Consider the following 57,671-nt stretch of genomic DNA (forward strand, 5'->3'; position numbering starts at 1 on the left):
TTAAGTTCATTATATACAAAGGAAAAATCAATAAGTTCATTAATTTTTCGAAGCATGTTATCTTTGGGCACGATTATATCATATAGTGCCATATAAGGGCTTAAACTCATTGCTTGTTGATTTGGAATCATCGTTAACACCCACTTCTTATTTGTTAATAAAATAATTCGACAAAAAAGCACCCTTTCCTTCATAAAATAGAAGGAAAGGGTGCTTTTGAGTTTGAAAGGGACTTTTTCAGTGCCCTCCATTATCGTCAGCTCTTTTTTCGTGATCGTATTAATAAGCTACATAAGCTGCACCAATAATTACTAATAGAATAAATAATACTAAGATTAACGCAAATCCTACCGCTGGTCCTGGTGCTGGTGCTGGTGGTATACAACCTGTCATGTTAAATCATCCTTTCAGTCTTTTTTTGATGAGGATCTTTTCCTCTCTTAATCACTCTATGTAAGAAATATAATTTTCGTACTGGGCTATTATGGAAATTTCCCATTAAGTTGTAGGTCCGACGATATAAACAAGCTTATTAATGAATAAATTGTAAGGTTGTTCTACTGTAGCAAGAAACAAAAAAACACAAAGAATGGTAATCCTTTGTGTTTTTCAAAAGTTTTAATTGTTAAAAAGATGCTTAAATTGATTGTCTTTAATATTAATCTTTGCATTATTCATTAATTCTCTTTGAACTTCATCAATTGGTCTAGATTGTCTTCTTGCTAAAAGTTCTTCTAATTCTTCTTTTACATCCTCAAAGTCTTCTTCAAACGGTGTACGGTCAGTTACTTTAATAATGTGATAGCCAAAGTCGGATTGAACAGGATCGCTAATCTCTCCAACTTCAAGTGAGAATGCAACATCTTCAAATTCTGGAACCATTCTACCACGTTCGAATGAGCCTAATTGACCTCCTTCAGCTCCACTTCCTGGATCAATGGAGTGTTCTTGGGCAAGTTCGCTAAAGTCTTCACCATCGTTAAGCTTGTCTAGAATTTCTTCAGCAGTGTCCAGGTCAGAAACTAAGATGTGGCTAGCTTCTACTTCTTTTCCTGCTTCATACTCTTTAAGAACTTCCTCTTCTGTTACTTCTACATCTTGACTTGCAATTTTTTGAATCACTAAATGTTGTTTAACTAAAGTGATGAACTCGCTTTCATCACTGAAACCTTGAACTAGCAGAAAATTAGTAAAATCATCATCGTCAGTAAGCACATATGCTTCTCTAACCTTATCAAGCTCATTGTTAACATCTTCTTCAGTAATGTTTAATTTCTCTGCTTCAGCTTCAAATAACTTCTCTTGTACTAACATGGTAAGTACTTGATCACCATGAGCCTCTTTTAATTGGGTAATAAATTCAGCTTCTGTAATCGCAATACCTTCAACTTCTGCGATAACACGATCTTCATTAGTATTAGCGCCGGTACAAGCAGAAAGTGCGAGTAATCCAGTTAAAGCGAATGCTGTTATTAACTTTTTCACGTTCTACAACTCCTCTATCATATTCTTCTAGTTGACACAATGATTACTATAGCATAAAAAAACCAATAAAAGAAAAAAGTAACTAAAAATTTTTATGACAATATTAGTTCATTGGCAAAACATTATGTAATAAAAAATCCTTTTCATTTTAAGTGAAGAGGATTTTAATATAAGATGAAGTTAATAGTATAGTAATTAGAACATTTATAGTACGGAAAACTTTAGGTTGCTTTTCTTCAGGGATTTCCTTCTGAAGGCATAATGAATTTGTCATAGAATTAATCATGAATAAGATAAATAAAGCAAAGGGAAAATAAAATATTAGCATAGTTACCTCCATGTCCGTAGGATACCACCTATTACTTTATCATTTAATTAGAAAAAAAGATAGTTTTTAGTTGGAAATAATACTAACACTAAATAATTAAAATATCCGAGTGATATGTTAGGATTTCTCCTAATTTCTGCTAGTTCTTAATATACGGTATCCACTTTTATAGATTTGAATATATGAATCTTTAGGGGCTTTGACAATTTGAATTAATGGAATGATGTCATAAATACATAGCCCTATATTTACAGCTGCAATTAAGGAGATATAATGCAATAATTGTGGTGCTAGTAAAGAGCTGATTATCGCCAAAGTAGTAATCATTATAGTAGGAAAAAGTAGAACAATTATTGCTAGGTTCTTTGGTACAGGATTAGGAACTTTTCCAGCAACTATTGGTACACCTTTTAAAAATTTTAATATTAATTTTATTTTTTTATTAGTTATAAATAATGGTATATAATGAAATAAGGAATGAATTGGAATAATAATATATATCGATACAATAAAAAATATAAAACCAAGATCATGTAAAGTTGTGTTAGAAATAAAGGTTCTAAAAATTAAGTAGTACAAAATAAAAAATGAAAGAAATGCACTTGAAGAAAAGAAAACAATTTTACTTCTGCCATATTGTTCAATAACGTTCACGGATTTATAACAAAACATAGTAAGAAAACTCCTAACATTTTAGACATACTTGATTAATTTACGCTTTTTTTATTAGGATTTCAATAGTTTATAGAAAAAATTATGAGTAATTTTTAGGATTATTTCTTTCCAATACGTATTATGTTCAATGTATAATAAGTATGGATCTTTTTAATATGAGAATGTTGTATTCATTGGAATTAATTAATTTTATTATACGAATTTCATGCATTTAAGATACTATATGGTAGGTCCCATTTAGGTTTAGATTGATGCGGCTCAAAAAATGGGATTTGAAAATTCACATAATTACCAGTTTTTTTATTGTATAAGAGAGGGGGATTAGATGGATCCGAATAAGCTAAAAGCTAGTAAAGAAATATACTTGATACAAACCCCGAAAAAAATAGAAGTATTAATGAATGAAGTTATTAACAGAAGTAATGCTAATAGAGAACTTTCCTCTGAGATGTTGGAACAACTTCAAGATCTAGAAGCTTCATCAAAAAAATTCAATATGAACGATGTCACCCACATTGCTCAGACGTTATTAACTATGGTTAAAAGTGGATACTTACCACTTTATATGGAACGTGCATTTTTGCATTTATTAGATGAAATATTACTTATTATACATACTCCTACGCAAATTCAATATCGCTTGCCCAAAATAAAAGATGAACAAGTCTTACATTTAGTAAAAGAATATAATCATAAAGACCATCCAAAAACTTTATTAATCATTGAAGATGATTTGCTTTTTTTAAACAAAATTGCTCGCCTATTATCAGAAGCTGGATTTAATGTTTTAAAATCACATAGAGGTAATCTAGGACTTCAAATTATTGATGAAACATTACCAGATTGCATTCTATTTGGAGTAGATTTAGTCGATATTACAATAGAAGAGTTTATTGAAAAATTAAAGCGAAAAGTCAGTGATTTTTTTGTGCCGATCATTGCCATAGGTCATAAAAATCAAACTAAATTGATCGAAAGAATAAAATTCGAGACCGACGACTCAATCTTAAAACCTTTTATCATGGATGATTTATTCTTAAAAGTAATGAGATTAACTGATAAAGCTTTACGTATGAAAAATCAAGTGAACATAGATGAGTTGACAGGAATTTATTCAAGAAAATTTATGATGGAGCGACTCGAATATTACTTAAGTAATCATAAAGAAAAGCAATTTGTTCATTCTGTAGCAATATTTGACTTAGATTACTTTAAACACGTGAATGACAAGTATGGGCATTCGGTTGGTGATAAAGTATTAGTAGAATTTACAAAGTTTATTAGAGGAAAAATAAGGAATACCGATATCTTTGCTCGTTATGGTGGTGAAGAATTTATTTTATTAATGCCAAGAACTGAGGAGAAAAACGCTTGGAAAAAACTGAATTTATTACGAAAAGAGTACTCAAAATTACATATTAAAGTCGGTGTTAAAGTTATTCAGCAGACATTTAGTGGTGGAATTGCATCCGCCCAGTCTAGTATAAATAATCCTGTTGAAATATTAAATTTGGCTGATATAGCACTGTACGCAGCTAAGAATAATGGACGTAATCGAGTGTTCATATATGAGCCAAAATTGAAGCTGAAGAAGCAACAATCGAAAATTTTAATTGTTGATGACGATAGGTTTACACGGCAAATATTATTGGACGGTCTAAATGAGGAAGAGTGGTCCTTATTAGAAGCCACAAACGGTAGGGAAGCGCTTGAAATTGCTAAGCGTGAGCATCCAAAATTAATTTTACTTGATGGTTTGATGCCCGAAATGAATGGTTACGATGTTTTGGTTGAAATAAGAAAGAATATTAGGTTTAAACAAACAGCAATTATCATGTTAACAGCAAACCAATCTGAGGAAAATATTGCTAAAGCGTTAGATGCAGGGGCAGATGATTATATTACAAAGCCATTTTCCTTAATAGAGCTAAAAGCAAGAATTAACCGTTTCTTAGTAAGATAAATTTGGACAACTCGATTAATAAACTGATATAAGGGGGAAGTCAGTTAATGGAAACGAATGAAGAAAAAATTCTAAGATTGGAATTCTATCAAGAGCTACTTCTTTCAGTAACAAAAACTTCTTACCCTTTTTATTCTATGATTATAAATAATAAGTTATCAAAAAAAGAAGTAGAAGAAATATTCTATCTTTGTAAACATTTGAATAATGAGTATGAAAAACAAAAAGAAGAGGGGTTTGTTACTTTCTTCCCTCTTCTTACACATTTTGTTGGTATGCTTAATTATAAACTAGACCCCTTTAAAACGTTAGAGGCTTTACATGATCAAGGTATTTATCGTGATTTAACAAATGAATTAATAAAGGCTAGTAAACAAACTTAACTTGTTTCAGCTTTCACGTTAGAGGTGCTAATTAAACATCCGTTTTCTTCACTAAAGTCTTGCTCCATTTTTTCTAATGTTTTTTCAAAAATAACCATAAAGTCGGGACCGTAAATATGTCTTACTATTGTCATGACCTCAGAGAACTCAGGGAATTTCCCGTAAAGTTCTTTAATTGGTAAGGCACCTTCATAAATCCCATATTCTCTAGGGTCGAATACTTCTAAAGTGTCTAGTAATAACTTTTCACCTTCGTCAGTTAAGCATATATAAGTATTACGCTTATCATTTTGTTTCTTCGAAAAAGTTAAGAGTCCTCTTTCCTCAAGTTTTTTTGAGAAGTTAAATGCAGTTGAAACGTGCATTACCCCAAATTTAGCAACATCAGAAATAGAAGCTCCCTCAAGTTGATAGGCAATTAATAAGATATGATGTTCATTAATATTCAAATCAAATGGTTTGATCCAATTTTGCCAATCTTTCTCTATAGATTTCCACAATGCTTTACTTAATTGAGCAACCTTATGAGCAAATATAATTGATTGTTTGATGGAGTATGGCGAATTCTTATCCATATAAAACCTCCGTTGTATTATAGGATTTAGAATGTTCATTACTTTTTTAGTAAAATGATATATACATAATATCACATAGTAGAATTTGAAAACAACAAAAAATTTAAATTTATTTTATTTTCTGATAATTTTTAGCGCATTAAGACTTTAAAGTGTAACAATTTTAAAATAAAACTAAGGCTTCCTTCATGTAGTTTACTTTATGACAGGAAGCCATTATCGTTATTAAAATTCAATTTAAATTGCACTTAGGACTACCTCTGGTTTGTTAGTTATTTTGTAATAAATCAGATAGTTTAATGTAGATAAGTTATTCAATTCATAAAAGAGGTTTTTTAATTTCTCTTTCAAGTTGATCTATAGTCTCGTGAAGTTCCTGAATACTTTTTTGGATATCTGTCATAGTGGGCTCAACATCTTTTTTCCATTCTTTAATCGAGTTTTGGACTTCATTTGAGACACTTTTTATAGTTGTTGAGCCTTCCTTTGCAACTGTTTCAACTTGAGATTTAAGTTTTAACGTTTTTTCTTTGACACAGGAGAGTGAGTTAATAAGCTCATTTGCATTGGTAACAACTAATTTTTGTACTTCTGCACCTGATTTTGGTGTAGACAATAATGTAACTGCACCAGCAATAATACTTCCAGTTACGAAACCATAAAAAAGTGATTTTCCACTCATTAGCACCATTCCTTTCACCATAATTAGAGGCGTCCGTTTTTTTTATAGATTATCACATTTTAGAAAATGTTTGAATAAAATAATGATATTTCTATAATATTCCATTAATATTCCTTTGAAATCTGTAATATTATCTAAAAATAAACAAATTTCACAAAAAAGAGGAGGGGGTTACATGTATAGTTTTGTGTTTGCCTTAATCTCTTTAGCTATGGTTTTATTATACGGAATGCTTCACACGTTCTTATTCGTCAAAAAAATGAGACAAGAATTGGAAGATAAAAGAAAGTACTTACGATATGGAAGTATTCTTGGTATTTTCGGATGCGTAAGCTTATGTTTAGGCATTATTCTATACTTTTACGGAGTTGGATAATCCAACTCCGTTTTAACTTTGTTATGCGTTTGATTTTTGAAATTTAATCATAAAGTTACGTAATGCTTCACAAGCCTCAAATGGAACGGCATTATAAGTAGATGCTCTGCAACCACCTACTGAACGATGCCCATTTAATCCTACAAATCCAGCATCTTTAGCCTCTTGTAAAAATTTCTTGCTTAATTCATCAGAAGATAAATTAAATGTAATGTTCATTAGTGAACGACTGTCATTTTGGGCATGCCCTTTATAAAATCCATTACTTTCATCGATAGCGTTATAAATAAGAGCTGCTTTATCTTCATTTAATTTTGCAATGGCTTCTACCCCACCTTGATCAGTAACCCATTGTAGAACATTTCTTAACATATAAATTGCGAAAGTTGGTGGAGTGTTATATAAAGAGTTATTTTTTGAAAAAGTATCATATCGTAATACTGATGGAACTTGATCATGACTTCTTTCAAGTAAGTCTTTACGGATAATAACAACAGTTATACCAGATGGACCAAGATTTTTTTGTGCACCAGCATAAATCATAGCAAAATTATTAATAGGTAATGGTTTACTTAAAATATCACTCGACATATCGGCAATTAACATATTGTCTTTAACGGTTGGGAATTCCTTCCATTGTGTTCCGAAGATCGTATTATTAGAAGTGATGTGTAAGTATCCATCCTCTGGCGCAACGTTAAGTTCGGATAATTTAGGGATACGGTCATAATTCGTTTCTTTAGCACTAGCTGCAATAGAAGTAGCTCGTCCTAGTATTTTTGCTTCTTTGATTGCTTTTTCTGACCACGATCCAGTTAAGACATAGTTTCCAACTTGCCCCTCGGCTAAAAAGTTCATTGGGATCATCGAAAATTGTAAACTAGCACCACCTTGTATAAAAAGGACTTCGTAGTTATCAGGTATTTGTAAAAGCTGTTTCAATAAAGATTGAGCTTCATTATGAACAGCCTCATAATCTTTACTTCGATGACTAAGTTCCATTACAGACATTCCTGTATCTTGGAAGTTTACTAATTCCTCTTGGGCTTTTAATAAAACCTCTAATGGTAATGCAGATGGTCCAGCATTAAAATTGTATGCTCTTTTCACTGTTTTCCACTCCTAACTTCTTTCATACATTTATACGTTAAATGATTAAAATAATAGTTTTATCCTACCATGTTAACTGTAGAATTTGCTATTATTTTTTTAAAAATTCACAAAATATTTTCAAGGAACAATTAAGGTAATTTTTACCTCTAATTATTGGGTAGTTAAAAACTTTTGATTTTCCTGCGTTTTTATGAAAAATTAATTTTTATATTTTATGTATTTCATCATTCATTATTCTCAGCACCTAAATATATATCTATTCGTAACTAGATATATATTTAGGTGCTCGCTTTTGGTAATTATGACAGTCACTTAATTGATGAGGAAATTTCAGAAGCAATTTCTTGTAAGTCTTCTTTTTTATATTGGGAGCTATGATCATGCCATACAGCACCAAAACCATCACCTTTTCCATATCTAGGTATTAAATGTAAGTGATAATGAAATACTGTTTGGCCTGCGATTTCACCATTATTGTTTAATATGTTCAAACCAAGTGGTTTATAAGCTTCTTTAATAGCATTTGAGATCTTAGGTACAACACTAAATAATTCTTTAGCTGTTTCTGGCTTTAATTCAAAAATATTTTCTTGATGTAGCTTTGGAATTACGAGTGTATGACCTTTTGATACTTGACTAATATCTAAAAATGCCAGAACGTGCTCATTTTCAAACACTTTTGCTGCTGGAATGTCTCCATTTACAATTTTGCAAAAAATACAATTCTCATGCATAGACATTTGGTCCATCCTTTCAAATCTTTTTATTTTGTAGAAATTTTTAACAAATTTTATCATAAAAATGAATGAAATGCGACCACTGTGAAAAGTTTCCCTTTATAAGATAATTTGTTACTATATTTATAGTAAATTTTTCTAATATAAGGAGAATGAGATGAGTACATTGTTGGAACTAAATCATGTATGTGGTGGCTATCATAAGGGCAAATCAGTTTTGCACGACCTCTCTTTTTCTGTTAATAAAGGTGAAATAGTTGGATTAATTGGGTTGAATGGTGCAGGTAAAAGTACAACGATAAAGCATATCTTAGGGTTAATGGAACTTCACAGTGGTGAAATAAAAATAAATGGAAGAAGCTTTCTAGATTCTCCAAATGAGTATCGTCTTTCTTATTCTTATATACCTGAAACACCTATTTTATATGACGATCTAACATTACAAGAGCATTTAAATGTTACAGCTATGGCTTATGGATTATCACAGGAAGAGTTAAAGGAAAGAAGTAGCCACCTTTTAAAAGAGTTCCGTATGGAAAAAATGTTAAATTGGTTTCCGGGCCACTTTTCAAAAGGAATGCGTCAAAAAGTAATGATTATGTGCGCTTTTTTATTATACCCGCCACTTTATATAATAGATGAACCTTTTATAGGATTAGATCCTATTGCTATAAAATCTTTATTAAATCATCTTGTTCTAATGAAGGAGCAAGATGCTGGAATTTTGATGTCTACTCATATTCTTTCAACTGCTGAAAGGTATTGTGATCGCTTTATTATGTTACATCACGGGAAAATCATAGTTGAGGGAACATTAGAGCAATTAAGGGAGAAAACAAGTATGCCAGGTGCAGCGTTAGACGATATTTATATTGAAATAACAAAGGAAGGCTAATATGAATACTATTGAAGAATTATGGAGTCAGCGTGCAAAAGATTATTGGAGTAGGGCAATAAGATATTTACGCCTAATTGGTAACAGTGGATTTTTGTTTACAATATATTTATCAATCATCGCTGGAAGTTATTATTATAGTGAATTGTTAAAGTGGCTTCCTGAGTGGTTTCCGGCTGCCCTATTTTTAGCTGCTATAACTGCGGTATTTGTAACCAAAAGTCCGCTACGAACATTTCTAAAATCAGCTGATGTTGTTTTTCTATCACCAATAGAAGGCAAATTACAAGCATATTTTCGTTTTTCTTTCTTTTACTCATTTATCGTACAAAGTTTTGTGATTACTTTCGTGATAGTGTTATTAACGCCGATGTACCGTCATTTTATTGTAGATGATGCAAGCTCACTGATATTTGTCATTGTAGTATTGCTTATTAGCAAAGGGTGGAATCTTATTGTTCAATGGGAAGAAGCTAGACTATTATTTTTAGGTATACGGCAGGCACATACACTTATGAGGTTTGTTGTTAATTTGACATTAACATATTTTCTTTTTTCAGGAGCATCAATTTATTTTATCGTTGCTTTAGTTATTATGAAAGGATTATTACTATTACTTTATTATCAACATTTAAAGCAGCAGCATAGTTTGAAATGGGAGGTTTTAATAGAAGTAGAAGAGAGAATGGTTATGTTTTTTTATCGTATCGCCAATATGTTTACCGATGTACCGAAGTTGAGTACAAAAGTAAAGCAAAGAAAATTTTGGAGCTCTATTCCAAATTTATTAACGTTTAATCAAACATCAACCTTTCCATATTTATTTTTAAAATCTTTTATTAGGGCTAATGATTATTTTGGTATTTATATTCGACTAACCATCGTTGCAATCGTTTTTTTATTTTATGTTCAGATTGATTACGGACGAATATTTGTAGCTCTGCTTTTTCTTTATATGTCAGCATTACAGTTATCAACACTTATGAAACATCATAATCTTAACTTGTGGATTGATTTATATCCGATAGATGTAGAAGTAAGGAAGAAAGCTTTTTCTTCAGTCGTCTTTTCTTTGCTTTTAATTAAAGTTAGTATTTTTACTTTGTTTACATTTTTAGCAACGAATCTAACAGAGGCCCTCTTTGTTTTGGTATTAGGGTTTGTATTTAGTTATCTATATTCGTATTTTTACATGAATAAGACAAGTCAAAGTTAGGATAAGTTTTATTGTTGGAGGTGAGTGGGGAGTTGGATGAGTTATATGAGGATAGAGCACGAATAGAGCTAAAGCGTTGGCAAAGGAAAGTGGAGAAAAAAAGCTCCCTAGCTAGCATTTATACTAGAAAGTTACAAACAAAAGTAAATAACCAAATACCTGAAAAAATTCATTCGATCTTTACAATAAGTGTAAAAAATATGGTGCAAGCGACTTTAGTAGGTTCTGAGTACACTACGACAACTATTCCATTAGAAGGTGTTCCTTTACAAGAACGAGAGATAAAGTTAGAAGAGAAAGTGAAAGTATATAAGAAGACAGCGGCATTCGAAGGTGCTGGAACAGGTGCGGGCGGAATAATTCTAGGAATGGTCGATTTTCCTTTACTTTTATCGATAAAAATGAGATTTTTATTTGAAGCTGCAAGTATTTATGGTTTTGATGTAAAAGATTATCGAGAAAGATTATTTATTCTTTATCTTTTTCAGCTTGCATATTCAAGTGACAATAAAAAAAGAGATGTCTTTGAAAAGATTAAGAGATGGGAACAAATAAAAGATGATTTACCCGATAAAGAAACATACTTAGAGGAGATAAATTGGAAATCTTTCCAGCTTGAATATCGAGATCATATCGACTTGATAAAGCTATTACAACTAATACCAGGATTTGGTGCGATTGTAGGTGCTATTGCAAACTATCATTTTCTCGAAGTCTTAGGGGAAACAGCTAAGAATAGTTATCGGATGAGATTATTAGAGTCATAAACAAAGTAACCAAGAAAAGCGCAAGCGCCTTGGTCACGAGCAGCTGCTCCTGTGCCACTCCGTTCGCTTGTCGCAAAGCTGCTTCGTAGTAATCCGAGTAGTAGCTTCACTGGGGCGGCCTTTGACAGAAGCCGCTCTTTGGCTTCCTACGTGCTTTTAGCGTCTGTCTAGTATTGCCTCGTAGTAAGCTTCCTCGAAGCAGTGTTTTGTGCGACGAGTAACCGCAGGAGCAATTGTTTTCCGTGCGACGAGTAACCGCAGGAGCAATTGTTTTCCGTGCGACGAGTAACCGCAGGAGCAAAGCTGCATGAAGCTATTCAGAGACGTTATTCATGTAGTTATTGAAGTCAGTAGCTTGACTGAAGTGACCGAGCTCGTAGGCTGCTTGCGCTAGACAGTTTTTCAAGTTAGAAATTTATAAATTCTGATACTGTAAAAAAGAGCCAGCTAAAGTTAACGTTCCTTTAGTTGGCTCTTTTTACAGTTTAATGAATTTCATAATCCATCATTATCGCCACTAAGATGCTATATCTAGTTACGTTGAAGCGTTCGTAACTAGATATAGATTTATGTAGGTCGGTTCTTGTAACTATGAAATTTACTCAGTTAAGAAAAATTTTTCGGTTATTTACTTTCGGTTTAATTAAGAAAGTGGTATGCGAGAAATTATAGTTTTTTCCAACGATAAATAATAAACTGTGTATTAAAAGTTAAATGGAATATATTGAGCTAACCATCCAGAAATACGAGCAAATAACCCAGTATATAAAAGAATACCAAGAATAATCATAACAATACCACTAGTCTTTTGAATAATTGGTAAATACTTATTTATTCTTCTAATCTTATTTAGTGATCGTGAGTAAAGGAGAGCCACGAGCAGAAACGGAATACCAAGTCCGATAGAGTACACGAATAATAATAACATCCCTGATGCCATTGTTCCGCTTTGAGCAGCTAAAATAAGAATAGAAGATAGGACCAGTCCGATGCAAGGGGACCAGCCAGCACCAAATACAAACCCAAACCCAACGGAACCTAAAAAACTCATCGACTTCTTCGGTTTTGTTTGAAGTTTTTTTTCACTCATTAACATTTTTATAGAAAATAAACCAAGCATTTGTAAGCCTAAGACAACGATAACTATGCCACCAATTTTCTCGAGTAATTCCCGGTTTCTCATGAACAGTTGTCCGAAAGCGGTACTTGAGGCACCTAATAGTAGAAAGATAATTGTGAATCCAATAATAAAGCCTAGACTTCTAGAAATAATTAACTTTCGGTCTGCATGAAGTTGATTATCAGAAATGGACGTTCCGGTTAGCTGAGCCAAATATGCAGGAACTAACGGGAAAATACAAGGTGATAAAAAAGAGACTATTCCAGCTAATAATGCTAGCCAAATCGAAATAAAAGTAAATTCTGTAATGACCAATCAAAACACCTCTTATATTAATTATGGAGTACTAAAAACACCTTAAGGTACGAGTTTATCAAGTATATTTTATCATAGAATATAAAAGCAACTTGTAACTTTATGATACCTTTGTTCGTATAGAAAAGAAAGTCGTAAAATTGCACTATATGTCGAATGTGCGTTAATATAAAATAATATATCTATGAAATCTATATGAGATAGAAAGGAGGTCTTTTATGCGTAAAAGCCTTGTAATTGGTATTGCACTATTTTCGTTTATGTTTATTTTAAGTTTCTCTATCTATATTACTATTATCCTGTTAGGAAACTATGCTATCGATAATAAAAAACTTGTTATGGATGCTGCAACGACCTTAGTCAATGAAGATGGGGAAATAATAACAAAACTTTTTGTTGAAAATCGTGAAATTGTACCAATTTCAACTGTGCCAAATCATGTACAAGAGGCCTTTGTAGCTGTTGAAGATGCTAGATTTTACGATCATCGTGGTATTGATTTTCGTGCAATTGGTAGAGCTTTGTATCGAGACATTATTGCTCGAGCGAAAGTTGAAGGTGGAAGCACAATTACACAGCAATTAGTAAAGAATACGTTTTTATCGAATGAAAAAACATTGATGAGAAAAACAAAAGAAGTAGTAATAGCAATTAATTTAGAGCGACGTTATAGTAAACAGGAAATTCTAGAGATGTATTTAAATAGAATTTACTTCGGACACGGGGCTTATGGGATACAAGCTGCTGCAAACCTTTATTTTAATAAAGATGTAAGTGAGCTTACGGTCGATGAAGGAGCGTTGTTAGCAAGTTTGCCTAAAGCCCCAAATACGTATTCTCCTTTTAATAATTTGGAATTAAGTAAACAAAGGAGAAACCTTACATTAAGTGTTATGGAACGAAGAGGTTATATATCCGCCGAAGATGCCGTTACTTTACAAAGACGTTCTATAAATGTAGATTTCAATAAAATTTCTGAAAATCCTGCTTATTTAACATACGTTGATATGGTATTAGAAGAGGCAGAATCGCTTTACCAATTATCAAATGCTGAGATCTTACGTGGGGGTTATACGATCGTTGTACCGATGGATACTCATCTTCAAAACAAGACTTATGATCTGTTTTTAGATGAAACATATTTCCCAAAGGATGGTCCTAATCAAAAGGTTGAAGCTGCCTTTGTACTTTTAGACAATGAAACAGGAGGAGTCACTGTAGCCCTAGGTGGTAGGGATTATGTAAGAAAAGGGATAAATCGAGTAAATGTTAAAAGACAGCCTGGTTCAACGATTAAGCCTCTAATTGTTTACAGTCCGGCTTTAGAGTCAGGGCTTTATGAGCCGTATTCGCTTCTGAAAGATGAATTAATAGATTATGCTGGGTATCAACCACGAAATTATAGTAACTACTATGATGGTGAGATTACAATGTACGATGCTTTGGTTAGTTCAGCTAATGCGCCGGCTGTTTGGCTGTTAAATGAATTAACGATTGAAGAGGGAAAGGGTTATTTAAAGGAATTTGGTATCTCTATTGAAGAAAAAGGTTTGGCACTTGCTTTAGGAGGAATGTCTGAAGGGTTAACTCCACTTGAATTAGCGACTGCTTATCGTCCTTTTGCAAGTGAAGGTAACATGATAGAGCCTTATTTTATTTTAGAACTATATGATCGTAATGGTGAAAAAATAGTAGACGTTAATAAGGTTGAACGCCAAGTGTTGTCTTCTCAAACGGCTTGGTATATGACTAGAATGTTGGAAGCAGTTGTAACAGATGGTACTGCACGTCTCGGTCATATCGATGTAGCTTTGGCTGGAAAAACAGGGACAACATCCTTCACAGGAGTAGAGGGAGCTGTTAGAGATGCGTGGTTTGTTGGTTTTACTCCGGAATTAGTAGGTTCATTATGGATGGGTTTTGATCGAACGGATCTTGACCACCATCTTACTGTAGGAAGTTCATATCCAACAAAATTATTTAAAGAAATTGTTAATAAAGCAGAGGTTGAAAAGAACTCATTGACTTTTACAAAACCTGATCATGTAATTGAGTTAGAGTCGCCGGTTCGTCTCGTAGAGATTGATGATTTATACGCTTCTCTTTCTTTTAAAGGTCTAGGTTTAACTGTACATTTACAATGGTCAACGTCTAATGATGAAAGACTTCATTACCATATTTATGAAGTTAATCGTACCGGGAAATTAATAAAGATCGGGCAAGTTGAAGGCAGTGGTGAGTATTTTGTTCGTGGAGTTAATTTATTTTCATTAAATGATTATGTTGTAAAGGCGTATAATCCTCAAACAAATATGGAAGGTGTACCTTCGAATCAAGCGAAAGTAAGTTTTTCATTAGTAGGTTCCGAAGACAACAATATTAAAGGGATAAATAATACTCCGTAGGTTTCGTTACCTGCGGAGTTTTGTTATGTAGATTTCATATACATATTTTAGGAAGTAAGGTGAAAAATACTATTATGATAAAAGTAGTTCGAGGAGATTGAGATGAACGATTTAATAGATCGAATTTTTGGCTTTTTACCTAATCGGGGGATTTTTTGGACAGCTGTTGCGCTATGTATTGTCATGTTTATTACACGGTCAGTAACAAACTGGTTAGTTGAAAAGGTTAAATTACCATGGATGGAAGAAAAGAATCAAAAGCAAAGAAAAGCTTTTCAAAATGGAAATGATACTAAGTAGGTGAACTATGGATCCAAATAGCTATCAAATTTCAAAAATAGAAATGTCAGTAACACTCATTTGTATGATTATCGGAGTTGGTATCTTAACTTTACCACGTGTTTTAGCTTCGTCAATGGAAACACCAGATGGGTGGATTTCAGTAGGAATCGGCTCCTTGATGACGATGGTTATCATTTTCTTCATAGTGAAACTTCATCGTCATTTCCCTGGTGAAACACTTTTTATGTTTGTAAGTAAGAGTTCGAAAGGAAAGTGGATAGGGAAGTTGCTAACAATCGCATTCTTTGTACACTTTTTGTCTTTGTTGTCTTATGAAGCTAGAATACTAACCATTGTTATTCGAATGTATTTACTAGCCGAAACTCCTTCAGAAATTACTGCCGTTATTATTTTTTTAGCGACTACTTATGCAGTGACCAAAGGGCTTCAAGGTATCGTTCACTTAAATTTAATGTTCTTACCTATTGTATTAATCATGATCTTTATTATTCTTATGTTTAGTATGGGAGAGGGACAAGTCGATCACTTACTTCCTATAGCAGCAGAAGGCATTTCTCCCATCATAACAGGAGTTTCCGATACTGTTTTTTCATTTTTAGGATTTGAAATATTATTTTTTTTCATAGCGTTTATGAAGCTAAAAGATATTATGGCTGCTCCTTTGAATGGGGGAATTACGGTAATAACGATTTTTTATGTCGCGGTTGTTGCCATTTCTTATAGTGTACTTTCAGTAGAGGGAACGAAAGTTATTGCTTTTCCATTAGTTGCTTTAGCAAAAGAGTTAGAAGTTGTCCAAGGTATTATTGAACGTATGGAACCCCTTCTCATAACGGTTTGGATTATGACCATTTTCAATACAATGACCATTTCTCATTTTCTTGCTACAAGATTAGTAAAGGAGGTATTAATAACGAAACCACGAAGCTCCACCATTGCGATAATTATCACTTTTTTTTCATTTATCATTGCGTTTATCCCTAACTCCATTCAAGAGACATTTATATTTGGGGATTTACTTTCTTATTTTGCAATGTTTATTACGATTATTTCACTAATTATTGGATATACGTTTGTTGTCGTTAAAAAGAAGAAACAAAAACAAGAGGGAAGCGAGGCGATGTGAGTGCTCCGTAAGTTATTTTTTCTCTTCGCTGTTTTATCACTGTTAACTTCTTGTTGGGATTCAACAGAAATAGAGGAGGTCGGGTTTGTAGCAGCAGTTGCTTTAGATCCTATAGAAAAAAAAGATTTAGAACTTTATAAGGAACAGTTTCAAAAAGAAACAGGTATAACACCTGGTCACCTTTATAAAACAACGTACCAAGTATTTATTCCAAGTGCAGCTAATGGAGAAGGAGTAGCCACAGATGACGCTTTTTTTAATATTACTTCTGTTGGAAGAACGAATTTTAAAATTAATCGAAACATAGCAGCACGGAGAAGTCGTCGCCTTAATTACGAGCATTTAAAAGTGATTATCATAAATGAAGAACTTACGAAATCAGGATCGATGATCGGCCACCTTATTGATTTTTACATTAGAGATCACGAGATGCGCAGAAACGCGTTGGTTTTTATTTCTAACGGAGCGGCAAACGGAAGCTTACAACACAAACTTCCTCTTGAACTTATGCCAACTACTTCTATTAAGATGGTTCAAGAGAATTATAAAGCTAATCATGCGATGCCACCTCCAAAAGAAATAGGTGATTTAGCAAAAGATATTATTAATGATCAAAGTTATATTCTCCCAAGAATAACTCCCTTTGAGGGGATAGATTTTAAAGTTGCAGGAGCTGGTGTTTTTTTAGGACGAACAAATGAATTTGTTGGTTGGTTAGGGGAAATCGATTTATTGGCGTATAGCTTAGTAACGGGTGATGCATTTAATGCGATTTTAGAAGTTGATAAAGACGGGAAATTGTTTGTTTTTGAAATTGACACGATGGGGTCGGTCATCAATTATCAACGTAAAAATGATCAAGATTATTTTCAAATAGACATTAAGGCTGAAGGATTTTTAGGTGAAAGTTGGCTAGGAGACATAGAACTCAGTGAAGATATGAATGAAAAGTTGGAAGTGGCGGTAGAAAAGGAAATTGAACATTTAGCCAAAAACATCATTGACAAACTGCAACACGAATTTCATGCAGATATTTTTGGTCTATATAAAAAGGTAAAGCAAAAAAATTATCGTTATTGGAAAGGGATTGAAGAGAATTGGGGTGGAGAAGGTGGATTGTTTTCAAAGGCAACCATTGATGTTTCGGCCAAGGTGAAAATCAGACATTACATGACTGAAGAAAAAGTTTCGTAAGGTGAGTGCGATGCTAAAAAAATTATTTTCAAAGCTACATTCGACGGAAGTAAGGAAGGAAGCAGAATTCCAAATTGAATTTACTGGAAACATTGATAAAACAGTTGAGTCAATCAATAATATCGTCGGTGAAAGCGATGATATTATTCAAAGGGATTTTTTAATTGGTAAAAAAATTAGAGCAACACTCTTTTTTGTTGATGGATTATGTGATTCTGATAGTATAGAGGAAGATATTATTCGCCCGTTAATATACTTTACCGAGCCAGATCGATTTGATGAAAAAGATTTTTTATTCTATTTGCAAAATGAAGTCATCACTCTTTCTGAACTTAAATTTGAAAAATCGTTGGAAAAGGCGATGCTTCCGTTCCTTTCTGGTGAAACCATATTGGTTATTGATGGATTAAAGGAGTTAATTCTTTTTGAAACTCGCAAATTTAATGAAAGAGGTATTGCGGAGCCAGAAAGTGAAGTCGTTGTTCGTGGACCTAGAGATGGATTTGTTGAATCGTTACATACGAACATTCTACAAGTACGTAGACGAATTCGAGATCCGAACTTAACTGTTCAATTTGGTACATTAGGCAGAAGAGCTAAAAGCGATATTGCGGTCGTTTATATTAAAGGTGTCGCGAACGAAAAATTTATTGATGAAATCCGGTATAGAGTTTCATGTATAAATAATGATCATGTTACTGAAACAGGGACATTAGAACAACTTATTGAAGACAATGTATTATCTGTTTTTCCGCAAATGTCTAGAACGGAACGCCCTGATAAAATAGTTGCAGCTTTAATGAATGGAAATGTTGTGATATTTCACGATGGCAGTCCATTTGCGTTAATGGCTCCAGTAATGTTTCATATGTTATTTCGCTCACCAGAAGATTACTATGATCGTTGGCAAATTGGTTCATTAATTCGGGTGCTGCGATATTTTGCCGCCCTAATCGCTATATTTCTTCCGGCTATATATATCGCAATGGTTTCCTTTCACCAAGGAATGCTTCCGACTACGTTAGCCGTTTCAATTGCTGCCTCTAGGGAAGGTGTACCATTTCCAGCATTAATTGAAGCGATATTTATGGAAGTAACAATTGAACTTCTACGTGAAGCGGGAGTTAGATTACCAAGAGCGGTAGGACAAACAATCGGAATTGTTGGTGGGCTTGTCATTGGAGATGCTGCAGTTCGGGCTGGGATTGTTAGTCCGGTTATGGTCATCGTTGTTGCACTTACTGCCATAGCATCGTTTTCCATTCCTGCCTACAACATCAGCATTGCTTTTCGGGTAATCCGTTTTTTGATGATGCTAAGCGCAGCAGTGTTTGGTTTATATGGTCTTGTCATGGTTTATATCTTCATAAATATTCACCTTGTTGGTTTAAGGAGTTTAGGTGCTTATTATACGGCACCATTTGCTCCCTACCACTTTGGAGATTGGTTAGATTTACTTATTAGAGCACCTTTAAGTGTTTTAACTAAACGCTCTACAGAATTGAAGTCGCCAGATCAACAAAAGAAAGGTTTATAGCGCTTGCTCTTGAGCAAACGGAGTGGCACAGGAGCAGCTGCTCGTGACCAAGGCGCTTGTGCTTTTCTAACAGTATCAGAATTTATAAATTTCTAACTTGGAAACTGTCTAGCTTCAGCGCCTACGAGCTCGGTCACTTCAGTCAAGCTATTGACTTCAATAACTACATGAATAACGTCTCTGAATAGCTTCATGCAGCTTTGCTTCGAGGAAGCTTACTACGAAGCAATACTAGAAGACGCAGAAGCACGTAGGAAGCCAAAGAGCGGCTTCTGTCAAAGGCCTTCCAGTGCCGTTCGCTCGTGACCAAGGCGCTTGTGCTTTTCTAACAGTATCAGAATTTATAAATTTCTAACTTGGAAACTGTCTAGCTTCAGCGCCTACGAGCTCGGTCACTTCAGTCCTTTTCGGAAGCCAAAGAGCGGCTTCTGTCAAAGGCCTTCCAGTGCCTTTCGCTCGTGACCAAGGCGCTTGTGCTTTTCTAATGAAATTTTATCAGTTTTATGAACTTTATATTTTTAAAAAACGAAATGTTAAAAATATCACATATAAACCGATTGGCTATCGTTAAGATAGTAATTAGGTAAATCAAAGAACCTTGTTAGGAGGGCGAAAGCTACAAAAGTGTAAAGTTAAATAAAGTAATACTATTGAAAAAGTCGGAAAAAAAGATCGGTTTTATGACAAGTTGTTCGAAAATATATACAGACTTCCTTAAGAAAGTATATAGTAAAAAGGTATATAAGAACTTTACAAAAGAAAATTTACTAAGTGTTGTGATTTACATAATAAAAGTAATACCTTAAAAGAAGGGTGAGGACGAAATGACAATAAATTTTAATGGGAATTTTTTAAAAGCATGTAAAGGGGAGAGTGTTTCGCATGTTCCTGTGTGGTATATGAGACAAGCAGGGAGATCTCAGCCTGAGTACCGTGCGATTAAAGAAAAATATTCATTATTTGAAATTACACATCAACCTGAGCTCTGTGCCTATGTGACAAAGCTTCCTGTAGATCAATATAATAATGATGCTGCAATTCTTTATAAGGACATTATGACACCACTTCCTGCTATTGGGGTAGATGTAGAAATTAAACCTGGAATTGGTCCTGTTATTGCCAACCCTGTTCGAACAATGGCTGATGTGGAGAAATTGGGAACTATTAACCCACAAGCAGATGTTGCTTATGTATTAGACACAATTAAATTGTTAAGAGAACAATTAACCGTTCCGTTAATTTCATTTGGCGGAGCGCCATTTACACTTGCAAGCTATATGATTGAAGGTGGACCTTCAAAAAACTATAATAATACAAAGGCGTTTATGTATTCACAGCCTGAAAGCTGGTTTTTATTAATGGATAAACTAGCAGATATGACAATTACTTATTGTAAGGCACAAATTCATGCTGGTTCACAAGCCATTCAAATTTTTGATTCATGGGTAGGAGCGTTAAATGTACAAGATTATCGAACATTTATTAAACCTACTATGCAAAAAATCTTTACAGCATTAAAAGAAGAGAATGTTCCACTTATTATGTTCGGTGTCGGTGCTAGTCACCTGGCAAATGAATGGCACGACCTTCCGTTAGATGTAGTTGGGCTAGATTGGAGATTATCAATTAAAGAAGCCGGTGAGCGTGGAATCAAAAAAACTGTTCAAGGTAATTTAGATCCGGCAATTTTACTTGCACCTTGGGATGTAATTGAAACGAAAGCAAAAGAAATTCTAGATCAAGGAATGGCTCACGAAGGTGGCTTTATATTCAATCTTGGCCACGGTGTTTTTCCACAAGTGAATCCTGATACATTACGTAAATTAACTGCTTTTGTTCATGAATATACAACTAAATAATCATTTTGTATCTATGGGTGTAGAATGAAAAGAAAGGTGCAATAAAATGTCTAAGAAAAGGATAGGTTTACTAGTAATGGCTTATGGAACTCCTCGTAAGATTGAGGAAATTGAGCCTTATTATACACATATTAGACGTGGAAGAAAACCTTCGGAGGAGATGCTAGATGAGCTTATTGAACGCTATGAAGCAATAGGAGGTATTTCTCCGTTAGCCAAAATAACGGCTTCACAGGCTAAAGGGTTAGAAAAAAGGTTAAATGAATTAAATCAAGATGTTGAGTTTAAGCTTTATTTAGGATTAAAGCACATTGATCCATTTATTGAAGATGCTGTTGATCAGATGAAAAATGATGGAATTGAAGAGGCGGTAAGTATAGTATTAGCACCACATTACTCAACATTTAGTGTTAAGTCATATAATGGTCGAGCAAAAGAGCGATCAGAAGAGGTAGGCGGACCAAGAATTTATAGTATCGATAGTTGGTATAGCCACCCAAAGTTTATTCAATATTGGGCAGCTCAAATAAAAGAGATCTTTGTTAATATGAATAATGAAGAAAAAGAAAAGGCTGTTGTTATTTTTTCGGCTCATAGTCTTCCGGAAAAAATCTTACAGCATGGTGATCCGTACGTGAAGCAACTACAAGAAACAGGTGATTTAATTGCTCAAGCAGCTAGTATTAAACATTATACAATTGGATGGCAAAGTGAAGGGAATACACCTGATCTTTGGTTAGGACCAGATGTTCAAGACTTAACGAGAGATTTATATCATCAAAATGGCTATACTTCAATAATTTATTGTCCAGTTGGCTTTGTTGCTGACCACTTAGAAGTTTTGTATGACAATGATATTGAATGTAAAGTAGTAACAAATGAGCTAGGAATTCAATACTATCGTCCACCAATGCCAAATGATAGCATTAATTTTATTGATTGTTTAGCGGATGTTGTTATGAATAAGTTTTCAAAGAAAGAAAGTGAGCGCTAATGAGTAAAAAGAGAGTAGCAATTATCGGCGGTGGAATAACTGGATTAACAGCTGCGTACTACTTACAAAAAGAAATTTTAGCAAATAATTTAGATTGTGAATACCGCCTTTATGAGAAATCTACAAAGTTAGGTGGGAAAATCGCTACAGATTATCGAAATGGCTTTGTTATTGAGATGGGCCCAGATTCCTTTCTTGCAAGAAAACAAAGTGCTTCTAGATTTGCAAAAGAAGTAGGATTAGAACAAGAACTTGTTCATAATGGGACAGGAGGCTCATTTATACTAGTGAATGGTAAGCTTTATCCTATGCCAGGCGGGGCAATTATGGGTATTCCAACACAAATGGCCCCTTTTGCGACAACAAAATTATTTTCACCACTAGGAAAATTACGGGCAGCTGGAGATTTAATTTTACCAAAAGCGAGTGACCCTGATGTGGATATGTCATTAGGAAGCTTTTTTCGAAAGCGCCTAGGCAATGAAGTTGTCGATAATCTTATTGAACCACTACTTTCGGGAATTTACGCAGGTGATATCGACAAATTAAGCTTAATGGCTACATTTCCGCAATTTCACCAAGTGGAACAAAAACATCGTAGTCTTATTTTGGGAATGAAGAAAGCGACACCGCCAAAGCCTAAAAATGTTTCAAGAGAAAAGCCGAAAGGAATGTTTTTGTCCTTTAAACGGGGTTTACAATCATTTGTAGATGGAATTGAAAAGCATCTAGACGAAGATTCGATCGTTAAAGGTGTTGGGATTGTAAAAGTTGTAAAGAAAGGTGAGCAGTATGAGCTAACCTTCTCTAGTGGAGCAGTTGAATTATTTGACTATGTTGTAATGGCAACTCCGCATTATGTAACAGAACAGGCTTTTAAAGACTATTCTTTCTTGCAACCATTAGCTAGTATTCCATCTACATCTGTTGCAACAGTCGCTATGGCTTTTCCTAAAAATGCAATCAAACAAGATATTAATGGAACAGGCTTTGTAGTTGCAAAGAAAAGTGAGTATAATATAACTGCTTGTACATGGACACATAAAAAATGGCACCATTCTACCCCTGAAGGCTATGCGTTACTACGCTGTTATGTAGGAAGAGCTGGCAACGATTCAATTGTTGATTGGTCTGATGATAAAATAATAGATGCTGTATTAACGGATTTGAATAAAACAATGAAAATCGATGTGAAACCAGAATTTCATATTATTCACCGTTGGAAACATTCCATGACTCAATATGTTGTTGGACATAAACAACTAATTGAAGAGGTAAAAGATCAATTGCAAAAGCAATTGCCAGGGGTCTATGTAGCCGGCGGTTCCTACGAAGGTATTGGTGTACCGGATTGTATTGACCAAGGTGAAGCTGTTGTTCAGAAATTAAAGAAAAACCTCATATGAAAAATGCCCTTTTAGTAATTAGTCTTTACTAAAAGGGTATTTTTCATATGAGGATAAGTGTAATTTTCTAAAGCAAGAAAGGTGTTTAGTTTACGTGCATCCTCGCTCGAAGTCTATTTCCGTAGCAAGAAGCTAGGGAGGGGTTCACATGTAATTGCGGTAAGTAACTTTTGTAGAATGAAAATGTTTAAGAAGTAAAAGAGTTATTTGTGAAATAGGTTTTACTTTATGTATAAATATTTTTCTAATTTTAAATACAGTAGTTAATAGGCGGTTTCTAAGAAGTGTTCTACTGTTTTATAGAAGAAAAACGATAGGATAAAATCATCCTATCGTTTTTTGTGAATTTTTAAATATATATTAGATTTAGTTATCTGCTAATATCTTATCAAGTCTTGATGTGTCTACGAAACCATCTAAGTTAGGCTCGTTATCAATAAAGTTTAATTCATATGAAGCCGTAGCCCAAGCTTGAAGAGCATCTGAATGTGTTTCAGTTGTAACAACCATTCTAGTCCATGCATTCTCTAAAACTGACTCAGGAAGTCGTGTTTGCGATAGCTCATAAAGAGAATCGTTAATTGTAGCTAGTGTATCTTCAGTGTGTTCCTGTGTATATTCAACAGCGCGTTTATGGGCACGTAAAAATTGGTCAACAGCTTCTGGGTTTTCGTTTAAAAACTGAGGTGTTGTAACAACAACAACACTTGGAAGAGTTTCTCCTAAGAATACATCATTCCATTCGGTAATAACCTTTGCACCTAACTCTTCAACTAAATATGTTCCCCATGGCTCTGGAGCTGCAGCAGCATCAATTTCACCTTGCTCAAACATAATCATCATATTTGCTGGGTTTACACGTGGTTGATGATCGACAGTTCCACCGCGTCTAGTTGTTGTTAATCCAATATCTTGAAGCATAATTTCTAACTGTACATTATGTGTGCATCCGTTACCTGGTGTACAAAATGATTTTCCAGCGAAATCTTCTAACGTTTCTATTCCTGCATCTTCTCTAGCAACGATTAATGTTGCCCCATTAGCTGCAGCTCCTAAAACGACGATATCGCCTCCTGCTAAGAAATAGTTAATGGCTGGACCTGGACCAACATATCCAAGTTGAATAGACCCACTATCTAGTGCTTCGATAAAGTCATTTCCATTTGGAAAGTTTGTAAATGCCACATCTTTACCTTCTAATTCTTCTTCAAAAAAGCCTTTCTCTTTTCCGATAATCCCAGCTGCGTGATCTAGGTTTGGAAAATAACCAATACTTACAGAATTAGACTTATCTGATCCGCAAGCGGCCAAAATTGCAACAGCTAAAATAAACAGCGTTACTGATAAAAGTTTCTTCATTATTATTCCCCCAAGATTCATGATATTTTAATATTTTATGAAACTTCTTTCATAAATTTTAATATTACTTTGTTAAACCCCAACGTGTCATAACTTTTTTCTCCATCGGAGCGAAAATTAAATATTCTACAATTAAACCAATAACAGAAATAATTACCATAATTGCAATAACTAAATCCATATTAAACATGTCTCTAGCATCTAATAGTGTTCGCCCTAAGCCACCACGACCTAAAAGTTCACCTGCCATTAATGCTCTCCAACCAAATGCCCAAGCTAAACGTGCACCGGTTAAAGCTGCAGGAATAGAAGCTGGGATCATAACTTTCCAGACTAATTCAGAACCTTTATACCCCATTGTCCTAGCTGCTCTTATTAATATTGGTTGGACGTTTTTTATTCCCATTCGCATGTTCATTGTCATGGCCCATGTTCCACCAAGAACGATAATAAAGATGATTGGAGTGTTTCCTTGTGAACCAAACAGAATAAGGGCAATTGGAAGCCAAACGATACTAGGAATTGATTGTAAAGCAATAACTAAAGAACCGATTGTTTCATCTGCTAATTTTGATTGCCCTAATAAAATACCTAGGGCAGAACCGATAATTATAGCTAATGTAAAACCGAGGCTTATCCGTTGTAAACTAGTAATAAGTGCACTACTTAAAATCCCAGATTCAAAAAATCCTTTATATAATTGTTCGATCGCCCCGCTTGGTGAGGGGGAAAATCGAGTAGTACGAAATTCAAAATTTAAATTTAACCTATATATGCTCTCCCATATTGCGATTAGAACTGTAAAGAAGACTAGCCTTTTTAGAGTTGTAGTCATCACCCATTTCCTCCTTCATAACTTTCTCGATTTCACCAGCTAATAAATTCATAATATCTTCTTCTAGCTTTATGAATTCTGGTGATGAAGGTTTTCGTGGTCTTGGAATATTTACTGGAAACTCACTAATAATCCCTCCTGGTCTCGTGCCCATTAAAATGATGCGATCCGACAAAAGTACAGACTCACGAATGTTGTGTGTAACAAAGATAATTGTCTTACCGGTTTGTTCCCAAATGTATTGAACTTCTTTATGAAGCATAGAGCGAGTTTGCTCATCCAAAGCTCCAAATGGCTCATCCATTAATAAAATTTCTGGGTCCATCGCTAAGGCTCTTGCAATGGAAACGCGTTGTTTCATACCGCCAGATAATTCGTGTGGGTAAGATTTGACGAATTTACTTAAATGTACAAGTTTTAAATATTCTAGTGCTTTCTTTTCTGCTTGTTCCTTGTTCATTTTTTTCTTTAAACCAAACATTACATTTTCTAACACTGTTAACCATGGCATTAGTGCTGCTTCTTGGAATACAACACCACGATCAGGACCAGGTCCATTAACTGGTTTTGACCCAACTTGAACCATCCCTTTTGTTGATTTGTCAAGTCCTGCAATAATATTTAATAATGTTGACTTGCCGCATCCAGAAGGTCCAAGAAGTGAGAGAAACTCTCCTTTTTTAATTTTTAAGTTAATATTATTGAATACGGTAAACGAAGTCTTTTCTTCTTTATTAAAATACGTTTTTTCAACGTCCTTAATGATTACATGATCCATAGTCAAACCTCCAAACCTATTAACATCATAAAACATATATTTTTAGTCGGAATTAAAGTACTCTTAGTATATGATGTATATATGAAACTGTCAACGAAATGTATTGAAAAATATATATAAAGAAAATATAGTCAAAATGGTTACAATAATAAGGTAGTGTTGTTATTTGAAAATATTTATATTATAGGTAAATATCGGGTTTTTATATTAGTTGAAAGTAAGTAGCAATAAATAAATTATATCTTGAAAGTATGTGACATAAGGAAAATATTACTGGTTTGTCTAGAATTAGATTGAGAAAGGGATTTTTTATGATAAACTATAGTGTAGGATTGAAATTGTCAGGATCATATTAAACAAGTTTTTAAGTTTTTTCATGATGCTTTGTTTATCAACAAAGCTTTTCTTGCATAATCAGAATTATAAATTTCTAACTTGGAAACTTTCTAGCGCTAGCAGACTACGTGCTCGGTCACTTCAGTCCTTTCGCTCGTGACCAAGGCGCTTGCGCTTTTCTTGTTTTATTACATTCTTCAGTGGCAGTATGTGGTTGAAGTTCAGCTTATACATCAACACTTTATTTATTAACTTACAGTATGTTAAAGAATAAAGATTAAAAAATTGGGAAAAGGTGTTAAATAATGAAAGAAGATTGGAACATCTTACAAATACTTCGGCATTCTCGTCATGATTGGCTCAATTTTGTGCAATTAATTAAAGGTAATCTTGCGCTAAAAAAATACGATCGAATTGAGGAAATTATTCAGGAAATCGTGAATCAAACTCAACAAGAAAGCAAACTCTCAAATTTACATATTCCTCAATTAGCAAGTGAATTATTAGTGTTTAATTGGAAAAGAAATAATCATTTTCAGCTAGAATTTGAGGTGTTAGGACCAACTAAGAACCTTGAAACATTTGAGGTAACGTTACTTCATTGGTTTCTTGATTTAGCAAATTTGCTAAATACTAGTTGTCAGCAATTTGCTGAAAATCATTTACTAATAACAATAGAAGTTTTTGATGAGGATGCACTTAGAATTAATTTTGATTTTCATGGAAATTTATTGGAAGTGAACTCAATAAAGAAATTTGTTGAAAATGAAAGTAGTCAGAATGAACAAATGGAATTAGTGGAATTTTATATAAATAATGAAGAGTTTTATCTAGTTCTAAAATTAATGTGAAATGTTAGAAGAAAATTTTGAGGTGAAAAGATGTTTGTAGATAAAGTTACAGTATTTGTTAAAGGTGGCGACGGAGGGAATGGTATGGTAGCCTTTCGTCGTGAAAAATATGTTCCTAATGGTGGTCCGGCTGGTGGTGACGGTGGAAATGGAGCAAATGTTGTATTTGAAGTTGAAGAAGGATTAAGAACATTAATGGACTTCCGTTATCAGCGGCACTTCAAGGCTGAACGTGGGGAGCATGGTAGACCTAAAAATCAGCATGGTAAAAATGCTGATGACATGGTAATCAAGGTTCCGCCTGGAACTACTGTTATAGATGAAGAAACGCAACAAACGATTGCTGATTTGGTTAAGCATGGACAAACTGCAATTATAGCAAAAGGTGGACGTGGTGGTAGAGGGAATAGTCGATTTGCGACACCTACTAATCCAGCTCCGGAAATTGCTGAAAATGGAGAACCAGGACAGGAGAGAAATGTAACATTAGAATTAAAACTTCTCGCTGATGTAGGACTTGTGGGCTTTCCGAGTGTAGGTAAGTCAACGCTTCTTTCGGTTGTTTCGGCCGCAAAACCGAAAATTGCAGAATACCACTTTACAACAATTAAGCCGAATCTTGGGGTTGTTGATGTTGAAGATGGTCGTAGCTTTGTAATGGCCGATTTACCTGGTTTAATTGAAGGTGCCCATTTAGGGGTAGGTCTAGGGCACCAATTTTTAAGACATATTGAGCGTACAAAAGTTATTGTTCACGTTATTGATATGTCAGGAATAGAGGGGCGTGACCCTTACGAAGATTACGTTAAAATCAATGATGAGTTAAAAGAATATAATCTTCGTTTAACTGAACGTCCACAAATTATTGTTGCTAATAAAATGGACATGCCTGAAGCTGAAGACAACTTAGCAGCTTTTAAGGACAACTTAAATGATAAAGATATCTCTATTTTTCCTATATCAGCTATAACGAAAAAAGGATTACGTGAATTGCTATTGGCTATTGCTGATAAGGTAGATGTTACAGAAGAGTTTCCACTAACTGAGGAAGAAACAGAAAGTAGGGTTATCTACCGACATGAAAAGCAGGAAGAACCATTTAAAATTACAAGGGATGACGATGGAGCATATGTCCTCTCTGGAGATCAAATAGAAAAGCTATTTAAAATGACTGATTTTTCAAGGGATGAGTCAGTACGCCGTTTTGCGCGCCAAATGAGAGGTATGGGAGTAGATACATCACTTCGAGAACGTGGTGCAAAGGATGGAGACATTGTCCGTATTTTGAAATTTGAGTTTGAGTTTGTTGAATAATGATAAAGAAGCTGCCTTTAGAGGTAGCTTTTTCATATACAATTCAGCATAGCTTCAAAATTACTTCTCTGTGGGAAACTATTTTTGAAGCTATGCTGAATTTTAGTTGTCAAAATTATCTTGCAAATTTATAATGTAATAATAGGAATTTTAGGTGGTGGTTTTGTTTGGGAAACAAAAGTGATGAGTTTTATCTTGTGCGTGCTGATATATTGTCTGAAGCGATGCAAAAGACGTTAGAAGCAAAAGCTTTAATAGATAGTGGTAAAGTTAGAAATATAAATGAAGCTGTTCAGGCGGTTGATTTAAGTAGGAGTGCTTACTATAAATATAAAGACGGAATTTTTCCTTTTCACAAAATGGTGAAAGAAAAAATAATAACTCTTTCTATACATCTTGAGGATAGATCAGGTACTTTATCGAAACTTTTATCTGTTGTAGCAGATGCAGGTTCAAATGTGTTAACAATTAACCAAACAATTCCTCTACAAGGACGTGCAACTATTACCTTAACAATTGAAACTGCACCAATGACTGTTGGGATAGATCATTTAGTGAAGAAAATTCAGCAACTTGATGCAGTTGAAAAAGTAGAATTAATCGGATCAGGAGCATAGATCGAAAGGAGTTAACAATGACTAAAATTGCTTATTTAGGTCCTAAAGGAACATTTACTGAGATGGCTACTATATCAGTATTTCCGAGTGAGGAACGAATACCTTTCCGTACGATACCGGATTGTATGGATGCAGTATCGAAGAATATAGTAGATTTTGCCGTAGTTCCTATTGAAAATACAATCGAAGGATCAGTTAACTTAACATTAGATTATTTAATTCATAATCAAAAATTATTAATTAACGGTGAAATTACAGTGCCAATTGAACAGCAACTATTAATTCATAGCAATAATACTAAAAATTGGACGGCAATTAAGAAAGTATATTCACACCCACATGCAATCGCACAATGTCATACATTCTTACGCTCTTTATTACCGGATGCGGAATTTGAATATATGAACTCTACGGGTTCTGCAGCAGATTATGTAGCAAAAAATCCTGATCAGCCTATTGCTGCAATAGCGAATGAGCTAGCTGCCAAAGAATACAACTTAGTTGTTGCCGAAAAAAACATACACGATTATGAAAATAATCATACACGCTTTGTTATATTAAAAAATGAAAGTAGTAGTATGCCAGAATCTCCTTCATACTATATTGGGGATAAAACTACATTAATGGTTACTTTGCCTGCAGATTATCCAGGAGCCCTTCATCATGTACTGTCAGCGTTTGCCTGGAGGAAGTTAAACCTTTCGAAGATAGAATCTAGGCCTATGAAAACGGGGCTTGGCAATTATTTCTTTGTCATTGATGTCGCTATGAAAATGGACGAAGTATTAATTCCAGGGGTTATTGCTGAACTAGAAGCCCTTAAGTGTCAAGTAACTCTATTGGGAAGTTATCCATGTTATTCATTATCAAAAAAAGTAGATGAAATCAGAGTAGAAACGTAAAAACACGAGAAAACGCTTTTCCTAGCGTTTTCTCGTGTTTTTTGTAAAATAAGATTTATAAATTTCTGAGGTCAGAAAGCTGTAACTCCTTGCTGCACTGCTTCTGCGATTACTCTTCCACGAAACACTGTTTCGTCGAAGGTCACATCAGAGCCATGCTACAAGACGCAGAAGTACAATTACTTCTGTCTAGAGCTACCACGCTTGTACTTTTCTTATTTGGACGGCTCGTACTAATTATCCTCTAACAAGTAACCTGCTTGAGCTAAAGCAATACATATCTCATTAATTTCTTCTTGTGTTCTTGCCTCAATTGTATGAAGGTGAACACCTCCAGTAAGTTGTGATAAAAGTGAGGCATTAGTTGAATTAATCTTTGAAATGAATTCCTTTACGTCTTTACGATTTCGTATCATTAAGGAGGCTGTAATCTCACCGTAGACTTGATGTTCGACAACAACGTCTTTAACTATTCCTCCGTGATCTACGATAATATTTAATTCATGAATTGCATCTTCCGGTGAATGCTTACAAGCGATTACCTTTGAGTGTAAATCAACTTTTAATTGCTCTTTAATAAAAATATAGCCTTGTGAAGTAGCTAAGATAGGGTAATTTCTTGCTTTTAATATCGAAATGTCTTGAACAATAACCTGCCGACTGACATTTGTTTTCGTTGCTAAATCATTTCCAGTAATCGGTGAATCTGTTTCCATCAGCCATTGTAATAATAATTCTCTCCGTTCTTCCCCTAAGATTTTGTCTTGTTGTTGTTTCATCCAGTAGCCCCCTTATGGTAACGTAGTTTCTACTATACCTTTAATTGCTTTTGCAGTTTCTATAATGTGTGATTCTGTCGTATGTTTACCCATTGATATTCGAATGAGTTCCCTGGCGGCGTCTTTTTTGTATCCTAATTGAAGCATTGTTTTCGATGCATTTTGCCCTTCAACTTTACAAGCTGTCCCTGTGGATATAGCAATATTTTTCCTGTTTAGTTCTAACATTGTATATTGCCCTTCTATACCATGAATCCTTAAGGCTAAGTGGTGACTTAAACGTTCATCTGGGTGCCCGATTAAACTATGGGTAACACAGTTATTTGATAATAATGTTAATAATTGTTGACTTAATTGCTTTAAACGTAATTGTTCAACCTCCATATTTTCACAAATCTCTATAGCTGCTTGAGCAAAGCTTGCGATAGCAGGCACATTTACTGTTCCTGCTCGAAATCCACTTTCATGGGATGTGTTTGGAATTACTGGCTTCCAAGATATCTTTGGAGAAATATAAACTGCCCCCACTCCTTTCGGTCCATAGATTTTATGACTTGATAATGAAATACTATCTACGTTTAAGCTCGTAATATCTATAGGTATCTTACCAAAAGCTTGGACACAATCACTATGAAATAGAATATTTTCATCTTTTAAAAAAGCTCCAATTTGACTGATATTTTGGATTGTACCGATATCTGAATTAGCATAACAAATTGAAACAAGAACAGTATTATCTTTAATTGCTTGTTTCAATGTATCGAGGCTAACAACCCCATATTTGTCTACATTTAGGAAGGTGATTTCAAAGCCTTCTTCTTCTAATTGTGTAAAAGTATTTAATACCGAAAAATGTTCAGTACTTGTTGTGATAATATGACCTTTTTTCCCTTTAACTAAAGATTTTATGGCTAGGTTATTAGAATCTGATCCACCACCTGTAAAATAGATCCCTTTTGCCTCTGTGTTGACACAACTGGCAATTGCCTTTCTAGATTGTTCTAAAATACTTTTAGCTTTTGTGCCGACGTCGTGAAGGCTACTAGGATTTCCGTAGAATTCTTTTGATGCTTTTATAAAAACTTCTAAAGCACTATCTGACATAGGAGTTGTTGCACAATAATCCAAATAAATCATAATATGTCACCTTCTTTACTGGGTATTTAAATTAGTTAATATTGTCAAATTTTATACAATAATTAGATAAACTACTTGAGGACTACTTGTAATAAGGTTTTCTCTCTATTAAAAGATAATATAACTTTTACTTACTAAAAAAAAGTCTTGTCACTAGTTTAAAATTATGTAAATATAGGTGTCAAGACAGTTGTAGACATTCATTAGAATATTTTTTTTTAGATAAGTGTCAAACTTCTATTCTGATAAGGTTTTATGTAACGAATATTATCTTCTAATTTTAGGAGGGTGAGTATGAATGTAATGAAAACTGATGTTGTTATTATTGGCAGTGGTTTAGCCGGACTAATGACAGCGTATTACCTTTGTGAAAAATACAATGTGGCACTTGTCACAAAAACTAAATTGGCTAATAGTAACTCAAGCCTCGCACAAGGCGGTATCGCAGCGGCAGTAGCAAAGGAAGATCATTGGAAAAAACATTTTCAAGATACAGTTGTTGCTGGGGGTTATCATAATGAAAAAAAAGCAACTGAACTCCTTGTAAAAAAAGGTACGACTCTCATAAAGAAGCTTGTAGAGATTGGTGTAAGTTTTGATAGAGATGAAAAAAATGAATTTTCACTAGGAATGGAAGGGGCTCATAGAGTAAGAAGAGTACTTCATGCGGGTGGAGATGCAACTGGTAAGGTAATGGTGGAGTCAGTTATTGCAAATGTCCTCCCGAAAATAAATGTTATAGAAGATTCAACGGCATATGATTTACATGTAGAGAATGGAGGGTGCTGTGGAGTCTATATAAAAGATCAAAATGAAAATTTATGTTTCATAGAAGCTGATCACGTAATTTTAGCAACCGGTGGGATCGGACAATTATATAAAGTTACATCTAACTGTAAAGAAGCAACAGGGGATGGAATAACTATGGCTTATCGAGCAGGTGCAGCGATAGCCGATATGGAATTTATTCAATTTCATCCGACGCTAATGATGGTTGATGGCGATTGTTTAGGTTTAATCTCAGAAGCTGTACGAGGTGAGGGAGCAAAGCTTGTAACTGAAGATGGCAACTATCTAATGCAAGGTAAGCACCAATTGGAAGATTTAGCCCCTCGTGATATTGTTGCTAGAGAAATTTTTAAAATGAGACAAAAAAGTGAAACGGTATATTTAGATATAAAAAACATAAGGAATTTTAAAGAACGTTTTCCATCAATTACTAACATGTGCAAACATACAGGTGTACTAGAAAAGGGATTAATCTCAGTTGAACCAGGTGCTCATTTTATCATGGGTGGTATAAAGGTAAATGAAAATGGTGAAACAACAGTGAAAAATTTATATGCTGTTGGTGAATGTGCAAATACTGGGGTTCATGGTGCAAATCGGTTAGCAAGTAATTCTTTGCTAGAGGCTGTTGTGTTTGCTGATCATCTCGCAAAGACAATTTTATTAGCAAGAAAACAACGGTCATACGATGTAAAGTTAAACGTAAAAGTACCTTCGTCAGTTCCTTTGAATTTACCTACGATTGAACAGATTCAAAATGTGATGGATCGTTATGTCGGAATTATTCGAAATGAAAGAGACTTAAAACGAGCAATTAAATGGTTCAAACAATTTAAAGATATTTATGAAGAACAAAATCATTTGCATTTATCTATTCATGAAAAAACAATCTGCAACATGCTAATTGTCGGATATTTAATTGCAAATGCAAGTCTTAAAAGAAATGAAAGCCGTGGTGGCCATTATCGATTAGATTTTCCTCAAACGAATGACGAGCGTTGGGTTGGTTTTAAAAATGTTAGTGTTAATGGTGTTTTATATCGTGAAAAGTTTCACGAATATAATGATCTTATTGAACAATCATTACCTAAGGTTAAAAAGGAGTTGTCCATTTCGTGAATAAATTAAAATTAAAGTCGTCTTTACAAGGTTTTTTCGAGGAAGACTTAGGACTTGGTGATTTAACTAGTGAATCAATTTTTTCAGAAAAAGATTATGGATATGGTGAATTTATTTGTAAAGATGATGGTGTTTTTTGTGGTGCAGAAGTTATTGAACAAGGTTTTAAACTACTAAATGACCGAATTTCAATCGATTTTACAATCAAAGATGGCAAAGAACTTAAAAAAGGTGAAAAAATCGCCTTGGTCGAAGGTCCTGTTTTAGACTTATTAATGGGAGAACGTGTAATACTTAATTTATTGCAACGAATGAGTGGTATTGCAACAATAACGAAAAAAGCAGTTGGAAATCTACAAGGTAATCATACAAAAATATGTGATACTAGGAAAACAACACCAGGATTAAGAATGTTTGAAAAATATGCAGTTACATGTGGTGGTGGTTACAATCACCGATTTGGTTTATATGATGCTGTCATGATTAAAGATAATCATATTTCTGCTAGTGGTGGAATTGAAAATGCAGTAAAGAAAGTCCGAAAGAGGCTTGGCCATACAGTAAAAGTTGAAGTGGAAACAGAATCTGCTGAGGATGTTATTGCTGCTGTAAAAGCAGAAGCAGATATTATTATGTTTGACAACCGAACTCCAGAGGAAATCTTTCAACTCTTGAAGCTTGTACCTAAAGGAATTGTGACGGAAGCTTCTGGTGGGATAACATTAGACAATATCGGGAGTTACTCATTAACGAATGTAGATTATATTTCTTTAGGCTTTTTAACTCATTCAGTAAAAGCCTTAGATATTAGCTTTAATATAGAAGTTTAGAATTATTTTTGTAATTTTGACATTATAAAAAGGGGATGGAGTCGTGAGTATTTTAGAAGTAATGAATGAAACAATTCAAATTCCAGATCATTATAAAAATATGAAAATAGAAGAAATGGAAGCTAGGATTAAAGAAATTAAAGCGAAATTTGGCACGCGTTTGTATATTCCAGGACATCATTATCAGAAGGATGAAGTTATACAATTTGCCGATGACACTGGAGATTCATTAAAATTAGCACAACTTTCTGCCAACAATGCCCAAGCTGAATTTATTGTTTTTTGTGGAGTTCATTTCATGGCGGAAACAGCAGATATCTTAACAAATGAAAATCAAAAAGTATTTTTACCGGATATGAGAGCAGGCTGTTCTATGGCTGATATGGCCAATATAGAACAGACAGACCTAGCGTGGACAAAGCTCCAACAAATATTTGGTGATACTTTATTACCGCTAACATATGTAAACAGTACAGCAGAAATAAAAGCTTTTTGTGGGAGGAATGGTGGTGCTACTGTTACTTCTTCAAATGCAAAGAATATGGTAGAGTGGGCATTTACGAAAAAAGAAAGAATCTTCTTTTTGCCAGATCAACATTTGGGTAGAAATACAGCATTTGAATTAGGGATTTCGTTAGAAGATATGGCTATTTGGGATCCAGAACTTGAGGAGTTACAGTTTCAAGGAGATGTAAACAACATTAAAGTGGTTTTATGGAAAGGTTATTGTTCTGTTCACGAAAAATTTACCGTAGAAAACATTGAGGAAATGAGAAGTGAGTATAAAGATATAAATATAATTGTTCACCCTGAATGTAGTCATGATGTGGTTCAATTAGCAGACTTTGCTGGTTCAACCAACTATATTATTGATAAACTTCAAGAAGCCGCTTCGGATACTGTATGGGCTGTTGGTACCGAGATGAATTTAGTAAAAAGGCTGGGGCAAATTCATTCTGATAAGAAAGTTATGTCCCTGAATCCGAATATGTGTCCATGCCTTACGATGAATCGAATTGATTTGTCTCACTTATTATGGTCGTTGGAAAGTATCGAAATGGGGAAGCCTGTAAACCAAATCGTTGTTAATAAAGAAGTTGCTAAAGATGCAGTAAAAGCAGTTGATAGAATGCTCCATAGGTCCTAATAAATAAAAAAATTATTCACTTTTATAAAATAAATGAGCATAGAGACAATCTCTATGCTCATTTATTTTTATAAAAGGAAATAAAAAGCTCGGGTACAATTCTAGAACTGTAAAAAAAAGAAATGATATTCGTTTGGTTATATATAACTTTTTATCTGCATAAATTGTGCTGAAGAGTATTTTTGAACGTAGGTATAAAACTAAAGTAAATAAATGCTTTTGCTGAGATTAGCTTAAGGAGGGAATGTAAACGTGAAAATTCATATTGTTCAGCAAGGAGACACTTTGTGGAAATTAGCTAAGAAATACAATGTAGATTTTGAACAATTAAAAGCAGTTAATAATCACCTTAGCAATCCAGATGTAATTATGCCAGGAATGAAAATCAAAATCCCTACTGCTGGCGTTCCTGTAAAAAAACAAGTTCCTAAGAAAGAAGAACCGATAGCTATGAAAGAACAACCAAAACCAAAGGAGGTACCAGTACCAAAGAAAGAAGTAAAAGTACCACCACCTGCGCCTGTACCAGAAGTAGTGAAAAAGCCAGAGCCAGTAATTCAACAACCGATACACCCTCAACCAATTCAACAACCTATTACTCAAGAACAATATCTTCATAATATGAATATGAATTTTAATATTTATAAGCCGATGGTACCTCCACCACCAAAAGTACCAGCACCACCAAAAATGGCAGAAAAGGAAATTCCGAAGGTGGAAAAGCCAAAACCGATGGTACCACCACCTGTACCACCTAAAAAAGAAATTCCAAAATCAGCACCAATAAAAGAACCTGTAATAAAGGCGGAGCCACCGAAATATCCTACGCCGCAACAACATTGTTATCCAGTAACTGGGATAATGCCTGGATGTTCTTATCAAGTACCACCAGTAGTTCAACAACACCAAGTATTTCCACATTACCCAATGATGCCGTTGCCAGCGCAATATGGATATCCACAAGCACCAATGGGGGCACCAATGCCAGGAATGCAAATGCCAACAATGCCTACGTATCCACAGCCACATGGTAGCCCATATGGAGTTGGACCAATACAGCAACAACCATGGAGCTATATGCCAGAAGATGTAGATTTGGATGAACAAGATATTGAAGATGGTTCTCCGACGGGAATGCCGACATTGCCTCCATATCCTGGCATGCAAATGCCGCCAATGCAAATGTCGAATTATTGGGGGCAACCAACAGTACATCCGCAATATGGAGATGTCACCATGTATCAACAACCTGTTTCACCAGTAAATGCACAAATGATGCCACAACCACAATGGGGTTATACGCCATACCCAATGTATCAACCTCATTCAGCACAATTTAATTCGCAATTTCAACAACAAGTTCGCCCAGAAGGCGAGGATGATGAAAATAAAGATTAATATTTCAAAAGCTAGTCCTTTGGGCTAGCTTTGTTTTTATACAAAAGTATAAAATTTTGAAGTTGGAAAGGTGTCTAGCTTCAGTCAGCTTTGTTTCTGCGGTTACTCGTTGCACAAAACACTGCATTGAGGTAGCTTACTATGAAGCTGCTTGCTCTTGAGTCAACGGAATGGCACAGGCGCAGCTGCTCGTGACCAAGGCGCTTGCATAATCAGAATTTATAAATATCCAACTTTGAAACTGTCTAGCTCCAGGCGCCTCGATCACTTCACTTCGTCAATTGCGGTCAACAAGAGAAATCGAAAGAAAAAAGTGAAATACAAGTACTGCCAAGTGTGTCTTTATATTTAGTGTATTGTATTCAAAAATCCTCCCCAACTTCCTAGATATAACAGATTAAATTTATGATAAGAATGACAAATTAAATGTGAAAGGAGGAATTAAACCAATGAAAAAAATTGCGATTACATTATCTGCAGCAACAATATTGATGGGGGCATTAGTTGGTTGTGGAGTTGGTCAAGATGGTGCGCGTGGACTAGGTGGCGCTGATCAACGTGGATTTGGTTACCATACAACTGAAGAACGTACTGGTTTTACAGGTCAACGTGCAGGTGAAGGTCCTATCACTGATATGTTTACACGTGATGATCGACGAGGGGCAAAAGGTCTTGGGAGAGATGGCAGACATCCTACAACGGGTTTAGCTGGCGAAAGAGGAATGACTGGTCGCGCTAGGCTTGGTGGTGGTGATATGGGCTATGGAGGCGGCTTTGGAACAACTGGAGCTGGTCGTCATGGTGGAGGTTTTGGTGGCTATGGAACTGGCTATGGTACTGGAGTAGGTCAAGGCGCTGGTTTAGGTGTACGTGGTCATGGAACAGGGTTTGGTGGAGCTGGTACAGGTTATAGACCTGGAATGGGTCATGGGCCAGGCTTCGGTGGTGCTGGTGTTGTAGGTGACCGAGAAGGTTATGTAGATGATCGTGGAATTGTGCGTGGTCGTGGAACGACTGGTCGTCAAGGAATCGGTGGCTTAGGTCAAACTGGTAGAACAGAAATGAGAGGTTTTGCGTATCCTCATGGATATGATGCAGCTACAGTACAAAGAATTAGTGCTAAAGTAGCTGATGTAGAAAATGTAAGGGATTCACGAGTAATTGTTCATGAAAATAGAATTATTGTTGGTGTTGACGCTAATGGTCAAGATACAAAACGTATTGAAAAAGATGTTCGACAAAGTGTTAGTGACCTCGCTGATGATAAAGAAGTTTTTGTTGTAACTGATCGTGGACAATTTGACCAGGTACGTACAGCTGATGATAGACTTCGCGCTGGGGAACCCCTAGAAGAAGTAGGAGCAACTATTAATGAAATGTTCAGAGATTTTGGACGAGCAATTCAACGTCCGTTTGAACGTACTCGATAAAAAATAAATAGACAAAGAGGCTAGATGGCTAGCCTCTTTGTCATATCCTATGTGTATCTAGCCTTCAGTTCGAGAAGATCCAGCTGCTAAGCAAATATAAAGAAAGCCTCACTATTAGAAGCTAGACATCTATATATAAAATTAAATGTTTTGAAACGTAAATTTTAGGTATGTATCTTGATTTGTGTAAAACTTAACTTTATTTTAATGATTTCATAATTGTTAATTTTCGCTCTCTTAAACTAATTGTTGTTGGAGGAAGACGGTTTTCCAACAATTTTAGACTTATGTAGCTTCATTTAGGTAATTATGAAATTCACCCCATTTAAATACATAAAATAGAAAAAAAGGATAAAAGTCTTTATGATTGGCGATAATATAATCTAGCCAGTCATAAAGACTTTGTTACTTCTTAGAATTTGTTTGTTTTTTTAAAAGTGAAATTAAAATGACCAAAAGTGCTTGAATCTATATCTAGTTACAAACGTTTTAATGTAACTGGATTTAGTATCTTGGTGGCGAGAATAATGAATGATGAATCATATTTTTTTCATTTAATTTTATTTATTATGGTGGTGTTATAATGGGAACCAAGCGAGTCCATCTCTTGAAAAAGTACCCAAAAACAATAGGTCTATTTATTGTTAGTTTTATTATTAGCAGTTTGATGATTGTTAATTTACCGTCAAATGTACGAATAGCTGAAACAGCAGTAGACATTCCTTTTATTCGAGAAGCAAGTGAAAGAGAAAAGAACATAGGTCCTACAATTGTTTATGAAGCATTAAATCCTAAATCAATTCGTGTAGTGTTAGAGAGGATTTATTTGGATGGAGAAATTAGTGAAGAAATTGTAGATGAAACCATTTTATCAATGGAAGATTTTTGGGCAGAATATTCCGATTGGGAATTAGTAGATCAAGATGAAACTCAAGTAGTGTTTATGCAAAGAATTGACGATATATCCCCTTTATTAAAAATAAATGGGTATTTTGGTATTACTGATAAAGGTACTTTGACTATTTATGAAGGAAAACCCTCGGATGCAAAAATAATTCAATCGTTTTTCCAAATAAATACAAAAGAACTTAAAAGTCATCAACAAAAAGAGCTTCAAAAAGGCATCCCAGTGTTATCGAGGGATCGATATAAAGAGGTCTTAAAAATGTACAAGAAATATGCAAAACAGGAAATGTAAGTGAAAAGGCTGATTGAAAGGACTCTCTACTCTTTGTGGAATTAGAAGATCCCTTTAATCAGCCTGTTTTTTTGTATAGGAGTGTATTTTATAATTGATCTGACTTAAAAGTCGTTTAATAGGATAGAAGGAAATGAGTTAATTGAAGTTCAACTTTATTAATGGTCCTTTTATTGGTAAAATGAAAAACAAATAGATGTTCGCTTTTTAAGAATGGAGAGGTATTAATGATTGAATTTGTAAAAGGAAAAGTTAACTATATAGATTTGCAATATGTTGTTATCGATGTAAACGGAGTCGGTTATCAAGTATTTTGTGCCAATCCTTATATTTATACAGGTGACATGAATACAGAAGTTATTGTTTATACATATCATTACGTTCGTGAAGATGCAAGTAAACTATTTGGATTTCGATCTAGGGATGAAAGAGCCCTATTCGAAAAATTATTGAATGTATCAGGGATTGGTCCGAAGGGAGCTTTAGCAATTTTAGCTTCTGGAGAGCCACAACAAGTAGTATCGGCTATAGAGGATGAGAACGAACAGTTTTTAACGAAATTTCCAGGGGTAGGTAAGAAAACTGCAAGGCAGATGATCTTAGATCTAAAAGGAAAATTAACAGATTTTATGCCTAGTTTAATTGGACCAGTTTACAATCTGCCATTAGATCAAAGTACAAGTGAGATTTCATCAGAATTAGAAGATGCAATTGAGGCTTTAAAAGCATTAGGATATGTTGAAAAAGAAATTAAAAAAATTACTCCGAAGTTAGCAAAAGAAGAGTTGTCAACTGATCAATACATAAAAAAGGCACTACAATACCTTTTAAAAATATAAATTTTAATTAACTGAGTGAATTTCATAATTACCTAAATGGAGCTACATAAAACTAAATGTTGTTGGAAATGCTCTTCATCCAACAACATTTAGTATTATAGTAGCGAAAATAAGCCAAATATTAAATTCATTAAACTTAAAATTTATCTCGAGGAGGTTAGAAAATGGATGAGAGAATGATTTCTGCGGAAGTTCAAGAAGAAGAAGAAACGATAGAAAATCAACTACGACCTCAGCTACTATCACAATATATTGGTCAAAAAAAAGTAAAAAATAATTTAAAGGTATTTATAGAAGCGGCTAAAATAAGAAACGAAGCATTAGACCATGTTTTATTATATGGACCACCTGGACTAGGGAAAACAACATTAGCGACAATTATCGCTCATGAAATGAACGTTTCAATAAAAACTACATCAGGTCCTGCAATCGAGAGGCCAGGTGATTTAGCTGCTATTTTAACTTCTCTTGAACCAGGTGACGTTTTGTTTATTGATGAAATTCACCGACTAAATCGAGTGGTCGAAGAAGTTCTTTATCCAGCTATGGAGGATTTTTGTTTAGATATTGTTATAGGAAAAGGACCAACAGCTAGATCAGTGCGTCTTGATTTGCCCCCCTTTACATTAATTGGTGCAACGACCAGGGCTGGTCTATTGTCATCTCCGTTAAGAGATCGGTTTGGAGTGTTGTCAAGACTAGACTATTATACAACTGAAGACTTAAAAAAAATTGTTTCAAGAACTGCAGAAATTTATCAGATGGATATTGGAGAAACTGCAAGTGAGGAGCTAGCTAGACGCGCAAGAGGAACTCCAAGGATTGCCAACCGTTTATTGAGAAGGGTGCGTGATTTTGCTCAAGTGCAAGGGTTTAGTAAAATTGACTTCGATTTGGCAATAGATGCTTTAGAAAGACTACAAGTTGACCGTCTAGGATTAGATCATATTGATCATAAACTTTTAAAAGGGATTATTGAGAAATTTCGTGGTGGTCCTGTGGGACTTGATACAATTTCAGCTACGATAGGAGAAGAGGCGCATACAATTGAAGATGTGTACGAACCGTATTTATTACAAATTGGGTTTTTGCAACGTACTCCTAGAGGGAGAGTAGTAACTCATAAAGTTTATGAGCACTTTCAAATGGAGGTTCCGGATTAAATGCCCAATATACCTAAATTACTTATTATTGTCGGTATTGTATTAATTTTTATTGGTCTTTTATGGTTAGTAGGTGAGAGGTTTTTACCTATAGGGAAATTACCTGGGGATATATTCTTTAAAAAAGGGAATACAACATTTTATTTCCCAATTGTTACATCTATTGTTTTAAGTGTTGTTATTTCGTTAATCCTATATTTTATTGGTAGGTTTCGTTAAAAATTTAACTTGTCAACTATCTATTTTTTTATGTATGCTTAAAGCTGTTAATTTTGAATTAGAAAAGGTGAATATTGAATATGGAAGTTAAAGATTTTGATTTTTATTTACCAGAAGAGTTAATTGCTCAAACTCCACTATTGGAACGTACCTCTTCTCGGTTGATGGTCCTAGATCGCTCATCAGGTGACATTCACCATCGAATTTTCTCAGATGTCATTGATTATTTAAGTGAAGGAGATTGTCTCGTTTTAAACGATACTCGAGTATTACCGGCACGCCTTTATGGGACGAAGGAGGATACGGGAGCGAACATAGAATTCTTGTTACTTAAACAAATGGAAAAAAATCAATGGGAAACATTAGTAAAGCCTGCTAAAAGAGTGCGCAAAGGAACTATTGTTACTTTTGGTGATGGAAGACTGAGAGGTATTTGTAAAGAAGAGTTAGATCATGGGGGAAGAATTATTGAATTTCAATACGAAGGAATTTTTCATGAAATTTTAGATTCCTTAGGAGAAATGCCATTACCACCTTATATAACTGAAAAGTTAGAAGATCGAGAAAGGTATCAAACAGTCTATGCTAAGCATCGTGGTTCCGCAGCTGCTCCGACGGCTGGTCTTCACTTTACAGAAGAACTATTAGATAAGATAGCATCAAAAGGAGTAGAGATTGTATATATTACTTTACATGTTGGTTTGGGTACGTTTCGCCCCGTAAGTGTAGATACAATTGAAGATCATGAAATGCACGCTGAATTTTATCAAATGAGTCGTGAAGCGGCTGAAACGTTAAATAAGGCAAAAAAGAATGGTAATAAAATCGTTTCAGTCGGAACTACATCGACTAGAACATTAGAAACAATTGCCCAAGCTAATGGTGGTAAATTTATCGAAAGCTCAGGGTGGACAAATATCTTTATTTACCCTGGATATAAATTTAAAGGGATTAATGCATTAATTACTAATTTTCATCTACCAAAGTCTACATTGATAATGCTTGTTAGTGCATTAGCTGGAACAGAGCATACATTACATGCATATAAGGAAGCGGTAAAAGAGAGATATCGTTTTTTTAGCTTTGGGGATGCTATGTTAATCATAGAAGGGAGCAAAAATTGATGGTTGCTATTCGCTATGAACATATAAAAACTTGTCGCCAATCAGGAGCCCGTTTAGGTAAAGTTCATACACCACATGGTACGTTTGAAACACCTATTTTCATGCCAGTTGGAACATTGGCCACAGTGAAAACAATGAGTCCAGAAGAGTTGAAAGAGATCGGCTCACAAATTATACTAAGTAATACATATCATTTGTGGCTTAGACCTGGTCATGAAATTGTGAAAGAAGCTGGTGGTTTACATAAGTTTATGAATTGGGATCGACCTATCTTAACTGATTCTGGAGGCTTTCAAGTCTTTAGTTTAAGTGCTCTTCGAAAAATAGAGGAAGAGGGAGTAAATTTTAGAAATCACCTAAACGGAGAAAAATTATTTTTAAGTCCTGAAGGGGCAATGGAAATTCAAAATGCTTTAGGTTCCGATATTATGATGGCTTTTGATGAATGTCCACCATATCCTGCAACACATGAATATATGTTAAAGTCGGTGGAACGTACTAGTCGGTGGGCAGAAAGATGTTTGGAAGGGCATAAGAGACCTGAAGCTCAAGGACTATTTGGGATTGTTCAAGGTGGGGAGTATGAAGATTTACGAAAACTAAGTGCACAGGATTTAGTATCATTAGATTTTCCTGGCTATGCGATTGGTGGTCTGTCAGTAGGCGAACCTAAGGACGTCATGAATCGAGTATTGGAATTCACAACACCACATTTACCATTTGACAAACCGCGATATTTAATGGGGGTAGGGTCGCCGGATGCTTTGATTGATGGTGCTATTCGCGGTATTGATATGTTTGACTGTGTACTGCCAACTAGAATTGGAAGAAATGGAACGTGTATGACCAGTACTGGTAGGCTTGTGGTTAGGAATGCAAAGTATGCAAGAGACTTTACTCCATTAGACGAGAATTGTGATTGTCATGTTTGTAAAAATTATTCTAGAGCGTATATTCGCCACCTAGTTAAATGTGACGAAACTTTCGGATTTCGGTTAACCTCTTACCATAATCTCTACTTTTTGTTAAATTTAATGGAGAAAGTTCGGGAAGCTATTCGCGAAGATCGCCTTTTAGATTTCAAAGAAGACTTTTTTGAAATGTATGGATTTAATAAACCGAATGCAAAAAACTTTTAAAACTTTTGAAAAAAAAGTAATAATAAGGTAGTATAAATATTGATGCTGAAATATTTAAAAATAAAAATAAAAATTTAGAAAGGAGGGAAATAAACATGGAATTTATGACAGCGATTTTACCTTTATTATTTATGTTCGCGATTTTTTATTTCCTTTTAATTCGTCCGCAGCAAAAGCGTCAAAAGAAAGTTCAACAAATGCATGCTGACCTTAAAAAGGGAGATAAAATCGTTACAATCGGCGGCCTACATGGGACGATTGATGCTATTGATGAAGACAGAGTTATTTTGTTAGTAAATGATAACAAAAAATTAACATATGACCGTAGTGCTGTACGTGACGTTGTTAATCCAGACTAAGTGTACATAGCAAACCTGAATAAGGGACTTCCATAGGAAGTCCCTTTAAGTTTGAAAAGAAAAAAGTGAAAATTAAACCATTCTAGAATTTCTTACAACATTAACTCCTAATACGCCACCGATAATAGCAGTTAAAATAAAACCTCCATGAAATAAATATTGCTCTGTCGAAAACGTATTGTTGTACCCTAAAAACTGTACTAAAAATACTAGTAAAGAATAAAGAAGACCTGTTCCTAAGCCGACCATCCATCCTTTTTGTTTAGATTTACCACCAGAAACAAAGCCGCCTACCAATAAAGCTACAAATGTAAGAAGCATAATGATCCAACTAAATGATGACTCTGTTAGTGATGTAAATCTAAGCAGTAAAGAAATAATGAAGCTTACAGAAAGGATTATGACTAATATAGTAATTAGTCCATAAACCATTGAAGTGAAAATTCCTCGATTCTCCAAATTATATTACTCCTTTCCAATAATTCAGTTTTTCTGCTTACTAAAGCTTATTCAGCCTTGTACCAAAATAGAATTAAATTAGAAAATAGAACTTTTGAAAGTGAAAGATGCGTTGTGGATTGTGGATACACAATGGAGTGAATTTTATTAAGTATAATTGAATTTTGAGGAATAGAATTCAAAATTCTAATTGAGACAAACCCTTCATACAATGTAGAAATGGGTTGTTATGAAAGGGGATTAGAATGGAATTAACCACCGCCTTTATTATTTTTATCGTTAGTTATGTCTTAATTATTTCTGAGAAATTAAATCGGGCTTTAGTTGCGTGTATTGGTGGTGTCCTCATGTTGTTTTTCGGGGTTTTAGACTTAGATGCTGCCTTTATTAACCATATTGATTGGCATACAATAACGCTTTTACTATCGATGATGATCTTAGTTTCCATAACTAGTCAGAGTGGATTTTTTGAATATATTGCTATTACTGTTGCTAAAAAAGTAAAAGGAAAACCAATTCCTTTATTAGTAGTCATATCTTTGTTGACTGGTGTGGGCTCTGCTTTTTTGAACAATGTTACAACTGTTTTATTAATTGTTCCAATTGTTTTAACATTAACAAAGTTATTAAATATAACGGCAATTCCTTATTTGTTAATGACAATTTTAGCTTCAAACATAGGTGGTACCGCTACTTTAATAGGTGATCCACCAAATTTAATGATTGGTCAAGCAGTTGAGCATTTGAACTTTAATGATTTCTTGATACATCTTGGGCCTGTAGTAATTATTATTTTTGCTGTAGTAATTTATGGAATGGTTCGTTTTTATGGAGATAAACTTCACGTTACAAATGAAAATCAGGTTAAATTAATGGGTGTGACAGCTAGTCGATACTTGAAAAATAAACCTTTGCTGTTTAAGTCTGTAACTGTTCTTGTAGTAACTACATTAGGGTTTATTATTCAACCATTATTAAAAGTTGAACTAACTAGTGTAGCGATGGCAGGGGCTTTGTTGTTGTTACTCCTTACTTATGAGGAACAAAAGGTGGAAGAAGTATTTAAATCAGTTGAGTGGGTAACAATATTTTTCTTTGTCGGACTGTTTATGTTAGTCGGTGGACTAAAAGAAGTCGGGATTATTGATGAAATAGCTAAGTCAATCATCTATTATACTGAGGGGGATTTACCTAAAACATCAATACTTATTTTATGGTCATCAGGAATACTATCAGGGTTTGTTGACAATATTCCTTTTGTAGCAGCTATGATTCCTGTTATTTTAGAATTTCAAAATTATGGTATGACAAATTTGGATCCGCTATGGTGGGCACTGGCATTGGGGGCCTGCTTAGGTGGAAATGCTACATTAATCGGTGCAACTTCTAATGTTATTGTAGCTGGTTTAGCCGTTAGAGCTAATCAATCCTTTAGCTATATGGAGTTTCTTAAAGTTGGGGCCCCAGTTGCTCTTGTCTCTTTCATTATTTCTACTATCTATATTTATTTTAGATATTTAATTTACTTTTATTAATTATTTCCTCCAATAGTTAATATTGATTTTTGGCTTGTAGCTATGCTCTTGAATGGTTACAAGCCAAGCCTCAGAACTGCCCTCACGTTACTACTCTTTGTTATATTGCGTTCAAATTTCCATATTCTCATTCCGATTTTTTTTGCTAAATATGGTCAAACTAAGATAAATTAGTTTGTAAATCATTAAAGTTTGGTCGTTAAGCTATGTAAGGGAGGCGATCAAAAGTTGGACTATTCGACCATAATCTTGAGAACGTTATTAATTTACTTTATCATCTTAGTTGTATTACGTTTTATGGGTAAAAGGGAAATTGGTCAACTTTCAGTTCTAGATTTCGTTGTTTCAATAATGATTGCAGAATTGGCAGTAATCTCTATAGAAAATATACGGACCCCAATGATGAACACTATTGTCCCGATTTTAGTACTATGTGTTATTCAAATTACTTTAGCTTGGGTATCTTTAAAAAGTGAAAACTTGAGAAAAATGATTGATGGAAAACCTTCAGTTTTGATTAATAAAGGGAAAATAGATGAAGATGAAATGAGAAAGCAACGTTATAATTTTGATGATTTGATGATACAACTTAGACAAAGTAACATACGAAATGTTTCTGATGTTGAATTTGCAATTTTAGAACCATCAGGAAAACTTTCGGTATTAGAGAAGACAGAAAAAGAAAAACAATACCCTAGTTATGAAGAAAAAGTGAATTTACCACTTCCACTTATTTTAGACGGAAAAGTTCAAAGTGAACACCTTGAGAGAATCAATAAAACACCACTTTGGTTAAGGCAAGAGTTAAGAAAGCTTGGGTATAGAGATATAAAGAAGATTTCATTTTGTTCATTAAATGACAATCAAACATTTTTTGTAGATTTAAAAGATGAAAAATAGTCAAGAAAAGCGCAAGCGCCTTGGTCACGAGCGATAGGCGCTGAAGCTAGACAGTTTCCAAGTTAGAAATTTATAAATTCTGATTATGTTGAAAAATTAAAAGCATCGGATTAAATAAGTAATCCGATGCTTTTAAAATTGAGTCCAGCTTCATTAATTTTTACTAATAATAAATTTAGACAACCAACTTCCGATAAAAGGGACACGTCGCATTTCTTCTTTTTTTATAAGTCCAAAGAGCATTAACAACAATATATAAATAATACTAACGATGCCGATTGAAAGTAATGTTTTCCATAGAAGGTCAACTTCTAAGAAGGAATGTTTATACAAAGTTATTGCTAGTAGTCCACTAATAGTAATACAGGTAATTGCTTTTAAAAATTCTCTTACATGTAATGTATAAGAAATAGTCTTCACTAATGTTGCGAAATGTAGTAAAGTGACAAGCATAAATCCTGCTACAATAGCTAAAGCTGCTCCCATAATTCCTAACTCTGGCCTTGAAGCTAAAACAAAAACAGCTACAATTTTCACAACATTACCAATTAAACTGTTCATCATTGCTGCTTTAGCTAAATTTAATGCCTGTAGAGCAGCTTGTAGTGGTCCTTGGAAGTATAAAAAGATGCTAAAAGGAGCCATTATTTTTATATAACTTGCCACTGTAGGAGCGTTATACATTAAATCCATGATAGGGACCGCATAGACGTAAAGAATTACACATGAAATTCCACCAGAAACCATAGCTAAACGAAGTGCTTGAGACAATCTATGATGGATTAATTTATAATGTCTTTGTGCTGCTGCTTCACTAATTGCAGGTACTAGTGACACGGACAAAGAGTATGTAATGAATGTTGGTAAAAATAACAATGGAATAGCAAAACCTGCTAATTCCCCATACTGCTTTGTAGCAATGACTGTTGTTATACCAGCAATAGCTAAACTTTGAGATACAACAATTGGCTCAAAAAAATATGAGACAGAACCAATTAATCTACTACCTGTTGTCGGAAGTGCGATGGTCATAAGTTCATTAAATGTACTTTTTCCTTGTTTTAAGTAACCAAAAAAGTTACTACGAACCTTAACTCTTTTTGCGTTTTTAAACATAAAGATCATATAAAGTAACGAAGCAAGTTCTCCAATTACTACAGAGATCATCGCTCCTGCAGCTGCATATTCAACTCCATAGGGTAAAAATGCACTTGTCAGTACAGCAACAAGTGTAATTCTGACAATTTGTTCAATGACTTGTGAATACGCGGAAGGTTTCATGTTCTGTCTTCCTTGAAAATAACCTCGTAGTACTGAAGAAAGTGCAACAATAGGTACGATTGGTGAAATAGCTACTAATGGATAAAATGCCCTTGTATCTGTAAGGAAATATTTTGATATAATTGGAGCAAGGCCGATCATTCCAAACGTAAAAAATATACTTAAAACACCTGTAGTGGCAAGGGAGACAACTAAAATTTGTTTAATTTTAGAACGATCATTTCTAGCTTCAGCTTCAGCTACAAACTTTGATATCGCTACTGGTAACCCTATCTGCGTAAGAGTAATAACTAGTAATAAGGTTGGTACAGCCATTGAGTATAAACCTACACCTTCAGCCCCCATTATTCTAGCTACTACAATTTTATTAACAAATCCTAGGATTTTAGTTATAAGACCGCCTATAATTAATATAAATGCGCCTTGTAAGAAGCTTTGTCTAGTCACATAAGTTCCCCTACCTTTTAAAAAATGATGGATATTTTCCGTAATTATTTATATGCTTAGTAGGGGGCCAAGCATGACAAGTTCTGTTAAATTAAAATGTAGAATACTAAATCGAGAGGTTTTTGTTAATACCCTATAAATAATACTATTACATAAAGGAGAGTAATTACGTGAAAGAGAGTTTTCAAAATTTTTTAGTAGAGAATTTAAGTTTTTTACCTACAGAATTAATTGTTGTCATTATTTCAGCTATGCCGATCTTAGAATTAAGAGGGGGAATCCCTTTAGCTTTTCTAGCGGGATTATCTTTTGGCGAAGCGTTATTTTATGGTATTTTAGGTAACCTATTACCAGTTATACCAATCTTAATTTTATTTCGACCATTAAGTACTTTCTTAATGCGTTTTCCATTGTACAAACGTTTTTTTGATTGGTTATATAATAGGACGATGAAAAAAAGTGAAAACGTTGAAAAATTTGGTGCGCTTGGTTTGATATTGTTTACTGCTGTACCTTTGCCAACGACGGGTGCATGGAGTGCTTGTTTAGCGGCAATACTTTTCTTCATTCCTTTCCGTGCAGCCTTTATTGCAATTTCGTCTGGCGTTGTTATTGCAGGAATTGTTGTTAGCTTGTTTGTTTATTCAGTCTTTTAATTTAAGTGTAAGGTTTAAATCCATTGTATTTACCAGCTTAGAAAGAATGGTTGTGTCTGAAAACGAAGAGGAGGAGTTATAAATGGGAGATAGTCAACAATTTGAGATTTGGAAGAAGGATATAATGCCAGTACTAACAAGTAAAGTTGAAGAATTTCATATGTTGGGTTACGACAGGGCAACACAAGAAGATGTATGGGAATGTGTGTTGGCGAAATTAAAAAAAGAAAAAGAATATGTCCGAATTCATCATTTAGTACGTATAATTCTAACTCTTAAAATAACAGACTATATGACTTTTCTTACTGTAGGCGCCTACAAAGGTCCAAATTGGTTTGATGGAGAAACTGAATTTACATTTGGAGATAAATAATAATAGAGTATAGAGTATTGGTCATGAAATTGACATAGCAAACTTGACATCGCTATAATTGTACTATTGGAAGTAATTGGACAAGCAATTTCGGAAAAAATTTTTGAGGTTTATTTCAATCTAAAGGTCGGATAAGCTAAACTACCAATTAGTGGGTGTAGTAGAAAAAAGATTAATTATTGTTTAGCTTTATAATACATAGAGAAGGATAACAAGGAGGCATTCTTAATAATGGTAAAAAAAGGTCATATTGCAGCTTTTTTTCTCATAGTAGCATTACTTTTTGGGCTTGTTGCGACTAGCGTAATGGGCATTGCTAGAGAAATTAAGTTAGGATTAGACCTTCAAGGTGGATTTGAAGTTTTATATGAAGTTCATCCTGCTCATGAAGGTGACGTAATAGATGATGATGTCTTAAAGAGTACCGTGACAGCTCTAAATCAACGGATTAACGTAATTGGTGTTTCAGAACCAAATGTTGCATTAGAGGGTGAGAATCGAATTCGAGTTCAGCTCGCTGGAGTAGAAGATCAGCAAACAGCGCGAGAGTTGTTGTCAACTGAAGCGCAACTATCTTTTCGTGATGTAAATGATAATTTGATGTTAGATGGAGCAGACCTAAAAGAAGGTGGAGCTAGTGTAACTTTTAGTCAAGCTAATCAGCCTTGGGTAGCGGTTACTCTAAAAGATGCAGCTAAATTTGGTGAAGTTACAAGTGACCCAGCTGTTTTAGGTAGCCAACTAGTTATATGGCTTGATTTTCAAGAAGGCGATTCATTTATGGAAGAAATGATAAAGCCAGAACATGAAAGAAAGTTCATCTCTGCTCCAACCGTTAGAAGTGTGTTAAATACGACGAACGTAGTTATTGAGGGTACTTTTACTTTAGAAGAAGCTCAATTTTTAGCAGATGTCCTTAATGCTGGGTCATTACCTGTTCAATTAGAGGAGGTTTACTCTAACTCTGTGGGTGCGGCTCTTGGTGAAAAAGCAATGGAAAGAACGATCTACGCGGGCTTTATCGGTGTTGCGTTAATTTTTCTGTACATGATCTTTTACTATCGTTTTATGGGAGTAATTGCAGTGTTAACCCTTTCATTTTATGTTTACTTAGTATTGCTTATCTTTAATTGGATGAATGCTGTTTTGACATTACCAGGGATTGCAGCGTTAATATTAGGGGTTGGAATGGCGGTTGATGCAAACATTATTACCTATGAAAGAATAAAGGACGAGTTAAGGTCAGGGAAAACAACACTTTCTGCGTTTAAAGCCGGTAGCCGTCGCTCATTATCTACAATATTAGATGCAAATATTACTACGATATTAGCCGCGTCTGTACTATTTTATTTTGGAACGATGGCTGTACAAGGTTTTGCAGTAATGTTAATAGTTAGTATTTTGACTAGCTTTATAACGGCTGTATATGGTTCTCGTCTGCTTCTAGGTTTATGGGTAAACAGTAGAATCTTAAATAATAAACCACGACTTTTTGGTGTAAAGGAGAGTGAAATTAGTGAACTTTAATCAGAATGAAACAAAAATAGATTTTGTAAAGCATCGTAAAAAGTTCTTCATTTTTTCCTCTCTACTTATACTGACAGGGATAATTCTTCTTTCAACTATAGGGTTAAACCTTGGAATTGATTTTGAAAGTGGTACAAAGATAGAGTTACTAGCTAATAAGTCTTTAACAGCTGATCTTGTAACTGAGAAGTTTGCTGATATTGATTTAGTTCCTGATAATATTTTGTTAGCCGGAGACCGAAATGAAATGGCTTATGCTACATTTATAGGTGTCTTATCTCAAGAAGAAATAGTAGCTGTACAAAGGCATTTTAATGAAACCCTTGGTGCAGATCCTAATATTAGTACAGTTACACCAACTATCGGTAGAGAATTGGCTAGAAACGCATTCTTTTCTGTTATTTTTGCTTCAATCGGGATCATCATTTATGTTTCGATTCGTTTTGAGTTGTTATACGGTGTAGCAGCGATTGTTGCATTATTACATGATGCTTTTTTCATTATTACTGTTTTCTCAATTGTGCAAATGGAAGTAAATTTACCTTTCATTGCTGCGGTTTTAACCATTGTTGGGTATTCAATAAACGATACGATTGTTACGTTCGATCGGATTAGGGAAAACTTAAGCTATGAGAAAAAAGTAAAAGGTTTTGATGATTTAGCACGTGTCGTAAATAAGAGTTTAGTACAAACATTAGCACGGTCGATTAACACTGTTTTGACAGTTGTGTTTGCGGCAACAGCCTTACTCTTATTTGGTGGAGAAGCAATACGTACGTTTGCTTTTGCTTTATTAGTAGGTTTAGTTGCTGGAACATATTCTTCGCTATTTATTGCAGCGCAGCTTTGGCTTGTTTGGAAAAGTAAAAGTTTACAAAAAAAGCGCTTTAAAACAGCGGAGAATGAAGCATAATAGTATTAGCATAAACCGTGGTTAAACAACCACGGTTTATTTTTCCTCATTAGCTGTTAATAAATAGGTTTAATAATGAGGTAGAAAGGTTATTAAATTAATAATTAAAAATTAGGTGATTATATGGTTGAGGAAAGAGATGTACGTTTTAAACAAGTTCAGTTTGCAGCTTGGGTGGGTATCATTGGAAATATTGTTTTAGCTATTATTAAAGGAGTTGTAGGTTGGCTTGCGGGAAGTCGTGCACTTGTGGCTGATGCAGTCCATTCAGCCTCTGATGTAGTTGGTTCTGTAGCAGTGTTAATTGGTGTTAGGGCAGCGAAACTCCCACCAGATAAAGATCATCCGTACGGTCATGGCAAAGCAGAATCCATAGCAGCTATCATAGTTGCAGTAATACTCTTTATTGTTGGTGTCGAGATTGCTCTCTCAGCAATTCAATCTTTTAACGAACCCATTCAAGTTCCTGGAATTATTGCAATTTACGCTGTTATCTTTTCAATAATTGTTAAAGAATTGATGTTTCGTTATAAATATCGTTTAGGGAAAAAGTACCGTAGTGAAGCACTAGTGACAGATGCTTGGCATCATCGTTCTGATGTGTTTTCTTCTTTTGCTGCCTTATTAGGTATTGGGGCGTCCATTGTTGGTGGATATATCGGAATACCTTGGCTAGTATATGCTGACCCGTTAGCAGGATTTTTGGTTTCAATTCTTATTGTAAAAATGGCTTGGAGTTTAGGGAAACAGTCTATTCATAATTCAATGGACCATGTACTTCATGAGGAGGATACTGTAGAAATGCGTAAGACTGCAAGTGATGTGGAAGGTGTATTAAGTGTTGATGAGTTTTTAGCAAGAGAACACGGTCATTATGTTATCGTTGATATTAAAATTGCAGTTAACCCTAATATTACAGTTGAAGAAGGCCATACCATTGGCAAAAGAGTAAAGCAAGAATTAGTAAAGTTAGACCATGTCCAAGATGTTCGAGTTCATATAAATCCATATTCCAATGAAGTTGAAAAATGATAAATTCGGTAAATAGCGCAGAATAGTTTGAAACTATAAATGGAGAAGAGGTGCTTATAATGAAAGGGCAATGGGGATTAATTGTTGGTTTTATTGTAGCATTACTAATTGCTATTTTTTCAGTTATTAACATGACTCCTGTTACCGTTAACTATGTGTTAGGTACAGCTCAGTGGCCGCTTGTTATTGTAATTATAAGCTCGGTATTAATGGGGGGGATTTTAGTTGGTGGTGTAGGCTTATATGGTGTCTATAAACTGAAAAATCAGCTAAGAAAAATTCAGGTTGAAAATGAAGCTTTACGAAAAAAAGTCGAGGAAGTTAAGAAACAGAAACCAATAAATAAGAAAGAAATTCCTATTAAGCCAGAAAAAAGTCAATAATCAATTTATATATTCTCAATTGCCACACCCTCTAACCTCTTGTATACTTAATAGGTTAGGGGTGTGGTACGAATATGTTAAAATCAAAAAAAAGATGGAGATTAGAAGGAAAAGACCAGTCCTTGGCACAACAATTCGTGGCTGAGTTAAAGGTTTCACCACTTGTAGCAAATTTATTAATTAATAGAGGAATTACTACTGTAGAAGCGGCTAATAATTTTTTATATATAGAAAAAACACAGTTTCATGACCCTTTTTTAATGAAAGGAATGAGACAAGCAGTTGAACGAATTCAAACTGCTATTCATCAGGGAGAGAAAATTTTAATATTCGGAGATTACGATGCTGATGGAGTTAGTAGTACAGCCGTCATGATACATGCACTGAAACAATTAGGAGCTAACGTTGATTTTTATATTCCTAATCGATTTACAGAAGGATATGGACCAAATGAGCCTGCGTTAAGGAAAGCAAAAGAGGCCGGATTCTCATTAGTTGTAACTGTAGATACAGGTATATCAGCTGTTCATGAAGCGAGTGTAGCAAAAGAAATCGGGTTAGATTTTGTTATTACAGATCACCATGAACCACCACCAGTTCTTCCGGATGCTTATACAATTGTCAATCCAAAACAAGAGGATTGCTTTTATCCATTTAAAGGGCTAGCTGGAGTAGGAGTTGCATTTAAATTAGCTCAAGCTCTACTAGACGATGTACCCGAGCATTTGTTAGATATTGCTGTTATTGGTACAATTGCAGATTTAGTACCGTTAGTAGATGAAAATCGTCTTATTGCCAAAAAGGGTATTAAAGCATTAGAAAAAACAAAACGCCCAGGGTTACGAGCACTAAAAAGGATTACCGGTATCGAGGATATTGAATTAAGTTCTGATCATGTGGGCTTTGGGATTGGTCCGAGAATTAATGCTGCTGGAAGACTAGATTCGGCTATCCCTGCTCTAGAACTACTAATCTGTGAGGAAATGTCTGATGCAGACCGTTTAGCAACTGAAATAGACGGGCTTAATAAAGAAAGACAGAGTATTGTTAATGAAATAACAGAAGAAGCTATTACTATCGTTGAAAATTTATATGCTTCAATTGAAGATAACAAAGTACTGGTTGTGGCAAAAGAAGGTTGGAATGCTGGTGTTATTGGTATTGTAGCATCTAGATTAGTTGAACGATATTATCGCCCTACAATTGTTTTGAGTATTGATAAAGAAAAAGGTTTAGCTAAAGGTTCTGCTAGAAGTATAGAAGGCTTTGACATGTTTAAAAATTTGTCCGAAAGTCGTGATATTTTACCTCATTTTGGTGGACACCCAATGGCTGCCGGCTTAACTATGAATTTAGAAAACTTAGATGAATTGAGAAGTAGGCTAAATTATCAAGCTATAGAAGTTTTAACAGATGAAGACTTTATTCCAATTACAAAGGTTGAGTTGGAAGTTTCTATAAACCAAATATCACTTCCGGTAATTGAAGAGATAGGTTTACTTGCTCCATTTGGTGTAAGTAATCCAACTCCTAAAGTTTTAATTGATAATGTTCATTTATCACAAATGAGGCGTATCGGAAGCGAAGAAAATCATTTGAAAATGTTATTAGATCATGATGGACATACTTTAGATTGTATAGGTTTTCACTTTGGCTATTTGCATGATGAAATATCAATGTCGTCTAAAGTGTCTGTAGTTGGTACGCTGCAAGTAAATGAGTGGAACGGAAATTCCAAACCTCAATTGATGTTAGAGGATGTAGCAGTTAATGAATGGCAACTATTTGATTTAAGGGGAAACAAAAACATTAGAAAATTAGCAGCCCAATTACCAAAGGAAAAAGTTGTTTATATTTACTTTGATGAAATTTCGTTAGCGAGTGTAGATATTGAACAAAGCAACAACCTCGTATACATTCCTTATGGAACTGCTTGTACGGATGTTGATCTATTTGGGCGATATGTGTTCTTTTTAGATCTACCAATTGAAAAAAAGCAAATCGAAGATGTGATTGCAAATAGTAAGAAACCAGAAAGAATATATACAGTATTTCACCACAATGAAAACCATTTTTTCTCAACTTTACCTACAAGAGAGCATTTCAAGTGGTTTTATGCTTTTTTAACAAAACAACAAACATTTGATTTACAAAAACACGGGTTTCAGCTAGCTAAACATAAAGGATGGTCAAAAGATACGATAGATTTTATGGTACAGGTGTTTTTTGATCTAGAATTTGTTACAATAAACAATGGAATTATTTCACTTTCGACAAAAATCGAGAAAAAAGACTTAAATCAGTCAAGAACATACAAAAGAAAACAAGAGCAAGCAAGACTAGAAAATGAGCTTTATTATTCATCCTATAATGAATTAAAGCAATGGTTTGAACAGCTTATATCTTTTCAACCGGTCAGGTAATCTTGCTTCTACTAACCTTAGGAGGAACGTGTAAGATGGATTTTAAAGAGTTTATAACAATTGTCCCCGATTATCCAAAGGAAGGTATTCGATTTAAGGATATTACTACATTAATGGATAACGGAGAAGTTTACAAAAAAGCTATTGATGAAATGGCACAGTTTGCTAAAGACAAAAATATTGACCTTGTTGTAGGACCAGAAGCAAGAGGATTTGTAGTAGGATGCCCAATCGCCTATTCATTAGGAGTTGGTTTTGCTCCAGTTCGTAAAGCAGGTAAACTTCCAAGAGAAGTTATTAAAGTTGAATACGGATTAGAATATGGAAAAGATACTTTAACCATGCATAAAGATGCAATTAAACCTGGCCAACGAGTTTTAATTGCAGATGATTTACTAGCAACAGGAGGTACGATTGAAGCTACTATTAAGATGGTAGAAGAACTTGGGGGTATCGTTGCTGGAATTGCATTTATGATTGAATTAAATTACTTAGATGGTCGTCAAAAACTAGGCAAGTATGAGATTTTCTCATTGACACAGTATTCCTAAGGTTTATGACAAAGAGAGTGCTCCGAGATGGGCGCTCTTTGTTTTAGATGGTGAAAATTAGCGATAATTCAGGTT

Annotated in this window: 57 protein-coding genes; 40 read left to right on the forward strand and 17 right to left on the reverse strand. The window is 34.5% G+C overall.

The genetic code is table 11. The features are described 5' to 3' along the window. The 5 genes from BKP37_RS19080 to BKP37_RS04700 all read right to left on the reverse strand — a co-directional run. A partial coding sequence (locus BKP37_RS19080) for a hypothetical protein (protein ID WP_139193064.1) occupies nt 1–182 on the reverse strand: 182 nt, incomplete at its 3' end. Between the two features lie 97 nt (nt 183–279). Beyond that, entirely contained in the window at nt 280–393 is a 114-nt protein-coding gene (locus tag BKP37_RS19085) for a YjcZ family sporulation protein (RefSeq protein ID WP_084034551.1), read from the reverse strand. Nucleotides 394–618: 225 nt separating this feature from the next. Next, nucleotides 619–1,485 carry a peptidylprolyl isomerase gene (locus BKP37_RS04690; RefSeq protein WP_071308529.1) on the reverse strand — a complete coding sequence of 289 codons (867 nt, stop codon included), beginning with the start codon at nt 1,483–1,485 and terminating at the stop codon, nt 619–621. A 148-nt stretch (nt 1,486–1,633) separates the two neighbouring features. Beyond that, nucleotides 1,634–1,813: a hypothetical protein gene (locus tag BKP37_RS20405; RefSeq protein ID WP_071308756.1), complete on the reverse strand. Its 180-nt coding sequence runs from the start codon at nt 1,811–1,813 to the stop codon at nt 1,634–1,636. Nucleotides 1,814–1,942: 129 nt separating this feature from the next. Further along, nucleotides 1,943–2,485: a DUF3267 domain-containing protein gene (locus tag BKP37_RS04700; RefSeq protein WP_071308530.1), complete on the reverse strand. Its 543-nt coding sequence runs from the start codon at nt 2,483–2,485 to the stop codon at nt 1,943–1,945. A gap of 328 nt (nt 2,486–2,813) precedes the next feature. On the opposite strand from BKP37_RS04700, the gene BKP37_RS04705 reads away from it, so the two are divergent. Both BKP37_RS04705 and BKP37_RS04710 read left to right on the forward strand, forming a co-directional pair. Continuing rightward, nucleotides 2,814–4,451 (forward strand): diguanylate cyclase, encoded by a 1,638-nt coding sequence (locus BKP37_RS04705; RefSeq protein WP_071308531.1) that lies wholly within the window; start codon nt 2,814–2,816, stop codon nt 4,449–4,451. A 47-nt stretch (nt 4,452–4,498) separates the two neighbouring features. After that, nucleotides 4,499–4,834 (forward strand): DUF1878 family protein, encoded by a 336-nt coding sequence (locus BKP37_RS04710; RefSeq protein WP_071308532.1) that lies wholly within the window; start codon nt 4,499–4,501, stop codon nt 4,832–4,834. Here BKP37_RS04710 and BKP37_RS04715 read toward each other — a convergent pair. Then, nucleotides 4,831–5,409 (reverse strand): HTH-type transcriptional regulator Hpr, encoded by a 579-nt coding sequence (locus tag BKP37_RS04715; RefSeq protein ID WP_071308533.1) that lies wholly within the window; start codon nt 5,407–5,409, stop codon nt 4,831–4,833. The genes BKP37_RS04710 and BKP37_RS04715 overlap by 4 nt on opposite strands. A gap of 319 nt (nt 5,410–5,728) precedes the next feature. Then, the gene (locus BKP37_RS04720) at nt 5,729–6,091 is read right to left on the reverse strand and encodes a YtxH domain-containing protein (protein ID WP_071308534.1); all 363 of its coding nucleotides are present in this window, start codon (nt 6,089–6,091) and stop codon (nt 5,729–5,731) included. A 175-nt stretch (nt 6,092–6,266) separates the two neighbouring features. Here BKP37_RS04720 and BKP37_RS04725 point away from each other — a divergent pair, with 175 nt between their 5' ends. Then, entirely contained in the window at nt 6,267–6,467 is a 201-nt protein-coding gene (locus BKP37_RS04725; RefSeq protein ID WP_071308535.1) for a hypothetical protein, read from the forward strand. Nucleotides 6,468–6,488: 21 nt separating this feature from the next. Here BKP37_RS04725 and serC read toward each other — a convergent pair whose 3' ends face one another. Both serC and BKP37_RS04735 read right to left on the reverse strand, forming a co-directional pair. After that, entirely contained in the window at nt 6,489–7,577 is a 1,089-nt protein-coding gene (gene serC, locus BKP37_RS04730) for a 3-phosphoserine/phosphohydroxythreonine transaminase (protein ID WP_071308536.1), read from the reverse strand. A 311-nt stretch (nt 7,578–7,888) separates the two neighbouring features. Beyond that, the gene (locus tag BKP37_RS04735; protein ID WP_071308537.1) at nt 7,889–8,320 is read right to left on the reverse strand and encodes an HIT family protein; all 432 of its coding nucleotides are present in this window, start codon (nt 8,318–8,320) and stop codon (nt 7,889–7,891) included. Nucleotides 8,321–8,474: 154 nt separating this feature from the next. On the opposite strand from BKP37_RS04735, the gene BKP37_RS04740 reads away from it, so the two are divergent. From BKP37_RS04740 to BKP37_RS04750, 3 genes are read left to right on the forward strand one after another with little or no spacing between them, the layout of a single operon-like run. Beyond that, a complete protein-coding gene (locus BKP37_RS04740) occupies nt 8,475–9,212 on the forward strand; it encodes an ABC transporter ATP-binding protein (RefSeq protein WP_071308538.1) in 738 nt (245 codons plus the stop codon). A gap of 1 nt (nt 9,213) precedes the next feature. Further along, nucleotides 9,214–10,428, forward strand: coding sequence for an ABC transporter permease (locus BKP37_RS04745; protein WP_071308539.1), 1,215 nt, complete (start codon nt 9,214–9,216; stop codon nt 10,426–10,428). A 32-nt stretch (nt 10,429–10,460) separates the two neighbouring features. Then, nucleotides 10,461–11,195 carry an EcsC family protein gene (locus BKP37_RS04750; RefSeq protein WP_071308540.1) on the forward strand — a complete coding sequence of 245 codons (735 nt, stop codon included), beginning with the start codon at nt 10,461–10,463 and terminating at the stop codon, nt 11,193–11,195. A gap of 703 nt (nt 11,196–11,898) precedes the next feature. Here the strand turns inward: BKP37_RS04750 and BKP37_RS04755 are convergent. Further along, the gene (locus BKP37_RS04755) at nt 11,899–12,630 is read right to left on the reverse strand and encodes a cytochrome c biogenesis CcdA family protein (RefSeq protein WP_084034553.1); all 732 of its coding nucleotides are present in this window, start codon (nt 12,628–12,630) and stop codon (nt 11,899–11,901) included. Between the two features lie 218 nt (nt 12,631–12,848). Here BKP37_RS04755 and BKP37_RS04760 point away from each other — a divergent pair, with 218 nt between their 5' ends. From BKP37_RS04760 to hemY, 8 genes are all read left to right on the forward strand, one after another. After that, nucleotides 12,849–15,035 carry a transglycosylase domain-containing protein gene (locus tag BKP37_RS04760; protein ID WP_071308541.1) on the forward strand — a complete coding sequence of 729 codons (2,187 nt, stop codon included), beginning with the start codon at nt 12,849–12,851 and terminating at the stop codon, nt 15,033–15,035. A gap of 102 nt (nt 15,036–15,137) precedes the next feature. Then, a complete protein-coding gene (locus BKP37_RS04765) occupies nt 15,138–15,335 on the forward strand; it encodes a hypothetical protein (RefSeq protein WP_071308542.1) in 198 nt (65 codons plus the stop codon). Nucleotides 15,336–15,342: 7 nt separating this feature from the next. Continuing rightward, the gene (locus BKP37_RS04770; RefSeq protein WP_071308543.1) at nt 15,343–16,464 is read left to right on the forward strand and encodes a GerAB/ArcD/ProY family transporter; all 1,122 of its coding nucleotides are present in this window, start codon (nt 15,343–15,345) and stop codon (nt 16,462–16,464) included. After that, nucleotides 16,465–17,658, forward strand: a complete 1,194-nt coding sequence (locus tag BKP37_RS04775) for a Ger(x)C family spore germination protein (RefSeq protein ID WP_071308544.1) — start codon at nt 16,465–16,467, stop codon at nt 17,656–17,658. A gap of 10 nt (nt 17,659–17,668) precedes the next feature. Then, nucleotides 17,669–19,195, forward strand: coding sequence for a spore germination protein (locus tag BKP37_RS04780; RefSeq protein WP_071308545.1), 1,527 nt, complete (start codon nt 17,669–17,671; stop codon nt 19,193–19,195). 824 nt (nt 19,196–20,019) lie between these two features. Then, nucleotides 20,020–21,054 (forward strand): uroporphyrinogen decarboxylase, encoded by a 1,035-nt coding sequence (gene hemE, locus BKP37_RS04785; protein WP_071308546.1) that lies wholly within the window; start codon nt 20,020–20,022, stop codon nt 21,052–21,054. Between the two features lie 46 nt (nt 21,055–21,100). Next, the gene (hemH, locus tag BKP37_RS04790; protein ID WP_071308547.1) at nt 21,101–22,048 is read left to right on the forward strand and encodes a ferrochelatase; all 948 of its coding nucleotides are present in this window, start codon (nt 21,101–21,103) and stop codon (nt 22,046–22,048) included. Further along, nucleotides 22,048–23,454 (forward strand): protoporphyrinogen oxidase, encoded by a 1,407-nt coding sequence (gene hemY, locus BKP37_RS04795; protein WP_071308548.1) that lies wholly within the window; start codon nt 22,048–22,050, stop codon nt 23,452–23,454. Before hemH ends, hemY begins: the two co-directional genes overlap by 1 nt. 366 nt (nt 23,455–23,820) lie before the next feature. Here hemY and BKP37_RS04800 read toward each other — a convergent pair whose 3' ends face one another. The 3 genes from BKP37_RS04800 to BKP37_RS04810 form a co-directional block, all read right to left on the reverse strand. Continuing rightward, nucleotides 23,821–24,813 carry an aliphatic sulfonate ABC transporter substrate-binding protein gene (locus BKP37_RS04800; RefSeq protein ID WP_071308549.1) on the reverse strand — a complete coding sequence of 331 codons (993 nt, stop codon included), beginning with the start codon at nt 24,811–24,813 and terminating at the stop codon, nt 23,821–23,823. Between the two features lie 64 nt (nt 24,814–24,877). After that, complete coding sequence (locus BKP37_RS04805; protein ID WP_071308550.1) at nt 24,878–25,648, reverse strand: ABC transporter permease; 771 nt, start codon at nt 25,646–25,648, stop codon at nt 24,878–24,880. Further along, a complete protein-coding gene (locus tag BKP37_RS04810) occupies nt 25,581–26,426 on the reverse strand; it encodes an ABC transporter ATP-binding protein (RefSeq protein ID WP_071308551.1) in 846 nt (281 codons plus the stop codon). The genes BKP37_RS04805 and BKP37_RS04810 overlap by 68 nt, the downstream gene beginning before the upstream one ends. Nucleotides 26,427–27,067: 641 nt before the next feature. Here BKP37_RS04810 and BKP37_RS04815 point away from each other — a divergent pair. The 4 genes from BKP37_RS04815 (at nt 27,068) to pheA (ending at nt 30,446) form a co-directional block, all read left to right on the forward strand. Continuing rightward, the gene (locus BKP37_RS04815) at nt 27,068–27,613 is read left to right on the forward strand and encodes a Spo0B C-terminal domain-containing protein (RefSeq protein ID WP_071308552.1); all 546 of its coding nucleotides are present in this window, start codon (nt 27,068–27,070) and stop codon (nt 27,611–27,613) included. Between the two features lie 30 nt (nt 27,614–27,643). Continuing rightward, nucleotides 27,644–28,927 (forward strand): GTPase ObgE, encoded by a 1,284-nt coding sequence (gene obgE, locus BKP37_RS04820; protein WP_071308553.1) that lies wholly within the window; start codon nt 27,644–27,646, stop codon nt 28,925–28,927. Nucleotides 28,928–29,151: 224 nt separating this feature from the next. Beyond that, complete coding sequence (locus tag BKP37_RS04825; protein ID WP_071308758.1) at nt 29,152–29,544, forward strand: ACT domain-containing protein; 393 nt, start codon at nt 29,152–29,154, stop codon at nt 29,542–29,544. 17 nt (nt 29,545–29,561) lie between these two features. Next, the gene (gene pheA / locus BKP37_RS04830) at nt 29,562–30,446 is read left to right on the forward strand and encodes a prephenate dehydratase (protein ID WP_071308554.1); all 885 of its coding nucleotides are present in this window, start codon (nt 29,562–29,564) and stop codon (nt 30,444–30,446) included. Nucleotides 30,447–30,679: 233 nt separating this feature from the next. Here the strand turns inward: pheA and BKP37_RS04835 are convergent, their stop codons facing one another. Together BKP37_RS04835 and BKP37_RS04840 are read right to left on the reverse strand one after the other, a co-directional pair. Further along, entirely contained in the window at nt 30,680–31,225 is a 546-nt protein-coding gene (locus tag BKP37_RS04835) for a transcription repressor NadR (protein ID WP_071308555.1), read from the reverse strand. A gap of 12 nt (nt 31,226–31,237) precedes the next feature. After that, nucleotides 31,238–32,362: an IscS subfamily cysteine desulfurase gene (locus BKP37_RS04840; protein ID WP_071308556.1), complete on the reverse strand. Its 1,125-nt coding sequence runs from the start codon at nt 32,360–32,362 to the stop codon at nt 31,238–31,240. A 294-nt stretch (nt 32,363–32,656) separates the two neighbouring features. On the opposite strand from BKP37_RS04840, the gene nadB reads away from it, so the two are divergent. The 12 genes from nadB to yajC all read left to right on the forward strand — a co-directional run bounded on the left by nadB (nt 32,657) and on the right by yajC (nt 45,116). After that, entirely contained in the window at nt 32,657–34,270 is a 1,614-nt protein-coding gene (nadB, locus tag BKP37_RS04845) for an L-aspartate oxidase (protein ID WP_071308557.1), read from the forward strand. Beyond that, entirely contained in the window at nt 34,267–35,100 is an 834-nt protein-coding gene (gene nadC, locus BKP37_RS04850) for a carboxylating nicotinate-nucleotide diphosphorylase (protein ID WP_071308558.1), read from the forward strand. The genes nadB and nadC overlap by 4 nt, the downstream gene beginning before the upstream one ends. A gap of 43 nt (nt 35,101–35,143) precedes the next feature. Then, nucleotides 35,144–36,247: a quinolinate synthase NadA gene (nadA, locus tag BKP37_RS04855; RefSeq protein ID WP_071308559.1), complete on the forward strand. Its 1,104-nt coding sequence runs from the start codon at nt 35,144–35,146 to the stop codon at nt 36,245–36,247. A gap of 252 nt (nt 36,248–36,499) precedes the next feature. Then, on the forward strand, nt 36,500–37,645 hold the full coding sequence (safA, locus tag BKP37_RS04860) for a SafA/ExsA family spore coat assembly protein (protein WP_071308560.1): 1,146 nt from the start codon (nt 36,500–36,502) through the stop codon (nt 37,643–37,645). Nucleotides 37,646–38,094: 449 nt separating this feature from the next. After that, nucleotides 38,095–39,075 (forward strand): YhcN/YlaJ family sporulation lipoprotein, encoded by a 981-nt coding sequence (locus BKP37_RS04865; RefSeq protein ID WP_071308561.1) that lies wholly within the window; start codon nt 38,095–38,097, stop codon nt 39,073–39,075. A gap of 583 nt (nt 39,076–39,658) precedes the next feature. Then, entirely contained in the window at nt 39,659–40,273 is a 615-nt protein-coding gene (locus BKP37_RS04870) for an intercompartmental signaling factor BofC (protein WP_071308562.1), read from the forward strand. A 227-nt stretch (nt 40,274–40,500) separates the two neighbouring features. After that, nucleotides 40,501–41,112 (forward strand): Holliday junction branch migration protein RuvA, encoded by a 612-nt coding sequence (gene ruvA, locus BKP37_RS04875; protein WP_071308563.1) that lies wholly within the window; start codon nt 40,501–40,503, stop codon nt 41,110–41,112. A 164-nt stretch (nt 41,113–41,276) separates the two neighbouring features. After that, the gene (gene ruvB / locus BKP37_RS04880) at nt 41,277–42,275 is read left to right on the forward strand and encodes a Holliday junction branch migration DNA helicase RuvB (protein ID WP_071308564.1); all 999 of its coding nucleotides are present in this window, start codon (nt 41,277–41,279) and stop codon (nt 42,273–42,275) included. Next, entirely contained in the window at nt 42,276–42,494 is a 219-nt protein-coding gene (locus BKP37_RS04885) for a DUF2905 domain-containing protein (protein ID WP_071308565.1), read from the forward strand. Between the two features lie 80 nt (nt 42,495–42,574). After that, nucleotides 42,575–43,618: a tRNA preQ1(34) S-adenosylmethionine ribosyltransferase-isomerase QueA gene (gene queA / locus BKP37_RS04890; protein WP_071308566.1), complete on the forward strand. Its 1,044-nt coding sequence runs from the start codon at nt 42,575–42,577 to the stop codon at nt 43,616–43,618. Next, nucleotides 43,618–44,757: a tRNA guanosine(34) transglycosylase Tgt gene (tgt, locus tag BKP37_RS04895; RefSeq protein ID WP_071308567.1), complete on the forward strand. Its 1,140-nt coding sequence runs from the start codon at nt 43,618–43,620 to the stop codon at nt 44,755–44,757. Before queA ends, tgt begins: the two co-directional genes overlap by 1 nt. Before the next feature lie 95 nt (nt 44,758–44,852). After that, complete coding sequence (gene yajC, locus BKP37_RS04900; RefSeq protein ID WP_071308568.1) at nt 44,853–45,116, forward strand: preprotein translocase subunit YajC; 264 nt, start codon at nt 44,853–44,855, stop codon at nt 45,114–45,116. 72 nt (nt 45,117–45,188) lie between these two features. Here the strand turns inward: yajC and BKP37_RS04905 are convergent, their stop codons facing one another. After that, entirely contained in the window at nt 45,189–45,575 is a 387-nt protein-coding gene (locus BKP37_RS04905) for a TIGR04086 family membrane protein (protein ID WP_245712446.1), read from the reverse strand. Between the two features lie 245 nt (nt 45,576–45,820). Here BKP37_RS04905 and BKP37_RS04910 point away from each other — a divergent pair, with 245 nt between their 5' ends. After that, nucleotides 45,821–47,110: an ArsB/NhaD family transporter gene (locus BKP37_RS04910; protein ID WP_071308569.1), complete on the forward strand. Its 1,290-nt coding sequence runs from the start codon at nt 45,821–45,823 to the stop codon at nt 47,108–47,110. Between the two features lie 228 nt (nt 47,111–47,338). Beyond that, a complete protein-coding gene (locus BKP37_RS04915; protein WP_071308570.1) occupies nt 47,339–48,010 on the forward strand; it encodes a DUF421 domain-containing protein in 672 nt (223 codons plus the stop codon). Between the two features lie 153 nt (nt 48,011–48,163). Here the strand turns inward: BKP37_RS04915 and spoVB are convergent, their stop codons facing one another. Beyond that, entirely contained in the window at nt 48,164–49,738 is a 1,575-nt protein-coding gene (spoVB, locus tag BKP37_RS04920; protein ID WP_071308571.1) for a stage V sporulation protein B, read from the reverse strand. 170 nt (nt 49,739–49,908) lie between these two features. Between spoVB and BKP37_RS04925 the strand changes: the two genes are divergently transcribed. The 8 genes from BKP37_RS04925 to BKP37_RS04955 all read left to right on the forward strand — a co-directional run bounded on the left by BKP37_RS04925 (nt 49,909) and on the right by BKP37_RS04955 (nt 57,596). Then, nucleotides 49,909–50,394, forward strand: a complete 486-nt coding sequence (locus BKP37_RS04925) for a COG2426 family protein (protein ID WP_071308572.1) — start codon at nt 49,909–49,911, stop codon at nt 50,392–50,394. 82 nt (nt 50,395–50,476) lie between these two features. Further along, on the forward strand, nt 50,477–50,767 hold the full coding sequence (locus BKP37_RS04930; protein ID WP_071308573.1) for a post-transcriptional regulator: 291 nt from the start codon (nt 50,477–50,479) through the stop codon (nt 50,765–50,767). A 231-nt stretch (nt 50,768–50,998) separates the two neighbouring features. Further along, nucleotides 50,999–52,294 carry a protein translocase subunit SecD gene (gene secD / locus BKP37_RS19900; RefSeq protein WP_169823079.1) on the forward strand — a complete coding sequence of 432 codons (1,296 nt, stop codon included), beginning with the start codon at nt 50,999–51,001 and terminating at the stop codon, nt 52,292–52,294. Then, entirely contained in the window at nt 52,284–53,207 is a 924-nt protein-coding gene (secF, locus tag BKP37_RS19905) for a protein translocase subunit SecF (protein ID WP_169823080.1), read from the forward strand. Before secD ends, secF begins: the two co-directional genes overlap by 11 nt. Nucleotides 53,208–53,330: 123 nt before the next feature. Next, on the forward strand, nt 53,331–54,239 hold the full coding sequence (locus BKP37_RS04940) for a cation diffusion facilitator family transporter (RefSeq protein ID WP_071308574.1): 909 nt from the start codon (nt 53,331–53,333) through the stop codon (nt 54,237–54,239). Nucleotides 54,240–54,298: 59 nt separating this feature from the next. Then, nucleotides 54,299–54,622, forward strand: a complete 324-nt coding sequence (locus BKP37_RS04945; protein ID WP_071308575.1) for a LapA family protein — start codon at nt 54,299–54,301, stop codon at nt 54,620–54,622. A 74-nt stretch (nt 54,623–54,696) separates the two neighbouring features. Further along, complete coding sequence (recJ, locus tag BKP37_RS04950) at nt 54,697–57,045, forward strand: single-stranded-DNA-specific exonuclease RecJ (RefSeq protein ID WP_071308576.1); 2,349 nt, start codon at nt 54,697–54,699, stop codon at nt 57,043–57,045. 35 nt (nt 57,046–57,080) lie between these two features. Continuing rightward, complete coding sequence (locus tag BKP37_RS04955) at nt 57,081–57,596, forward strand: adenine phosphoribosyltransferase (protein ID WP_071308577.1); 516 nt, start codon at nt 57,081–57,083, stop codon at nt 57,594–57,596. The last annotated feature ends 75 nt before the right edge of the window (nt 57,597–57,671 follow it).

This window comes from Anaerobacillus alkalilacustris, assembly GCF_001866005.1.
GTDB classification, from domain to species: Bacteria; Bacillota; Bacilli; order Bacillales; family Anaerobacillaceae; genus Anaerobacillus; species Anaerobacillus alkalilacustris.

Coding starts and splice junctions, on each gene's coding strand:
- BKP37_RS04815 (WP_071308552.1), top strand. CDS start 27,068: ATGAAAGAAGATTGGAACATCTTACAAATACTTCGGCATTCTCGTCAT.
- BKP37_RS04870 (WP_071308562.1), top strand. CDS start 39,659: ATGGGAACCAAGCGAGTCCATCTCTTGAAAAAGTACCCAAAAACAATA.
- BKP37_RS19085 (WP_084034551.1), bottom strand. CDS start 393: ATGACAGGTTGTATACCACCAGCACCAGCACCAGGACCAGCGGTAGGA.
- BKP37_RS04760 (WP_071308541.1), top strand. CDS start 12,849: ATGCGTAAAAGCCTTGTAATTGGTATTGCACTATTTTCGTTTATGTTT.
- BKP37_RS04805 (WP_071308550.1), bottom strand. CDS start 25,648: ATGACTACAACTCTAAAAAGGCTAGTCTTCTTTACAGTTCTAATCGCA.
- BKP37_RS04700 (WP_071308530.1), bottom strand. CDS start 2,485: ATGTTTTGTTATAAATCCGTGAACGTTATTGAACAATATGGCAGAAGT.
- BKP37_RS04930 (WP_071308573.1), top strand. CDS start 50,477: ATGGGAGATAGTCAACAATTTGAGATTTGGAAGAAGGATATAATGCCA.
- BKP37_RS20405 (WP_071308756.1), bottom strand. CDS start 1,813: ATGCTAATATTTTATTTTCCCTTTGCTTTATTTATCTTATTCATGATT.
- hemH (WP_071308547.1), top strand. CDS start 21,101: ATGTCTAAGAAAAGGATAGGTTTACTAGTAATGGCTTATGGAACTCCT.
- BKP37_RS04825 (WP_071308758.1), top strand. CDS start 29,152: ATGCAAAAGACGTTAGAAGCAAAAGCTTTAATAGATAGTGGTAAAGTT.
- tgt (WP_071308567.1), top strand. CDS start 43,618: ATGGTTGCTATTCGCTATGAACATATAAAAACTTGTCGCCAATCAGGA.
- BKP37_RS04910 (WP_071308569.1), top strand. CDS start 45,821: ATGGAATTAACCACCGCCTTTATTATTTTTATCGTTAGTTATGTCTTA.
- BKP37_RS04770 (WP_071308543.1), top strand. CDS start 15,343: ATGGATCCAAATAGCTATCAAATTTCAAAAATAGAAATGTCAGTAACA.
- BKP37_RS04735 (WP_071308537.1), bottom strand. CDS start 8,320: ATGTCTATGCATGAGAATTGTATTTTTTGCAAAATTGTAAATGGAGAC.
- BKP37_RS04725 (WP_071308535.1), top strand. CDS start 6,267: ATGTATAGTTTTGTGTTTGCCTTAATCTCTTTAGCTATGGTTTTATTA.
- BKP37_RS04940 (WP_071308574.1), top strand. CDS start 53,331: ATGGTTGAGGAAAGAGATGTACGTTTTAAACAAGTTCAGTTTGCAGCT.
- BKP37_RS04705 (WP_071308531.1), top strand. CDS start 2,814: ATGGATCCGAATAAGCTAAAAGCTAGTAAAGAAATATACTTGATACAA.
- yajC (WP_071308568.1), top strand. CDS start 44,853: ATGGAATTTATGACAGCGATTTTACCTTTATTATTTATGTTCGCGATT.
- BKP37_RS04745 (WP_071308539.1), top strand. CDS start 9,214: ATGAATACTATTGAAGAATTATGGAGTCAGCGTGCAAAAGATTATTGG.
- BKP37_RS04800 (WP_071308549.1), bottom strand. CDS start 24,813: ATGAAGAAACTTTTATCAGTAACGCTGTTTATTTTAGCTGTTGCAATT.
- BKP37_RS04865 (WP_071308561.1), top strand. CDS start 38,095: ATGAAAAAAATTGCGATTACATTATCTGCAGCAACAATATTGATGGGG.
- obgE (WP_071308553.1), top strand. CDS start 27,644: ATGTTTGTAGATAAAGTTACAGTATTTGTTAAAGGTGGCGACGGAGGG.
- BKP37_RS04945 (WP_071308575.1), top strand. CDS start 54,299: ATGAAAGGGCAATGGGGATTAATTGTTGGTTTTATTGTAGCATTACTA.
- BKP37_RS04720 (WP_071308534.1), bottom strand. CDS start 6,091: ATGAGTGGAAAATCACTTTTTTATGGTTTCGTAACTGGAAGTATTATT.
- BKP37_RS04715 (WP_071308533.1), bottom strand. CDS start 5,409: ATGGATAAGAATTCGCCATACTCCATCAAACAATCAATTATATTTGCT.
- BKP37_RS04885 (WP_071308565.1), top strand. CDS start 42,276: ATGCCCAATATACCTAAATTACTTATTATTGTCGGTATTGTATTAATT.
- BKP37_RS04740 (WP_071308538.1), top strand. CDS start 8,475: ATGAGTACATTGTTGGAACTAAATCATGTATGTGGTGGCTATCATAAG.
- secD (WP_169823079.1), top strand. CDS start 50,999: ATGGTAAAAAAAGGTCATATTGCAGCTTTTTTTCTCATAGTAGCATTA.
- hemY (WP_071308548.1), top strand. CDS start 22,048: ATGAGTAAAAAGAGAGTAGCAATTATCGGCGGTGGAATAACTGGATTA.
- BKP37_RS04710 (WP_071308532.1), top strand. CDS start 4,499: ATGGAAACGAATGAAGAAAAAATTCTAAGATTGGAATTCTATCAAGAG.
- BKP37_RS04955 (WP_071308577.1), top strand. CDS start 57,081: ATGGATTTTAAAGAGTTTATAACAATTGTCCCCGATTATCCAAAGGAA.
- queA (WP_071308566.1), top strand. CDS start 42,575: ATGGAAGTTAAAGATTTTGATTTTTATTTACCAGAAGAGTTAATTGCT.
- ruvA (WP_071308563.1), top strand. CDS start 40,501: ATGATTGAATTTGTAAAAGGAAAAGTTAACTATATAGATTTGCAATAT.
- BKP37_RS04835 (WP_071308555.1), bottom strand. CDS start 31,225: ATGAAACAACAACAAGACAAAATCTTAGGGGAAGAACGGAGAGAATTA.
- hemE (WP_071308546.1), top strand. CDS start 20,020: ATGACAATAAATTTTAATGGGAATTTTTTAAAAGCATGTAAAGGGGAG.
- BKP37_RS04780 (WP_071308545.1), top strand. CDS start 17,669: ATGCTAAAAAAATTATTTTCAAAGCTACATTCGACGGAAGTAAGGAAG.
- nadB (WP_071308557.1), top strand. CDS start 32,657: ATGAATGTAATGAAAACTGATGTTGTTATTATTGGCAGTGGTTTAGCC.
- BKP37_RS04840 (WP_071308556.1), bottom strand. CDS start 32,362: ATGATTTATTTGGATTATTGTGCAACAACTCCTATGTCAGATAGTGCT.
- BKP37_RS04765 (WP_071308542.1), top strand. CDS start 15,138: ATGAACGATTTAATAGATCGAATTTTTGGCTTTTTACCTAATCGGGGG.
- BKP37_RS04810 (WP_071308551.1), bottom strand. CDS start 26,426: ATGGATCATGTAATCATTAAGGACGTTGAAAAAACGTATTTTAATAAA.
- pheA (WP_071308554.1), top strand. CDS start 29,562: ATGACTAAAATTGCTTATTTAGGTCCTAAAGGAACATTTACTGAGATG.
- ruvB (WP_071308564.1), top strand. CDS start 41,277: ATGGATGAGAGAATGATTTCTGCGGAAGTTCAAGAAGAAGAAGAAACG.
- recJ (WP_071308576.1), top strand. CDS start 54,697: ATGTTAAAATCAAAAAAAAGATGGAGATTAGAAGGAAAAGACCAGTCC.